The organism is Dolichospermum sp. UHCC 0352, from assembly GCF_009711925.1.
GTDB classification, from domain to species: Bacteria; Cyanobacteriota; Cyanobacteriia; order Cyanobacteriales; family Nostocaceae; genus Dolichospermum; species Dolichospermum lemmermannii.
The window spans coordinates 1-42,626 of the sequence record NZ_VIKY01000175.1; the positions used below are offsets into that span (position 1 = coordinate 1).

The following is a 42,626-nucleotide window of genomic DNA, read 5'->3' on the forward strand; positions in this document are numbered from 1 at the left end:
TGGAACCACACTGATCCCTTCCCGAACTCAGAGGTGAAACGCTGCTGCGGCGACGATAGTTTAGGGGTAGCCCTCCGTGAAAATAGCTCGATGCCAGGTTTATTATTTAACAACAATGCCCCTTCTATTCATTTAGAGGGGGTTTTGTTTTGGTTATTAAGTACCTGAGTAAAATTAATTGAAGATGAATAAGGTGTCAAGAAAAGGGATGTAACTAGTAGTCTGTCAAATTTATTTTAACGGGTTTTTGGTAGTGCGGGCATCTTGCCCGCGTGAGCGAGACGCTCACACTACAGTCCATCATTTTTATCTTGACAAACTACTAGTTACTGTTCCTTGATTTCAATTATTTGTCTAGTCACAAAAAGCAAAGATAAACTAATAGATAAAATAACCGCAAAGGGAGTGAGATAACTCCAGCGTCCGAACATTTTATCTAAAATATGCCAGGGAAGTATAAACAAACATAGATAGGTTAAATTGTGTATTTTTTTCCAATTTGTTTTAAGTGTTCTAATACTTTCGTCATTAGATGTTATGGCTAAAATAGTGAAAATGATAATTGATGATAAGCCTTGAAAGTATTGGAGGCAAGTATTGAAATCTAAGAAATTTAAAGATTTTTGCCAAATCAATAATGCAGCATGACTCCAAGCAAAACAAAAAGCAGTAACGCCTGTGTAACGTCGGTTTTTTAACAAGCTTTTCCAAATATATTGTTGCTTATAAAAATTCGGAAAAAGTGTTTTGATTATAGTAGGAATAATAGTCAGTGCATAATATATCAAAGACAAAACACCCATAATATTCGCATAATCAATATATGGTATCAAAAAAAATAGCATAGCACTGAGAATGTAATTAATAAATACTAAAGTGACAAAACCAAAACTACCATTCCAGTTTTTATGACTTTTCATGAGTTTTTATGAGTTTTTATTAGATAGATTCTTTAGATCATATAATACGGTTATATTTTACTACGATTAGTAACAAATAGTCAAGGTGGTTGAAAAAATTTTTTAGTATGCTATGAGGCTGATTTGTATAATTATATCGGGCAGGATGTCCGCACCACAAGATTTAGTCCGGGTATTTATTCTACATTGATCGTCAAAACTTGCTCATTTTCGCGTATATATGTGTAATTTGGGTTAATAAACAAAACCCAACAAAATCTTAGAAATGTTGGGTTTCACTTTGTTCTACCCAACCTACAATTATCTTTAACTGAAATCTATCGGTTTTAAGTCAATTTACTGATTTTAACAAAACAAAAAAAGGCAGATTATACAGAGTCTGCAATTTTTATTCAAGATTCCGATTGCAATATTATCGAACTGAGTCAATTTATGGAACAATGATTTTATTCTCCATGACAACAGTTAAAATAGTTGCAGATTTGTATATGATTTTAGTGACCATATATTAGTTTTCAATAATACTAATATATATTTGTTGTTTGCTATTGTCCTCGTCCTGGTTTGCAGTCTGCGAAACCTAATGCTTCGCTATCTAGGAAACTAGCGATCGCCATTTCAATAATAGCTTCTACTGGATAGTCAATTTCAGCAGCACGAGCAATTAAAGCTACTCTGATTTTTTCTGGTAAGCGTTCTAAGATAATTTTAGCATCAGTAGCGGAAAGTTGCTCTAAAAGTTCTACTTGCATAATGTTACTACTCACTTGGTATTTGAACGTTGTAAGGAGGTTCAGTAGCTCTGAGAATAATTGCTTCTAACTCCAATAATAGCCCAGGATTTTCCCAATGAGAAATTGCTTGTACTGCAATACGCACATCTTCGTCTCTATATTTATCTAGCCATGCCCATAAAAAAGCTTTGTGACCTCCACTGAAACGACTACGTAGATTTTGTGCTTTACCAATGTAAAGTAATCCTTCCGTTTTGTGTCTAATAGCGTAAATACCAGGACTTCGAGATATGTTATCAAACCTGCGGTTTAAGGGTTGACATTGCTCAAAGGGAGTAAAAGCTATTGCATCTAATATTACTTGAGCCTGAATTTTTAGATCAGATTCTTTTGCGGACATAAAAACAATTAGGGTAATTCCACAAGAATTATTCCACAGTTTAACGTTATAATAAGTAGTGGTACAAAATAAATTGCATATTTAGGAAAGGAAATGTCAAAATTGATAATGATTTAATAAAAAATATAGGTCGTATTTCTTTATATATTTTTAATCAATTACATAAGTTCTAATTTGACAGATAAAATTGTACTATATTTTTAACAAAAAATGCAAATTACACAGAGTCTTCACACTGCTATCCTAATTACTGATTTAGAACGTTCCGAATATTTCTATAGCCAGATATTAGGATTAAATAAAATAGAACGTCCTTTAAAATATCCCGGTGTCTGGTATCAAATTGGTAATTATCAACTGCATCTGATTGTTGCACCTACTGTACCAACTGATAAGCAACAGGAAAAATGGGGGCAAAATCCTCATATTGCTTTTTCTGTGGTTGATTTGCAGGTTGTGAAAGATGAGTTAATCACTAAAAACTATCCTTTCCAAGCTAGTGTTTCTGGTCGCGCGGCGATTTTTATTAAAGATCCAGATAGAAATATTATTGAACTTAGTCAACAATGAGATTATTCTCCATGACAAAAGTTAAAATGGGTAGATTGTGAAAAGATAAATAGCAAATGTTTTGGGCTGATAAAATCGCTGCTGATGCAGTAGGCTACCAGGTAGTTAATGATTCTAAGACTCCATCAGGAAGAGTACACGTTGGATCTTTGCGGGGTGTGGTTATCCATGATGTGATTTACCGGGCATTGAAACACGCAGGTAAGCCCGTTAAGTTCTTGTATGGTGTGGATGACTATGACGCACTGGATACAGTTCCAAAATACTTAGATCAGGAAAAGTTTTCTCCTTATTTGGGCTTTCCGCTGTGTAATGTGCCTTCTCCTGGTGATGATGCTAGTGATTATGCTAAATATTTCATTGGTGAATTTTTTGAAGTTTTCGAGTATTTAGGAATTAAACCAGAAACTTATTTTCTCCGCGATTTATATCGTTCTGGAAAACTTAATTCCTATATTGACACTTTCTTAAAAAATGCCCATTTGGCGAGAGAAGCTTATAAGGAAGTAAGCAAAGCTGACCGTCCAAATAACTGGTATCCTTTTCAAGTTATTTGTGAAAATTGCGGTAAGATTGCCACAACTGTCACGACAGATTATAACGGTTCAGAAGTATTTTACACCTGCAAACCTGATGCAACTGATTATGTAAAAGGTTGTGGACATTCTGGCTGGGTTTCTCCTTTTAATGGTAATGGTAAATTACCTTGGAAAGTTGAATGGGTGGCTAAGTGGGATGTGTTGGGTGTAACTATTGAAATGGCGGGGAAGGATCATTCTCAAAAAGGTGGTTCTCGTGATGTTGCTAATGCGATTAGTCGCAAGGTTTTACAAAAGCAACCTCCTTTCCATTCTCCCTATGAATTTATTCTGGTAAATGGGACAAAGATGAGTTCTTCTAAGGGTGTAGGTTCGAGTGCTGAAGAAATTGCGGCTTTACTTCCACCAGAATTACTGCGGTTTTTAATGTTGCGGACTCAGCCAAGAACTGTCATTAATTTCGCGCCAAATTATGAAACTACTACTCGTTTATTTAGAGATTACGATACTTTAATCAACAAGTATTCTAAATCTCCCGAATTAACGGAGGAATTAATGCCGTTATTTTACGCACAGCTAGGGGATGAAGTTAAAACTTTCCAACCTTTTGATTTTAGTACCCTGATTTCTTTGTTGCAAGTTCCGCGTTTAAATATTCAGGATGAGGTTATCCAACGTAGTCCACAGCCTTTAACTGAGTATGATCAGCAAATTATTAATCAAAGAATTGCTGCTGCACAATTGTGGTTACAAGATTATGCAGATGAGGAAGAAAAGTTAGTTCTTTATTTGGAACAAGTTCCAGAGAAAGCTAATGATTTGAACTCTGAACAAGTTGCTTATTTGCAAAAGTTGAGGGAGAATTTGCAAAATATTCCTCATTGGGAAGCTGAGGCATTGCAAACTATAATTTTCTCCACTACTAAGGAGTTAGGGATTCAACAACCAATTGCTTTTAAGGCTTTGTATCTATCTTTCTTGAACAAAGAAAAGGGTCCAAAAGCTGGTGGTTTGTTTTCTTATCTGGAGAAGTCTTTTGTGCTTTCGAGGTTACAGGATGTTGTGGCTTTGAATGCGGGTAAGGAAAAAGCAGAAGTTTCTTAATTCCTTGTTCCCTGTCTCTGACAGGGAATACGGTTTATGAGGCTCTGCCTCTAGATTATCAGAAGTCAGAGCCTTCTTGATTGCATTCCCAGCTAGAAGCTGGGAACGAGAAAAAAAAATCCAGTAACTATTCAGAAAGTAAACTTCTCGCTATCTCCTGACAGCGTTCATCTAATTTATTTTCTAATTGTTTATGCAATTTATTCCTGGCATCTTGACGAAAACTTTCTATATTATTAGAGTTCTTCCATACTTCCTCGGCAATTTTAAAGCCTCCTTGAGCAATCCTACTTCCAGCAAAACTATTCTGACTACTAGAAAAACCGTTACGAGTATTTAGAGCTAAAGAAAATCCAGCTACTATTGATCCTATAGCTATTGCCACAGCACCCGTTTTAACTAATGCGTCCATAGGCACAAAGTTACTTTCGTTTATAGATTTTAATTCTTTTTCATGCCAATCAAATACGTTTTTACATTGTGGTTGAAATAATTGTACATAAAGTTCAGGTAATAGCTTTTGACGCGCTAAACGAGGGTCACATTCATAAATTTTGATAAGATGTTTGGCTGCAAGATTAGAGTCTTCACGTAAAGTACAGACAAATGCCAAACCATTATGAGCTAAAGCCATCCAGTATTTATTTGAAAAGCCACCTGTTGTTAAACCAGGATCTAAATTTGTGTTTTTAAGCAAATTTTCTTCACAAAAATTTAACCGTATTTCTCTAGTTTTAATATTGCTAGTTATTAGAGCATCGTCAAGAGCTTCATAAGCAGCTTTTATTTCTCGTGAGATTAGTTGATCACTTTTCTGGATAAGAATATTAAGTTGTTTAACCATAGCTTCCTTCTTAATAGCATCTAAAGAAAGCTTTCCTGCTTTAAGAATTAATTGCAATGTTACAATATCCATTTGTTGCTAAACCCTCCAGGTATTAGGAAAAATTTGAAATAATTAGAATGAACTAGTTTTGTATAACTTAGGGATTTTACCTTATTATCTTTTTGGTCTTCGTCTGTAATGTCCGCTAACAGGATGACCATTTCTCCAATAAGATTTTACATATACATAATCACTTTTATTTGAAATTTCTCTATATTCTTCTAAAGTGATCCTTTTCTTATTTGTCTTTTTCAAGCAAGGTTGTGGTTGGTTTGGTCTTGTTGGACGGGAGGAAGTAGGTTGTACTGGCTTAGATGCAGAAGTGTTGAATGAGTTGTTCTGAGGATTTTGTGGTTCTCTTCTCGTAGGTGAAGGTTGTGTCTTTGGTGGTTGATATGAATTTTTAGGAGGTGTTTGTGTTTGTCGATTAACTTGCTGTTTGAATTTATTAGCAGAAGTGGTTCTTATTTGGCTGACTTGATTTTTTATTTGTATAAACTGAGGAAAACGATTTGCAATTTCAGGGTTTCTGTTATGAAATTTCCAAAGTAAATCTTGGGCAACTGCTGATGCTGCAATTGCTTTTTGAATCTGGTATGAATCATCAAGATAATTTAGTGCTGCTAATTGCTCACATGAAAAATCGTAAAATAGACCAAAACTAGCTGCTAATCCCCCAAAAAATACCATTGCCCAGTATAATTGGGCAAGTTGTCCTAGAGATATATAACCAACCAGACACATTATGGCTAGTGTCCAAGTCCAGTCAACTATTTCTTTAATATGCTGAAAATGCTGGCGCAGGGATGACATTTGAAGATAGTAAATGATTTAACTGTTAGGGCTTTTCTTTGTAGGACTTGAGCATTTCAATAAAATTGATTTAGGTCTATCAGGGTTACTTTTCAGATTTAAATCTTGCTTATAAGGCTCACATCCTTTTTTATGTATGTGAACTTTAACGTAATCTGTAGCTGGTATTTGAACTCGAAAAGCACCTAAATTGTCAGTTGTATCTGTATCTGATCCACCTTCAGATTCCATTATTATTTTTGCTCCCACTATGGGAACTTGAGTGGCTTCATCAAAGACACTAACTTTTACACTGCTGGAATTTGGTGTTGTAGAAGCGTTATTTTCAGACTTTTCCCTATCTGAATCATTTAGTCCTGGGACGTGGGTAGCAGCCCCATAGCCTACAGTCAATAAAAGAATTCCTGTAAGGATATACCAAACAGGTTTTGGTAAATTACTCAGATCCATATAATTGGTAGATGTGGTCGTGTCTTGATGAAGAAAGTCATATTCTAGACATACTTATAATACCGCACAAAAAGAGTAGTTTCCAGAATTGCCATAACTCAATATCACGTCAGACGCAATAAATGGGTTATTTACGGAAGAATCTCGGCAAGTGTGCAATTGCTTGAAACCTTTCCCAAGTTACTCCACGACGGTAGAAATGTTGTTCTTCTTCTGGAAAATTAATATAATTCTCTAAAGTTTGAGTTACGATATCTCTCACTTTCCTTAGTTATTAGGTTGATGTTAAGTAGGTGGGCGGAGGAAAATCAAAATATATTTCGTTTTTTGAAATGGCTAAAACTCAACGACAATAACGCATCGAGGTGAATTTACATATCGTTACACATTTTGGTTATTTCACGTCCACCTACTTATTAACAAACTATCAAAAGAAGTACATTTTTAAGGTGCGTCAGATGTCAAAAATCTATTTATGGCTGGCTGAGTTATCGAATCTGACGCACCCTACAATAGGTTGGTGATTTCACCGTTTAGCTAATTCAGGAGTTTTTCCTTTTAAGCCAATCATTAATTTCAGGGCGAATATTTTAACCATGGGAACTCGCTGCATAATCCATAGACCCAAACGGCGAATTATGACTATTGGTAAGAAGTTGTTGGAAAAAACTCGATCTAATAAATCGGTGAAACCTAATATTGCGAGGTTTTCTTTTTTTCTCCAACTTTCATATTGCTTGAGAATGGAAATATTGCCAATATCTTGACGATGTTTATGTGCTGTTTGGATAATTTCAGCTAATGCGGCTGCGTCACGAATCCCCAAATTTAAACCTTGTCCACCGACAGGATGACAATTATGGGCGGCATCACCAATTAATGCTAATCTAGGGAGAACATAGCGATCGCTCTGCATTAACTGTACCTGAAAAATAAATCTCTCTCCCAATAATTCCAATTTCCCCATTTGCTGACCATAGCGTTTAGTTAGTTCCGCTAAAAATTCCTCATCATTCAACGCACACAAAGCTTTTGCTTCTTCATGGGGTGCAGTCCAAACAATGCGACAACGGTTTCCCGGTAAAGGTAAAATGGCAAAGGGACCACTAGACCAAAATTTTTCGTAAGCGGTGTTATTGTGAGATTTTTCTGGTTTCACAAAGGCCACAATACATGATTGCCAATATTTCCAACCTTTGGTTTTAATTCCCGCAGCTTGACGAATGGGAGATTTTGAACCATCAGCAGCGACTAACAATTTACTGCGAATTATCCGATCTTCGTCGCCAATTTTGATATTAATAGTAACTATATCTCTCTCATTTTGCGTACTTACTACTTCCGCTGGACACAAGATAGTTACATTTGGACAACTTTGCACAAATTCCTGTAACGGTTCTAACAGTGCATAATGTTCCGCTACAAAACCTAACTCTGGTGTCCCTAAATCAGCAGTTTGGAAATTGACTACATCGGGATAATCAGCATCAGAGAGACGAACTTGGTTATATTTGGCAACATTAGGGAGAATTTTATCCCATAAACCAATTCCTTGGAAAATTTGTGCGGACAGCATATGTACAGCATAAGCCTGTCCTTTAGCCACTGCGGCTGATGCCACTCTAGCTTCAATAAGGAGGATATTTAAACCAGAGTCTTTCAAAGCTGCCGCTAAGGTTAAACCGACAATTCCACCACCGACTATAACCAAATCATAATCATATCCCCAGTAGGTTTCTGTGGGGGTGTGGGGAGAGGAAAGAGTGGGGGTAAGCTGGGAGAGGGACATTGTGAAGATAAATTACATAGTTTTAATTATTATTGTGACGCATAATCTGGCATTAATTCCCGCATAGCTTGGATTTCACTGCTGGTTATTTGCATAGCTGATTGATATTTCTGACTGGGTGGTGTCAAAATTAACTACATTATGGAAAGGCTTTAGTCATTAAAAAAAGATAAAATACCCCAAATACATACAAAAAGTTTGTACTTTTATAGGAAAATAGGCTGAAAACCCCGGAATTAACCCCTAAAAATTTTTAGGATTTTTAGGGGTTAATGTCTTTTAAGCCGGGGATGAAAGCCAATTAGAGGCTGTCTTCCTCCAGTGACTTGTGTTACACTACTTGTAACAGGAATGGTAATCAACCTGTATAAAAACCTAACTGCCTAAGGGCAATCTGTACCTTGACAATTAAATCTATGCGGTTCTACTGCATTGTTCTAGCTTCCTCCTAGCAGTAGGTAAAAGATTTATAGGAGCTAGACGAATCAGAATTTTGAAACTTTCTCGTTTCAAGTTAAACAGGACTTGCAGTCATGCAACTACGGTCGGGCAGACCGAAAGTTAACGCTTGGGGAGAGTCCCACCTCTGAGCTAGATAACGCAAGGAGTCTAGTTTAAGTGGTCTCATTGAACCAGGAATCCCCGTGTCTTTAGACCAGGGAGTGTCAAAAAGTATAATTAAGAAAAAGATCAATAAATCTAGCTAAATAGGCTTATTTCTTCACCTATTGCTCCTAGATCCGGTTAAAGTTTCTTTCTAAACTAAAAAGTACCATTTTCCTGTGCCAACAACTAAGTTAGCATTCATAATCAAGGCGACGGTGTAAATTTCCCAGTTGAAGAGGCAAATAAAGGCGTGGGTCAGTATCAATCTGATGAATTAAAGCAGTATAATCCAGAAGCGTTGCCCTGGGCAAGCGCGGCTACCAGTCGTCACTTTCGCTACCGTCCCTGGTTAGTATGGGGGCGACTACTGAGAATAATCTGGTCTTTTGCCGGATTTATATTCAGTCTCAAGTGGGACGACTGGCAAGACGAGGTAGAGGAAAATCAAGGGAAACGCGCTACCCAGTTGCGAACCCTACTTACCGATCTGGGTCCGACATTTATTAAAGTTGGTCAAGCCCTCTCGACTCGTCCCGACTTAATCCGCAAGGATTTCTTAGCAGAACTAATCAAGTTACAAGACCAGTTACCACCTTTTGATAATGATCTGGCATATCAGATCATTGAAACAGAATTAAATCGCTCAATTGGCGAAATCTTTCGGGAACTTTCCCCTCAACCCGTAGCAGCGGCTAGTTTGGGTCAAGTCTACCGGGGTCGCTTACTCAGTGGTGAAGAAGTGGCAGTCAAGGTACAACGCCCCAATTTACGCCCATTACTGACAAAAGACCTGTATCTCATGCGTTGGGTTGCCAGTTGGCTTGCTCCCTGGCTACCGCTAAATCTCGGTCATGATTTAACTTTGATTGTGGACGAGTTTGGCACAAAGTTATTTGAGGAAATTGATTACATCAATGAAGGTCACAATGCGGAAAAGTTTGCCCATAATTTCCGTGATGACCCCCAGGTAAAAATTCCCAGTATTTACTGGAATTATACCAGCACTCATGTTTTAACCCTAGAATGGATTAATGGCTTTAAACTCACAGATACTCAGAATATTCAATCTGTAGGTTTAGACCCAGAAGCCATCATTCAAATAGGTGTAACTACTGGTTTACAACAACTATTAGAGCATGGTTTTTTCCATGCCGATCCTCATCCTGGGAATTTGTTCGCTATGGCCGATGGTCGCATGGCTTACATTGATTTTGGTATGATGGATCAATTAGAGGAAACCACTAAGGAGAATTTAGTTGATGCTTTAGTGCATTTGGTAAATAAGGATTACGCTGATTTAGCGGCAGATTTTGTCAAATTGGGCTTTTTGGCAGCGAATACTAATATTGCCCCTATTGTGCCGGCATTAGAAGCGGTATTAGGAAATGCTATTGGTAAAAATGTCCAAGATTTCAACTTCAAAACCATTACCGATGAGTTTTCGGAATTGATGTATGAATATCCTTTCCGTGTACCGGCAAAGTTTGCTTTAATTATTCGTTCTTTGGTGACACAAGAAGGAATTGCGCTGAGTCTGAACCCCAATTTCAAAATTGTGGAAGTTGGTTATCCCTATATCGCCCGACGATTATTAACTGGGGAATCTCCCGCATTAAGGCGACGGCTATTGAATGTGTTGTTTAAAGATGGTAAATTTCAGTGGCAAAGGTTAGAAAATCTGATTACTATTGCTCGCACTGATAGCAATTTCGATGTTTTACCAACAGCGAAGATGGGTTTGGAATTCATCCTTTCCGAAGAGGGTAAATTTCTCCGTCGTCAGTTGGTTTTAGCTATCACTGAAGATGACCGTTTGCACACAGAAGAAGTCCAAAGTTTGTGGGATTTAGTCAAGGACGATTTACCCCCAAATCGTTTACTAAATGTGGCCATTAGCCTTTTAACAGAGTTCTCTAGAGAAGGTGTAGCAGCTATTTTAGCTAAATAATCTGTTACCAAATAAAAATGAATTTTCATAACAACCAGGAGTTTTAATGTACTATTACCCTCTGCAACCGCCTTATTTTTTACTATTAGTTGGTTTTCTCACTGCTTTCACTTCTGGGTTAGCTTTATCTGGAACATTAAAGGTAATTGTCCAGCAATGGCCACAGGATAAATCTCCTAAAGAAAAGACTAATACCCGTTCTTTTTATAAACAATTGTTAGTGCCATTTATTGGTATTACTGGTGGTTCTTGCTTATTTCTTTGTTCTGGTTTTGAGATATTTGGGTTTCCTTTAGGAATGGCTTTAAGTATCGGTTTACCTATGAGTCTGCTAACTTGTTTCTTTATTTGGCGGCAGTTGGGAGGTTTGCTAGATTATGTTAAAAGCGAAGGAATGCAGTCTTTGGATTTAGATTCTTGGTCTTAGTAAGATTATCTTGTCTGAATCAGGATGTCCATGATTCAAAGATTAACAGGATGGAAAAATACATTGTCTGAATCAGGATGTCCATGATTCAAAGATTAACAGGATAAAGAAATTAAATTCATTGTCTGAATCAGGATGTCCATGATTCAAAGATTAACAGGATGGAAAAATACATTGTCTGAATCAGGATGTCCATGATTCAAGGATTTACAGGATGAAGAAAATAGGTATCTTATTACCAATCACCAATTACCAATCACCAATTACCAACTAGATAACTAGCAATTTACTATTGCTGATGATAGTTTTTGAGGAGAAAAAGCTAATGCAGATAATCCGTTTACCGGTACTTTCAGATAATTATATATTTTTACTGCATGATCCAGTGCGGAATATTGCGGCTGTTGTTGATCCTGCGGAAGCACAACCAGTTTTAGAGGAATTGACGAAACTCAAGGCTGATTTAGTAGCAATTTTTAATACTCATCATCATGGCGATCATGTGGCTGGAAATACGGGGTTGATGAAGGAATTTCCCGATGTGAAAGTTTATGGAGGTGCGGAAGATCGGGGGAGAATTCCGGGACAACAGGTGTTTTTGCAGGAAGGCGATCGCATCCAATTTAGCGATCGCACTGCTAATATATTCTTTGTACCTGGACATACTCGCGCTCACATTGCCTACTATTTCCCCCCAGCAAGTCCAGGAGAGCCTGGAGAATTGTTTTGTGGTGATACATTGTTTGCGGGAGGTTGTGGTCGTTTATTTGAAGGTACACCGGGGCAAATGGTAGATTCTTTAACTAAACTCCGGGCTTTACCTGATCATACTCGCGTCTGGTGCGCCCATGAATACACTTTAAGCAATTTGCGTTTTGCGGTGACTGTGGATGCTGAAAATGCAGATTTACAAAAACGCTACCAAGATGTTAAAGCTCAACGGGATGGGAATGAAGCGACAGTTCCATCAATACTAGGAGTGGAAAAACTCACAAATCCTTTTTTACGTTGGGAAGAACCATCTCTACAAGCAATAGCGAAAAGTAAAGAAGGAGTCCAAACCTTTGCCCGGATTCGAGGGATGAAGGATAATTTTTAGTCAGTTGTCAGTTGTCAGTGGTTAAGAATTTTCTGGTTATCTTCTTTGTGTGTCCCTTCTCAACTCCTTTTTTGATATTTCTGACATTTGGTATTGCGATCGCTCCCCAAACTTCGCTAGAATCTTGAGGCTGTGGGTATGTTCAAAGTCGCTGAGGATCAAGCTACAATTTTGTGAGCCACTCTGATGACACCCAAATAACGAAGATTTTACCAAGAAAAGCGAAAAACAATGGCGAAACGTGTGCAATTAGTTTTAACAAAAGATGTTACCAAGCTGGGAAAACTCGGTGATTTGGTAGAAGTAGCTCCCGGTTATGCTCGTAACTACCTCATCCCCCAGAGTTTAGCCGCTCGTGCTACACCCGGTCTGCTCAAACAAGTGGAACGCCGACGCGAGAAAGAATATCAAAGACAATTAGAACTCAAACAACAAGCAACTGAGCAAAAAACAGCTTTAGAAAATATTGCTGGTTTAAAAATTGCCAAGCAAGTTGGTGAAAATGAGGCTATTTTCGGTACAGTTACTACTCAAGATGTTGCAGATGCAATTCAAGCAGTAGCTAGTCTAGAAATAGATCGTCGTGGGATCACTATTCCCGATATTAGCCAATTGGGTACTTACAAAGCTGAAATTAAACTCCATTCTGAAGTAACAGCAGTAATTAACATTGAAGTCGTCTCTAACTAACGGTGACTTAATTAATCACCACAGATGATATATCTGTGGTTATCAATATTTTCCTATCGGTTTTGGATGATTAGGTAAAAATCCAAAATCGCTAAAATTTAAAATTCTATGGCTGAAGAACTAAGTTTTCAAGGTGATGGTAGTAATCGCGTCCCACCTCAAAACATCGAAGCAGAAGAAGCGATTCTAGGAGGTATTCTACTAGATCCAGAGGCAATTGGTCGAGTGAGCGATCGCCTAGTTCCGGAAGCATTTTATATTAGCGCCCATACAACCATCTATCAAGCCGCCCTGCGTCTCCATACCCAGCAAAAACCCACAGACTTACTTTCTATAACTAGTTGGTTGACAGACAATGATCAATTAACACAAATTGGTGGCAGAAATAAATTAGCAACATTAGTAGACCGGACAGTTTCTGCCGTCAATATTGATGCCTTAGCAGGGTTAGTCATGGAAAAATACCTGCGTCGGCAATTAATTAAAGCCGGGAATGAAATTGTTCATCTTGGTTTTGAAACAGAAACAGAATTACCAATTGTTCTTGATAGTGCCGAACAAAAAGTTTTTAACGTCACCCAACAAAAAACCCAATCGGGATTGGTTCATATTGGTGACACTTTAATTAATACTTTTCAAGATATTGAAACTCGTCATCAAGGCATTGCTTTACCGGGGATACCTTGTGGTTTCTATGATTTAGATGCCATGACTAGCGGTTTTCAGCGTTCTGATTTAATTATCGTTGCTGGGAGGCCGTCAATGGGAAAATGCCTCAGCCATGATTCAGAAATCGTCTTAGCAGATGGACAAATTGCGACAATTGAAGAACTATATCAGCAACGTCAAGGTTCATTATTAACCTTAAATGATGATTGGAAATTTACCTTTACCCAACCATCTGCATTTGTAGATGATGGAATTAAACCAGTTTTCCGCGTCACAACTCGATTAGGTCGGGTAATTGAAACCACAATCACTCACCCATTTTTAACTATTAAAGGCTGGCAAAGATTAGAAAATTTGCAAGTTGGAAATAAGATTGCCATCCCTCGTAAAATAGATGTGTTTGGGACAGAAACTATCCGCGAGTGTGAAGTCAAATTATTAGGTTATTTAATTGGTGATGGTGGTTTAACTAATAGCACTCCTAGATTTACAAACAGCAACCCATTATTGCAAACAGATTTTTCTGAAGCAGTAACTGAATTTGGTGGTTTATCAGTACGATGGGAAGATTCCCAAGGACAACGGACACCTTCATTATGTGTTCGTGGAGATTTAGAATTGATTGCCACTCAAAGACAGCTTTTCGCGGAAAGGCTCAAAATTGCTATTAGTTCTCGTTCATTAACTGCTAAAAAATTGAGCAATGAACTAGGAGTAACGCCATCTTTACTTTGTATGTGGCAAAAAGGAGAATGTGTACCAAATTATGACACTTTTGAGTTATTATGTAAAACTCTGGAAATTAAGTCAGAAGAATTTGCACCTCATGGATTCGCTAGTATCAGTAAATCGAGTAAAAATGCTTTGACAGTTTGGTTAGAAAAATTAGGTTTATGGGGCAAAGATGCTCATACTAAAACTGTCCCAAATATTGTATTTAAATTAGAAAAATCACAATTATCCTTATTCCTAAATCGTCTCTTTGCCACTGACGGCTGGGCTACCCTACTCAATAGTGGTCAATCACAATTAGGTTATGGTACAGTCAGCGAAAAACTAGCAAGACAAATTCAACATCTGTTATTAAGATTTGGTATTATTGCTGCTTTGAAAAAAAGGTCTGTAAAATATAATAATACCCGCAGACCAGCATGGCAATTAGATATTACTGATGCCATATCTATCAAAAACTTCATTGCAGAAATTGGCATTTTTGGCAAAGAAGCAGCATTAGCAAAAGTTACAGAAGCAATATCTCAAAAAAGATATCAAACCAATCGTGACTTGATACCTGTAGAAATTTGGGAACAGATAGCAGTAGCTAAAGGTAGCGAAACTTGGAGTAGTTTAGCTCAACGGGCTGGGATTAAAAGCTATACAAATATTCATGTCGGTAAACGGGCATTAAAAAGGGAAAGATTATGGATTTTAGCCACGGCTTTAGACAATTTACCACTTCAGCAATTAGCAAATAGTGATGTATATTGGGATGAAATTATTTCTATTGAATCAGTTGGTAACAAACAAGTTTATGATTTAACAATTCCCGAAACACACAACTTTATTGCTAATGATATTTGTGTTCACAATACCGCCTTTTGTCTTAACCTCGCTCATAATATTGCTGCTGGTTATAAACTACCGGTGGCTGTTTTTAGTTTAGAAATGTCCAAAGAACAGCTAGTACAAAGACTATTAGCTAGTGAAGCCGGAATTGAAAGCAGTTATTTAAGAAGTGGCCGGATTAGTCAAACCCAATGGGAACCTTTAAGCCGTGCCATTGATAAACTCTCAGACACGCCAATTTTTATTGATGATACGTCAAATATTACAGTCACACAAATGCGAAGTCAAGCGCGACGACTGCAAGCCGAACAAAATGGAAATTTAGGATTAATAGTCATTGATTACTTGCAATTAATGGAAGGTGCAGGTGATAATCGTGTGCAAGAATTATCAAGAATTACCCGTTCTTTAAAAGGTTTAGCAAGAGAATTATCTGTACCCATAATTGCTTTATCACAGTTAAGTCGTGGAGTAGAAGCAAGAACTAATAAACGCCCAATGTTATCTGATTTGAGAGAATCGGGTTGTTTAGCAGGAGATACTTTAGTAACATTAGCTGATAGTGGAATACAAATACCAATTAAAGAATTAGTAGGTAAATTTGGTTTTGCAGTTTGGGCATTAAATGAAAAAACAATGCAATTAGAAAAAGCAATTGTGAGTAATGCCTTTTCCACAGGCATGAAATCGGTATTTACCTTAACAACTCGATTAGGTCGAAAAATTCGTGCTACTGGTAATCATAAATTTTTAACTATTAATGGTTGGAAAAGATTAGATGAATTAGATTTGAATCAACAATTAATTGCCCTTGCCAACAGTGATGTATACTGGGATGAAATTGTTTCAATTATACCTGATGGAGAAGAAGAAGTATTTGATTTAACAGTTGATAAATTACATAATTTTATTGCTAATAATATTATTGTTCATAACTCAATTGAACAAGATGCGGATATAGTAATGATGTTATACCGCGATGAATATTATTCACCAGATACCCCAGAGAGGGGAGTTACAGAAGTAATCATAGCTAAACATCGGAACGGACCAACAGGAACAATTAAACTATTATTTGATCCACAATTTACAAAGTTTAAAAATCTCGCTAAACCAAATAATAATTGGTAATATGTTAAAAAAAAATTATGCCAGTTTGATATTACTATTTATTTCTATTAATATTGGTAGTATTCAAAAAATAGCCCAAGCCCAAACACCTGTTACACCAGTTACTACTAAACAAATTTGTCCTGCTCAATTATCATCTGCTATTAATACTATTATTAATCATCCTCAATTTAGTCGAGTCCGTTGGGGGATTTTAGTTAAACCATTATCATCAGAAAAAATTCTTTATAGTCAAGATTCTCAAAAATATTTTATTTCTGCTTCTAATATGAAGCTATTTACTACCGCAGCAGCATTACAGAAATTGGGGGCAGATTTTCGGATTCGTACCTCTATTTATGATGAAGGTAATGGTGTTTTGCGTGTAGTGGGAAGGGGAGATCCTAGTTTCAAAAATGCTCAATTAACAATATTATCAAAACAACTATATCAACAGGGAATTCGGCAAATTAATCAGTTAATTGCTGATGATAGTTATTTTCAAGGTGAAGTAGTTAATTCCAGTTGGGAATGGGAAGATATACAGGCTGATTATGGCGCACCTGTTAATAGTCTAATTGTCAATGAAAATGCTTCTATTTTAACTTCTTTACCCCAAACTATTGGACAACCATTAAAGATTCAATGGAATGATCCTACAGAAACATATCACTGGAAAGTTGAAAATAATTCCGTCACTACTGAAGCCGATAAACCCAGTTTTGTAGAAGTAAATCGTGACTTAAAAGGACAAATTCTGCGAATCAAAGGACAATTGGCTATAAATTCCCAGCCAGAGATTACAGGTTTAGCCGTATTTGATCCAGTTGCTAATTTTATCAGACAATTTCGCCAAAATTTAGCTAAAGAGGGAATTACAGTTAAAGAAACTCTGAGTAGTAATCTGAGTAAAAATGACAAAGAAATAGCCGCAGTAGAATCTCCACCTTTATCGGAATTATTACTAGAGACAAATGTGAATAGTAATAATTTATATGCTGAGGCTTTACTCAGAAGTTTAGCTATTAAGAAACCAGAAGAAAAAAATCAAAATACGGCTGATGTCGGATTACAAGTTGTCAGAGAAACTTTAACTCAATTAGGAGTTGCACCAGCAGGTTATGTCATTGTAGATGGTTCTGGTTTATCTCGGAAAAATTTAACGACTCCAGCAGCGTTGGTACAACTTTTACAAGGAATTGATAAATCACCTCAAGCAGCAGTTTTTCGGGCTTCTTTACCTATTTCTGGTGTCAAAGGTAGTCTAAAAAATCGGTTTCTTAATACTGCGGCTGCGGGAATAGTGCAAGCAAAAACAGGTTCAATGACAGGAATTTCTGCTTTATCTGGATATATGAACGCACCCAATTATGAACCCTTGGTTTTTAGTATTATGGTAAATCAATCTGAACAACCGGGGAAAGTCATGAGAACAGCAATAGATGAAATTGTAGTTTTATTATCTGAATTAAAGCGGTGTTAAAATAATTGAGTTGAGTAAATGACAGGACTTAAGCAAAATATCTCTCAAACCCCCATTTCTCTGTGTTCTCTGTGCCTCTGTGGTTCGTTATTCCATGACTTACTTATATCTATACTTTCGCACAAAATGACCAAAAAGATAAACTCCATGTACAACCTGAGTTTAGGCAATACTACCCCGTTTTCTTGCTTCTTTGTTGGAAATCCCGACATTTTTGATCCCAGCTTTAATCATTTGTCGTTCTAAAAGGGCAAAGAACCGGGTTCTATCACCACCCCTGACTACAGCCTGATTATGCGCTTCGGCGATCGCCACAGGATAACCATACCCCTTATGTACCTGTGCCAACATTAGCCCTAGTGCTTGATCAAACATGATGGAATTTTCTGCAACCCAAGCAGGAACTTCAATCCGGGCAATTTCCGTCCCGACATGGACGTAACAAAAATAAATAATTTGCTCGTCATACAATTCTAAAATTCGGGCATTACTCCGCCATAATGGTCCTCTTTGTCCAGGTTGAAGTTGGGTGGTCATGATGGTTGTATCGCGCAAAGTATCAAATTTTTTGCAAGGTACGTATTCTAGTTGATTGGGACAATGGGCAATACAATCGGGGACAGGATGAGGACAAGCTAAAAAGCGTAAAAAGTTGGTGGCTTCGGTGCTACGAGAGGCACTAAGATAACCCATGAGGGGGATTTGGGCTTGTTGGAGTTTTTGCCAAGCTTCTAAAACCGGAGGTAAAATCATATCCCTGGCATCCATCGGTAACTGATCTAAAAACCAGTATATTAACGAACCATCTATCATTGCTAAGACTGGGGCTTCTGTCCTGGTACTACAAGCCAGTTCCGCTAATACTGTAGCCTCAGAGGCTGTGCGCCGATAACCCATCCATTCATCTGTTCTAATGCCCCACTGACGCGATATATATAAATCTTCAGGGCGATAAAATACCTCCGGTAAACTATCGAGAACTGGGTGAAGATCTTGACCATAGTGTAAAACAACTCTGCCGATATTCAGTAAATAACAATACGCAATTTCGTGATGATTGGGGGCAATTTGCGAACCATCTGTAGAAATAACAGTATGAACTTTGGGGGGAACAGGAATAGTAATACAGGTTTCGAGAGGTTCAATGGGTGTAGCATTCGCAAAAATAATCCGATTTCGCCATTCTTCTTGACGTTTAACTAACTCCTCTTGACACTCAAAGGCCTTTTTTAAATATTCTTGTGCTAACTCTAACCGCTGATGACTTGCAGCCACTTCTGAAGTTAAATGTTGACTGAAACCTTGCATTTGTCTCGATATTTTTGTTAAATCAAGCATATTAGTTGAGTCTATTTGTGTTGATGTAAGTAAATGCCATATAATTAATAACTGTATGCTAATAATTGGAAAAATAGCGTCATGAAAAAATGGAAATTAACAATTACAACTCTTATATTAGGAACTATATTATATAGTCCAAAGGTGAGCGCTAAGAATTTGGCAAATATTTCCGATTTTAGAATAAAATCAGCACTGTTAGCACAATCTGATCTGAAAGAGGCTATAGTATATTTTCATCAGGGAATTAACCGTCATACATTTGGAGACATAAAAGGGGCTATTGAAGAATATAATAAGGCTTTACGGTTACATCCTAATTTTCCTGAAGTTTACTATAAACGAGGAATATCTCGCTATAAGTTGGGAGATTTAAAAGGGGCGATTGCAGATTATAACAAAGCAATCAGTCTTAATGCTAACTATCCTGGTATCTACAATCATCGAGGATTTACTCGTCATGATTTGGGAGATTTAAAAGGTGCGATCGCAGATTTCAATCAAGCATTACTTCTTAATCCTAATTTTCCTGAAGCTTACCAAAATCGAGGTATTACTCGCAATGCCTTGGGTGATAAACAGGGAGCAATTACTGATTTGACAACAGCAGCTAACTTATTTAAAGAACAAAAAAGAATTTCTAATTATCAAGAGGTAATTGATTTAATTCAAAAGATTAAGATCCCCGACTTCTTAAAGAAGTCGGGGATCTAGGTTTACTCGATTTACAACCAGGTGGAAAAATCGTGAGCAAAATGGGAAAGTGATATTAGCTGAATACGTGGATCATTTTTGCCAGCTTCCCTTTCCGGTTGAGTGTTATAACCCCAATCTGCTAAGAAAAGTTTGACATGATCTAAGTCTGATTGTTGTTTAACTAACTGTAAAGTTTTCAGTCTATCTTCAACAAACCATAAACTTACATTTTGGATATTTGCTTTCTTGATTAATTCACGCAAAGTTTCATATTTTGGGCGTTTTACTTCCTTCCCAAAAATATTTTCTGGTGGTAAATTAACTCCTTCTTGTTGTAATAATTCCTTGACAAATCGCCCTTCTTTGGTAGTGACAATATATAACTGTCTTTCACTTTTAAGAGTTATTTTGAGTCTTTCTATCACACCTGGATAGAATCTATGGAGACTTAACCAACCATTTAAATCTGTCTGAATCCATTCATCTCGTAAATGATCCAATTTTGTCGAAACTGCTTTTGCTTCTAGGTTATCTGCTGCTAAAATTTGGGGAGTGATGTTTGTCCATGATTGGAGAATTTGATCATCAGAAAAACCCTCAATTAAGGCTTTGATTAAAACGGGCATTTCCCAACCAGTTTCAATTACAGGACGTAAACGATAAAATCTTAAAGCTAAATCATCTGGTGGTGTATCGTTAATCGGCGACCAAATTTGACAGTAGGTACGCCACGCTACCTCAAAATACTCAATTAGTCCATCGCAAACCACTCCATCAAAGTCTAAAGCCAAAATCGTGGGACTATTTGCTGTCATTGTTCTGAGGTTAAAAACTGCTTTTGTTAGCTTACCGCATCTTCATCTCTGGATATGTAGCGATTAATCTATGAAATAGGGAATAAAAAATAAAGTTTTTTTAAGGTTTTTTCGGTATTTTTATGGAAATAGGGGAAAATATTGATGTATTAATAGTATCAATTGACTCAAACCGAGTCAGACCATCAGATATTAAGGTGTAAATAGGAGCATCAAAACCATGCAAATCAAGCTGATTTCCGAAAATAAACTGACAGAGGAGCAGGAAGAACAGGTTTTTACCCTGCCGGTAGCTATCGGACGAGATATAACTCAACTTCCTGCGGTTATCAATGGTGAAACGGTGTCTCCTGTAGTTTTATTGGACTCTAATAAGCAAATTTCTCGGTTTCATGCTCAAATTACCTTAGACAACAATGAGCTTTATGTAGAAGACAAGAGCGCCAATGGGACTCAAGTTAACGGTGAAAAGCTACTTAATCAACGTCGGACTTTAAACAGTGGGGATAGACTGGGAATAGGTAATCATACCATTACCGTTATTCTCATTCGATCTGAGGATGAGAATGCTACCGTTGTCTTGGAAAATAATTCCACAATTTTTAACCCCCAATCTGAGATTATTCCCGTATCTAGGGTGCGGAAATTACCAGATTCTCAATCATCCATCATTTTTAACCCTTATACGGATGCTTTAGAACAGCAAACTCCCGACGCTGCACGTAGTCAACCTGCGGGTTTTCCCTATAATCTCAACTTTTGGAATGGAGAAAAGGTTTCCCCGGAAGCTATTCGTCGCAGTGGTATTTTAGTCAGAGAAACAGAATATGTGGCCTGCGGGGGAGGAATGGGCAGTTTTGTTTGGGTGGATATGTTGAGAATTGCGGGGGTTAAACCGGAAAATATTAAAGTTTTGAGTATTCAAGACAAACCTTATAAGCGCTATGAAAGCCTACTGAAAAATTGTCAAATTCCCCGACATAAACGGATTCGTTCTGGTTCAGATTCCTGTCCTGATAATATTTGGGGATGGCCAGGATATGCTTTAAGAGATGTTTGGAGAGCCTTTTTTTCTGGACAAGTTGGTGCAGCTTTAGGATTTTTGTGGCAAGTTTTTGCCGAACCTGTTTATGCAGATACTTACACCCCTCGTGGAAAAGATGTATTTGAGTCAATGGACCGGGAGAGCGATCGCATTGGTTGGGGTAAAATGTTAGAATATGGCAGTATTCGTAGTCTACGACAAACAGAAGATGGGCGTTATTGTATTGCCTATTCTACTTCCAACCAAGAAGACGGAAATCACCAATTTTTATTAGCTAAATATGTCCATCTCTGCACAGGTTATCCAGCAATTAAATTACTAGAAGACCTAGAACAATATCGTCAACAATATCCCGAAGAAACAGGAAATAAGAGAACTGTAGTTCAAGGTTATGAACCCCATGATCATATTTACCAACAATTAGAAAAAAAGGGCGGTACTATTGTCCTTCGAGGGTCGGGAATTGTCGCCTCACAAATATTAGAAAGGTTGTATGAAGCCCGAAAAATGCAAGGGAATATTCAGGTAATTCATTTAAACCGAGAACCGCGCAAAGGTAATCAATTTGAGCAAGCTAAACGCTATGTAGAAAATGATTGGGAATTTCAACCTTTTAACTGGCCAAAAGGAACTTGGGGGGGTGATATGCGGACAATGTTAGAAGCCGCTGACCCGTTAAGACGACGGGAATTATTACAGGGTTGGGGGGGAACAACCACAGCCAGTCGTAAAAAATGGCGCGACATTATTCGTCAAGGAATAGCCCAGAAATGGTATGAAATTCGTTATGGTGTAGTCACTAAACTAGAACGTAATTCCCAAGGTCAAGTTATTACTCATGTAGTCACTAACAAAGGTCAAAAAACCCTAACTGCTGATTTTATTATTGACTGTACAGGATTGATTTCCAATCCTTTAGAAAGTCCATTTTTGAAAGACCTAATACTGCATTACGATTTAGAACTAAACCCACAAGGACGTTTTCATGTAGAAAACAACTTTGAAATCAAAAAACTGCGAAATAATCGTTCTCGCATATATGGGGCAGGAATTATCACATTAGGCGGTCCCTACGCCCCCGTAGACACATTTTTAGGACTACAATATGCTGCCCATCGTTCTATGGAAGCATTGGCGGCTGCAAAGGCTCCAGGAGTCCGCTATATTCAGGGAATTTATTCCCTTTGGCAATGGCTAAAATGGGCATTGAATCAAAAACCTTAATTGCTTTCAAAAACCTTAATTTACATTATTTCTAACAACATTTCTAACAACATTATGACTCCAACTTTATTCGGACGTTGGCAAACGCGAATTTTTTTGTTAGCAACGGTGGGAATGTTAGTTTCTCTGCTTTTCTATGGGGGATATTTAGGCATTGCCTCCAACTTAGTTTACTTTTGGGTTGTGTTTTATGTAGGTTTATTTGGCATTGCTTGGGATGTTTTGTATGATTTTCTGCAAAAATATCTGTGGGACCATGACTGGCCTGGAGTATTTCAACTTTATGCAGGAGTTATAGAAGGGGTATTTCTGGCTTTAATAATTGCCAATATCGGTTTACCGCATATTCCTAAAAGTGAATTTGATTTAATCAGATTTATTCAACATTATGGTTTAGTTTGGTTAGCAATTTATTTATCTGCTTGGGTAGTCATGCGGTTATTATTTCCCCGGTGGCGTTTTCGCGGTGGAGAATGGATTGGCAAATGGCCGAGAATTTCTTAGGGATTTATTCTTCCCACTTTTCCATAATTCCATTTAACTGTTCAAAAAATCCCTCTTGAGGAAACCGGAATTTACCCCCCTTAGTCCCCCCTTGTAAAGGCTACGGTGTACACACAAGTCTTCTAGAGTTGCCCCACAACGTTTAGATCCCCCCAACCCCCCTTAAAAAGGGGGGCTAAATTCTTCAAAGTCCCCCTTTTTAAGGGGGATTTAGGGGGATCGGATAACGTTTAGCATCCTGTCTAGAGATGTGTGTACACCGTAGCTTGTAAAGAAACCGGAATTTACCCCCCTTAGTCCCCCCTTGTAAAGGGGGGAAACCGGAAAAATTAGTTCCCTCCCCTTTGCAAGGGGAGGGTTAGGGTGGGGTAAGAACCTGATATTGTCCTAAAACAAATAAACATTTTTATGAATCACCAGAACTTTCTCGCTTTCATCACATCCTCAATATTCATGGTGGGATTAAGTTTAGGTTGTCGTTCTCATGCAACCACTACAACCGTTATTCCCAGCCTTCAACCCGCTGCCAATGGTAACTTTGATCCAAATGCTATTCAAGGGCAAAATCCCCCGGTTAATACCCCTTTAAAGCTGGCTGGTAATGTGTTTAATGTCCAAGACTCTTTTGTTTTAAAAGGTTTTGATGCTGTAGCCTATTTTCAACAAGGAAAACCGATTCCAGGTAATGCTAATTTCACCTATAAATGGCAGAATGTAAATTGGCGATTTTCTACAGCCGAAAACCGCGACTTATTTATTAAAAATCCTGAAAAATACGCTCCTCAATATGGAGGATTTTGTGCTTGGGCTGTCAGTAGAGGATATACTGCACCTATTGACCCTAATGCCTGGAAAATAGTGGCTGGTAAGCTGTACTTAAATGTTAATTTGGACACTCAAAAACGCTGGGAAAAAGACATTCCTGGAAATATTCAAAAAGCTGATCAAAATTGGCCTGGTATAGCTGGGAAAATTCGCCGTTAATGAGCATTAGTCCTACTTTAGATCCCCGACTTCTTAAAGAAGTCGGGGATCTGGTAGGCTAACAGGTAATGAAATCCCCAAAGCCAATAAATCGGTTGTTTATTTTTTGATAAGAAATACTTATAATCTTGTGTAACGCTTATGGGTTATAGTCTAGAGAAGAGAAAAGAGTACCCCAAACCTCCAATTCAACACCACAAACCCGGCAACCGGCAGGTGTCCCGGTAGTGCATTTGTACTAAAGGTGTAACTCTCGTAACTGAGCCATTCATTATTTTTTATCCAACCAACGCGGGAGCCTAACTTCCTAAGAGTATCCCAGTCGGGTTCTCCATCTAACTTGCCCCCCAACTCCAGCCAAATTTGCTTTTGTACAGAAAAGCCAAACTTACCATTGCTATATTTTACCCATAATTGATCCATTTTTCGCAATTCCTGTCTGGGAAAATTTTTCACATCTTCAAGTCTTAACCATCCTTCCTGTTCTCGTTTAGTTAACTTTTTCATCAAGTTCCAAGTTTCTAAATCTGCATCTCGCCATTTTCCTGCTTTTAACAATGCTTCTAATTTTTCAAATGTGACAGGTGTAGGTTCAGTTTTAGGACTAGGATTATTACGAGGGGTATTAGCTTGGGTATTATCTTGAATATTACTAATTAAATTGGGGAATTTTTCCGTCGGTATTCCCTGAACCCCATCTCTTGCTAACCCTAATTCACTTCTGCCAAATTCAGCCTTACCATAAATACCAATTACTTCCCCCTGGTCGTTTAATATTGGTCCTCCACTCATCCCCGGCCTTGGACTCCCACTCAAAAATAAATCATATCCCAGATTTTCTCCCCTTCCTCTAGCTGTGATTTGGGCTGTAATAAAGAAGTAAATTCGCTGTTGACTATTAGAAATAGAAGGAATAGGAAATCCAGAGTTATATACCGTTGCACCTTCTTTAACTGTCCGAGAATCAGCAATTTTAGCAAGGGGATAATTTTGAGAACTGGTAAATCTGACTAGGGCTAAATCTAATTTTCCCACAATTTGAGCTTTGTTTTCCATCGGGTATTTTTGCCCGTCATGGGTGATAAGCTCATAAATACCATATCCCGCTTTTTTAACCACATGATTGGCTGTCAGCACAGTGTAGGTATTACCATTTTTGGCAATAATTACTCCTGAACCCTTACCATCTAATCCTCCAATCATGACGGTGATTGGTTTAGCGATATCATTAACTTGTACAGGAGTTAAAGCAAATACGGTTTGGTATTGTACTAAAGCTAGGGTTGTTGTCCCTAGAATTACTCCTAATCCCTGGGAAAATTTCATAGTTCTTTGTCTGTTATAATACTATTTTTTATATACTATTTTTTATAATACCCTTTCTTGCTACCTCATGCAAAGATGTAAGGTTTTAAAAGCTTGATTTAGATTTAGACAGCCAGACAGCCAGGGAATAAATTCCCTGTCTGAAAGCTCAAGTCGGTTAAAACCGACTGGGGATTTGATTAGACATCTCCGGTAATTAAATGTGCGTGGTTTGAAACCCTTGTAGAGACGTTCTATAGAACGTCTCTACATTCATTTTCACCAGAGGTCTATGTCTATTGGGGTTCGCTCAATAGTAATGCACCATGATCAAGGATTATGGGTAAAATGAGATTCATTTAGGTAGAGTGTGTTAGCGACAGCGTAACGCATCATTATCAATGATTCTTATCATCTGAATATATCTAATAAGTTATTCAAATCATTTTTCAGCAAAAAAGCACAAGTACCCTATATTCTCAATAATCTTGAGAATTTTATCAATAAGCTGACGAAAAAAGTTAATTTCAGGGCTTGAAATTCTCAACTATTTTTTGTACAATTTTTTTAGATAAAATCTGCTTGGGCTTTTTTTAGGAAAAAGACTTACAGCATATTTAAACTTGTTGATATATTCTATTTTTTGTCTCACGCAAAATTACAAGCATCAGGAATTGCCTTTAGCAAATAATAATTGCTTGACTGTTTCTAAGGGAATACCCCAACTATATTGACTTATTTGTTCTCGCTGTGCGTCCGTTGGGTAAGAACCATCTTCAAAAACATAAGGATCACCCCAAATTGGGTTAGCATGAAGTCCATTAATTCCCACTAATTCCCCCGCGCCATTTAATAGGGGTCCTCCACTCATCCCTTTTTCTACATCATTGGTAAAGCCAATTTGGTATCCTCCCTCTAGGGCTTTATCTAGCACCAGTTGAATTTTACCGGGTTTAATCACAAACCTCCCGGATTTGCTTTGGCTATTTTTGAGGGGAAAACCTGCGGACATTACCCAAGCTCCAATGGCAGCTTGTTGATTTGATTTGGTAGCAATCATGTATTCTGAGTCAGCCACAAATTCTAATAAGGCTAAATCTAAACCATTTCCCCTCAGTTGTTTTTTCCGTGCCACAGAGTTAGCACGGTAAATTTTTCCGTCGGGAGTTTGAATAGAATAGGGAGCTTCACCGGCTTGTAAAACGTGATTATTGGTAATTACTCCATAGGTTGAGGTTAATTTATCTTGATAAAATAGTACACCAGAACCTAATGAGCGATCGCGCTTTTCTCTAGGGCTACTCAGAATCTTAACTGTAATTAAACGGGCTTCTTGTTCAAGTTGAATTTGTTCCTGTCCAGACCACAAATTAACCATTGAAAAAGGGGGTTTTGGAACTGACGACACTGGAGCCAAAGGCAAAACAGAACCAGCTAGTGCAAAAACAGCGACCATTCCTATCCGCCAACTCATGATTTTCCCCCCATCATCTCAAATTTACCAGATCGGCTCACTTTTACCGTTGATCACCTGATCAATGTCAACGCTGGCAGTGCCATCACGGTTGATTGTTGGTTTAATGTGTCCTTCTTGGTCGCCACTGAGGTAAACAGCTTCCCCACTTGCGGCAACACGGGTATTCAATAGTTGTTCAAGGACTTGCTTAGGGTCACGATCCTTTGTCATGGTCAGTAAAACATTTTTCTTATCACAAGCTCTCTGATTAGTTCCTAAACCACAGATAACATATTGACCGTTAACTGTTCCCGTTTTCAGGATTTTCAGTTCACCTTTATTTTGCAGTTTCTGGAAACGATCTGATACCTCTTGACAACGTTTTTGAGGTGTCCATGTACCACTAATCTGACTTGTGTTTGTCCACACAATTAAGGCTACACTACCTCTGGTTGGGTGACGAACCACGGTTACTGGATAGTTATCACTTAAACCACAGGTAAATTGGCGGCTTTGAGCTTGGCTGGGCTGATTACTAGCTAAAGTAACACTCAAGGCTAAAGCCAGACCAGTTAAGGGTGCTGATAGGTTATTTTTCATAACTAAAGCCATAAGAAATCAGGTTATTAAGAGGGTTACAAAAAGCTGATTATTTGAATCAATTCTATGTTAATATAACTAGTGTCTAAATGTCAATTGACAAGGTATATTACCCTGCTGGATCTCAGAGGATATTTGAAAAGTTTTTAATGTATAAATAGGCTTGCTGATAGCGAAACGTGGCCTTAGCCGTACTCCTGATAGCGAAGCGTGGCGTTAGCCATACTTCTAGCCCCTTTTTAAACACCCTCTCATAAGACCTCACGGTAAGTGGGAAACGAGCGCGTCTTTAGACCAGGGAGGGAAGCGGCGCGAGCGGTTTTAACCGCTGTGGTATTTTCTGTATTATCCGTGATGCGGATCTTCAATATATTTCCTCACCGATTCACTACTAACATTTCCCGCAGTGCTTACAAAATAGCTACTTGTCCAAAGAGACGGTAGTTTTTTTAATTGGGGAAATTCTTTTCTCAAGTAGAAACTAGAACGCCCTTTAAATGCCTTGATAACTAAATGTGGGGTATCTGTAGGCTTAACGCTAATAAATAAATGGATATGGTCTGGGGCTACTTCTAAGGCTAAAATATCCCAACCTTTTTCTATAGCTAGTTCAGCAAAAATCTGTCTTATCCTTGTTGCTATATCCCCTGTTAAAACTTTTTTCCGGCGCTTGGGTATCCAGACAAAGTGGTAGTTAACCAAGAATTTAATGTAGTTATGGGTTTTGTAGTCTTCTTGCGTTAACATATTTTTGTGTTGTTTTCTCTATATCTATTGACAATCCTAGTTTAATCAATTATTATTGAGAAGTCAACTTTCATTACATCAAAAATTGGTGGTAAAAAATAAAAAGTCAATGGGAGTGCAACAAGTTTTGTTATCTCCTGATGATGAAACTAAGGCAGTATTAGAATATCTTTGTCAGCAGTCGGGGAAACTCTATAACAGTGGTGTTTATTTCGCTCGACAAACATTTTTTAAAACCGGAAAACTTTTAACGGGTAAATTTGATTTAGCCTACGAACCTTCAGTTTCTAAAACTATGGTTGCTCAATCAGTGCCATCTACCCCAGCACAACAAACTTTATTGTCTGTAATTGAGGCTTTTAAATCTTTCAAAGGATTACGCTCTTTGTTCCTTAACGGACAATTACATTTTAAACCGAAAGCTCCCGGCTATCTAACAGGTTCTAAACTTTTCAAAGTTGCCTATCCTAATAGCGGTGGACAAAAACCAACTCTAATTAATGGACAACTTAGATTTTCGTTAGGACTAACTGTAAAAAGATGGTTTGGAATTTCTGAATTTTTCCTACCAATGCCGTCAAATATAGACATTGCAAAGGTTAAAGAGTTTACTATCCTACCTAAAAACGGTGCTTTTTATTTAGAAATATCTTATGAGGTTGAGAAACAACACCACGTCTTAGACATCAATCAAGCTCTGTCTATTGACCTGGGAACGGCTGATAATCTAGCGGCTTGTGTTGATACATTGGGTAATTCCCTATTGATTGATGCCCGTGCAATGAAGTCAATGAATCAACTTTGGAATAAGAAAGTATCAACACGAAAAGAAGGGAAATCAGAAGCTTATTGGGATAATTGGTTAGACAAAGTAACTCGTAAACGTAACCATCAAATGCGTGACGGCATTAATAAAGCTGCAAAACTAATTATTGACCATTGCTTAAAATACGGCATTGGTACATTGGTTATTGGTTGGAATGAAGGCTTTAAATCTAACGCTAACATGGGGAGAATTAATAATCAAAAGTTTGTCCAAATGCCGTTAGGTAAACTCAAGGATAGGTTAAAACAATTATGCGATTTGCACGGTATTAGATTTCAAGAAACCGAAGAGGCGTATACATCCAAAGCTAGTTTTCTAGATGGAGACTCCCTACCTAAGTTTGGTGTTAGCGAAGCGGGGCGAAGCCCAAAACCAGACGGGTGGAAAGCATCTGGAAGACGGATTGAGCGTGGTTTGTACAAGTCGGGTAATGGTTCAATGATCAATGCAGATTTGAACGGCGCAGCTAATATTCTGCGAAAAGTAGCCAGCAATCTAAGCTTAGACTTGGGCTTACTGGGTAGACGGTGTTTGACTACCGTAGCGAGAATTAGACTTTGGGCGTTACCTAAGTTTACTCTGTCCGCAGAATCTCAGTCCCTTTAGGGCTGAGAGTGTCAAAGACCAATAGGCTCTATATGAAAAGACCTCATCATGGTTTGTTCTACATCCTTGAGAAAGGGATCATAGAGTTTTTCTTCTGCTCGGTAAGTCAGAATATAAACTTTTGAATCACTAATAGTCCAAACTTCCATGGACTTAAACCTGAAGTTATGAATTTGATCTTGACCTGTATACACTATTTTATATCCCTCTCGATCATCTAGTTTTTTCGATTTTTGTTCGAGAATTTGGACGTTTCTAACGGATTTTTTAATTTGTTCGATAGCAGCCTGATTATACTCTGATAAAGTCTGAGATTTTTGTATATCTTCGATACGGATAAATAGCCCTACTTCGAGATTCAGACTAGAAGTATTAGGGAATATTTTGGCAATAGTTCCCCCGGTTAACGGACTATATTCTTGTTTTTCAGCCTTCCAATCTTGAGGATATTTGATCTCAATTCCAAATTGTTTATCTGTAAATAGTTTACCAGGAATGGTTTTAATACTTCCTTGGGAGTTTTGAATTTGATAGCGATACAAAGTTATGAAAACCCCAGCAGCGGTCAAAATAATTGCTGTTATCAATAAAACTTTAATAAATTGAGGTTGGGGAGGAGGGATAATTATTGTCTTATCATCATTATTTGTACGCGGACTCAATCCCGGTGGTTTATCATCAGGTTTATTCAGAGCTTCCATTACTTCCCGTGCTGACTGGAATCTATAATAAGGATCTTCTTGGAGCATACGCCTTAGTATCTTACCCAAATGTTCACTAATATGGGGATATTTTTGCCAATTCCAAAGATTATTAACGTCACGGGAATCGTCTGGAAATTCACCTGTTAATAATTGCACACAAGAAGCAGCTAAAGCATATAAATCACTGGAATAATCAACTTTTTCCTTTTTGATTTGTTCTGGGGGAGCATAGGAAATAGTTCCAAATACTATAGATTTTTCTGTGGTGGAAATGTCACCTTTAATTACTTGTTTAACTGCTCCAAAGTCAATTAAATAGAATTTGTCATCTTCTGCATTGGAGCGCACAATATTACTAGGTTTAATATCCCGGTGAATAACATTGTGATTATGGATAAAGTCCAAACCAGGTAAAATATTATTTAATAGAGTCAAAACTTTTGCTTCTGAAAAACGTCCTTGTTGTTCCAGTTCTTTACTTAGATCTTCACCTTCGATATATTGTTGAACTAAATAATTAAACTCTTGTGGAGTATTTAATTGAGGGTCAGTTACAGTTAAGGAAAAATAATCATACAAGCAAGGAATGTTACCGCTTCTATCCCCTAAATCTTCTAGAACCTGAGCCTCTCTTTCAAAGGCTTTTTTAATCCCTGCAACTATTTCAGAAGAATAATGATTATCAATTCGTAATCGCTTGATCACACAGTGTCGCTGAGTAAGCGTATCTAAATCAATAGCTAAAAAAGTGTCCCCAAAACTCCCTCCTCCTAAAGGCCTGAGAAGTTGGTATCTTCCTTTGTTTCCAGCTAAAATCGGGAGTTGTCCTTGAATCTCATTCATTTTCTTTCACCTGGGTTGCTGCACCTTAATCTGACACCTCAAGAATTATAATAGCGGTACTTGTGAACACTTTTCCAGTTTAGTAATCAAATTACCGATTTAATAATTTTATCTCCTATTCCCACTAGGGATCAAAATCCCATGTCGAGGACTAAACAACAAAGCCAACGTAAACAAACCCGAAACAACTAACACAATCGCCGGACCAGAAGGTAAATTATAAAAGTAACTGAGATACATTCCACTAATACTAGAAATTACCCCAATTACCGCCCCTAAAATCATTACTTCATGTAAACGTTTCACCAATAAATAAGCAGTTGCGCCTGGGGTAATTAAAAGTGATAATACTAAAATTACTCCCACAGCTTTCATGCTGGCAACAATAGTTAAAGCAATTAACAACATTAAACCAAAGTTTAAGCGATTGACTGGTAAACCAGCAGCTTGTGCGCCCAAAGGATCAAATGTGTAAAATAACAGTTCTTTATATAATAAGAAAACTACCATTAAAACAATAGCTGCAATAATAGCTGTATCTCTGACTTCATCAACAGTCACCCCTAAAATATTACCAAAAAGAAAGTGATTCAAATCAATTTTATTATCCTTTTGAATGACTGTAATTAAAGTAACTCCCAGAGCAAAAAAAGCAGAAAAAACTATGCCCATAGCAGCATCTTCTTTAATGGGAGATCGGGTTTTAATTACCGCTATGGCCATTGTACTTAAAACACCAGCAATAAATGCTCCGACAAAGATATTAGCACCAATCATGAAGGCTATAGCCAGTCCTGGTAAGACTGAATGGCTAATAGCATCTCCCAGTAATGCGAGGCGTTGTACCATTAAATAACTACCGACAATGGCACACAATAAGCCTACTAATATGGCGATGATTAAGGAACGCTGCATGAAGCCATATTGCAACGGTTCTATTAGTGCTTGAAGCATAGATGAAAATGAACCACGAAGGAGCGATAGCGAAGCGTCTCGTTAGAGATAGTAAGCGAAGGAAGAGAGGAAGAAAATACCAATTTTATGTGATGCTGCACAGAATTATAAAACACGACGATTCAGTTAAGCCTAAAAATCTTTTTTAAAACGAACCACAGAGGCACAGAGGACACAGAGACAAGAGAGGAACAAATTCTTAACTGAACTGTATTGAATTATAAAATCAATTAATTCATCCGCGTTTATCTGCGTTTATCTGCGTTCAATTATTCTTGATTTTTTATTCTATGCACCTTCATTTTAATTTGGTATTAGCCGTTATTATGCTGCGTCGGAAAAGTACATAACTTTGCCACTATAAGCTCGATATAAGTTTTCTTCTGTTAAGACTTGTTGGCGTGAACCTGTGGCGATCAATTCGCAATTTAGTAAGATTAAATCATCAAAATGGGTGATTGATTCACCTAAATCATGATTAACTACTAGGACGATTTTATTGTTTTTTGCTAGTTCTTGAAAGACTTCAAATATGATAGTTTGGGTTTTTTGATCTATCCCTACAAATGGTTCATCAAAACAGAAAATTTCTGCTTCTTGAGTTAACGCCCTGGCTAAAAATACCCGTTGTTGTTGTCCTCCTGAAAGTTCACCAATGGGACGATTTTTTAATTCTTCTATTCCCACTCGTTCTAATGCTTGTTTGGCGATTTGGCGGCTAATTGTGGAAAAACTCCGTAACCATCCTGTTTTTTTGACACGCCCCATCATCACTACATCCCACACGGTTGCGGGATAATTCCAGTCAATTTGGCTACGTTGTGGTATGTATGCAACTTTCTCTAGTTGCTGCATTAAAGGCTGATTTTTGTATAAAACTTGACCACTACTCATGGGAACTAATCCCAAAATGGCTTTCATTAATGTACTTTTACCCGCCCCATTGGGTCCAAAAATGCCTGTGATTCTTCCCGGCTTAATTGTGCAATTAACGTCTCTCAATGCTTCTTGTGTGCGGTAATATACGCCTATGTTAGTGATGTTAATTGCTGTTGAGGAATTCATGTCAATGGATTTAATAACTTGTGTAGGTATATCTACTTGATTTTTGGGAGATAGGCTAAATTTTCGGTAAAAAGAAACGTTTTGCATAACCCTAGTTAAAATACTTATTTTTTGAGTTTACTATAAAAATGAGAGAAATATGAAAATATATATAATTAGAAGTAATCACTGAGATAAATGAAACTAATGTTTAATACAATGTATGACTTATTACTGAAACCCCTCTCCAAACCTCTCCCCTGTGAGGAGAGAGGCTTTTATTCTTACTCCCCTTCCCTGCGAGGGAAGGGGTTGGGGGTTAGGTTCTCTTTACTTAATCCCCTTTGTCTAGGAATTTTCCTATCTTTGGCTTTAATGGGTTGTACTCCCAACTCCCAACCCCAGGGAAATACTCAGCCACAGGTTGTAGCAACAAGTACCATTATTGCTGATTTAGCTGAAGAAATTGGCAAAGAAGAAGTACAAATTACGGGAATTCTCAAACCAGGTGCGGACCCTCATGTTTACGAACCTGTACCCGCAGATAGTCGAGTTTTGGAAAAAGCTAACTTGATTTTGTATAACGGTTACAATTTAGAACCGGGACTTATTAAGTTAATGAATGCGACTGGAGGGAAAGCGAAAAAAATAGCTGTGGGAGAAGTTGTTAAATCTTTGAAATTAGATAAAGGTAAAGGGCAAATTATCCCAGATCCTCATGTTTGGGGCAGTGCAGAAAATGTTATCTCTATGGTGAAAGCAATTCGAGATAGTTTAATTGAATTGTCACCAGAAGATCAAGAAAAATTTACTCAAAATGCCGAAAGGCTAACTGATGAATTACAACAATTACATCTTTGGATCATTCAAGAAATTCAAACTATTCCCGCAGATAAAAGGAAACTCATCACTACCCATGATGCTTTTCAATATTACGGAAATGCTTATAAAATAGCGATCGCTGGAACTTTAATTGGCATTAGTACGGAGGAACAACCCAGCGCTCAAACTGTGAAAAAGTTAGTTGAATCTGTTAAAAAAATAGGTGTTCCCGCTATATTTGCCGAAACAACAATTAATCCAGCTTTAATTAAAACAGTAGCCGAAGAAGCCGGAGTAAAATTAGCACCAACTCCACTTTATTCTGATTCTATTGGGGCAAAAGGTAGTAATGGCGATACTTATATAAAAATGATGGCAGCAAATACCCGCGCTATTGTTGAAGCATTGGGGGGAAAATATACGCCATTTCCATTAAAGAGTCAAAAATAAGGATTAGATCCCCGACTTCTCTCAGAAGTCGGGGATCTGATTGATTAATTAACAAACTTGTTCACGAGTTGCTTCTGTGTCTATGGGTTTAATCAGAAATAGCTTGAACATATACCAAAAAATCATTAGAGTTAAGGGAATTTTTTGGATGAATTTCGCAATTTTCCAATCATTGATTTGATTGAGATCAATTATTTTCTGATTATAGACAGCACATTGTTCCAAATACCAGAAAAAGTAAGGGTGATTGGTATTTAAAATAATTGGAAATGCTTTAGCTGCGGTTTTGTTAGTTTCTTCAACTACTTGAGTATTGTATTGACGAGGATGAATCCCTAATATTTCATAGAAATTCCCTCTTTCAAATACTGTCATAGTGTGGGTAGCAAACACAGTTATCAAGAAAAACCGCACCCATAAGCGAGATCTCCAATTATTCCATAATTGGGGTTGAGAACGTAACAAAGCTTTGAAAAAATCACCATGTCTATTCTCATCTTGACACCAGCTTTCAAACTTCCGAAATAGGGGATAAAACTGGTATTCGGGATTTTTTTCCATGTGACGAAATACTAAAATATAACGCCAATAACCTATTTTTTCTGATAGGTAAACTGTGTAAATAACCCACTCAATTGGGAAAAATGTATAGGTACGATTTTTAGTGAGATAACTCAAGTCAAGAGAAAGGTTAAAATCTGCCATTGACTTATTCAGAAATCCCGCATGACGGGCTTCATCTCGCGCTAAATAAGCAAATGCTTCTGATAGTAAAGCGTTACTGTCTTTAAGACGACGAGATAATTCTTTAAACAGTAAAAACCCGGAAAATTCTGAAGTACAAGAACGTTCTAAAAAGTCAATGAAAGCCAGTCGTTTTTCACCAACAATGTGATCCCAACCTTGCTTAAATTCATCATCGCGCACAAAGTGATGACGGTTATAATCAGCCTTGAGTTCGTCAATTACAGACCTTAATTCCGTTTCATACCCAGAAATATCCATTTTTGCCACTGTGTCAAAATCAGTGGTATAAAAACGGGGTGTTAATAATGTTTCTTGAACTGGTGCTTTTACACCTGATTTCGATAAATCAAGTGGGGGTTTATCGAACGATTTAACCATAAGTAGTCCCTTTACCATTGTCTGCCTTAAAATTATATAAGCATAAATATTTGTTATTAGTCATCAGTTAAATTATTGAAAATAATTCTTACAAAAATACTGAATTATCTTTAATTCTCCCATAGTTTAAATACCTATTTACTGAACAAATGTATTTATGAAACCATAAATAAATATGAATACTCTTATAGTTATACAAAGAATAATAGTTAAATGATTTCAGGAGCAGTAAAACTAGCCGAAATCTGCATCGGTAGTAATTTGTGCTGGAGAAATTATTCTCAAAACCCTATTCCCATAGAATAGCAATTTTTCTGTGATGATAACGACGGTGAACTGATAAACAAGTCGTTGAAATTTGCAAACCCTGACACGTAAAGAAGAAGGAACTAAGAATGAGTAATGATTTGGCAATGAAACTGCGTGTAGGAACTCAACAAGCACATACAGATTCAGAAAATCTGGGTTTCATGAAATGTTTTGTCAAAGGAGTTGTAGATAGAGATTGTTTTATTCAGTTGTTGAGGAATTTCTATTTTGTTTACAGTGAACTAGAAACAGCAATTGAGAAACATAAACAGCATCCTGTCATTAATTTGATTTATTTTCCCGAACTAAATCGCCAATCTTCCCTAGAACAAGATATGTTATTTTACTATGGGAATCAATGGCAGAAACGCATCACCCCTTCACCCGCTGCTCAAGCTTATATTGCGCGTATTCAACAAATTTCTACTCATGAACCTGCACTATTGTTAGCTCATTCCTATACTCGTTATTTGGGTGATCTTTCTGGTGGGCAAATGCTACAAAAAATTGCTCAGTCAGCCTTAAAACTGTCTGGACATGAAGGAACATCATTTTACAACTTTCAGCAAATTCCAGACAAGCAGGCTTTCAAAGGAAAGTATCGTCAAGCATTAGATAAACTATCTATTGACGATAAAACCACTGACAAAATTGTGGCAGAAGCTAACCATGCTTTCAAGCTAAATATGCAGATACTTAAAGAGTTGGAAAGTATTTTAATCCAAGCCCTGGGTAGAGCTACTTACAACGAATTAACTTGAGTCTCTGCATCATTTACAAAAATATAATTCATCACCCAATTAATTTTGACAATGATGAATTATATAAAAATCCTAAACAAGATGCAAACATCTATTTATTCTCTTCCTCTGTGTTCTCTGTGCCTCTGTGGTTCGTTAAAAATAATACTAACCACAAACGAATAGGATAAAAATATTCTATTTGCTAATAGCTAAATCCTCAATTACAACATTAAATTGGGAAAATTAATTGTGATTATTCCCAACTAGTAAGGGCGAAGAATTCGGATTGAGAATTAATGGTTTTAGCGATAGTTTATCGGCCGAATGCTGATGCTTCCAGCACGCTCCGCGAACGCCCCTACAAGGACATATACCCACATTTATTGGAGGCTGTAATGGTTTTTCTATTACCTGGTGTTAAGTTTGATTTTGATCTAATTCAAAAGTATGATACTCGCGCTCCTCGATATACGAGTTATCCCCCAGCAACGGAATTAAGTGAAAATTTCACTGCAAGAGATTTCCAATCTGCAATTACCGCTTCCAATCAAAGACAAACACCTCTATCCCTATATTTCCATATTCCTTTTTGCCAAAGCGCTTGTTATTTCTGCGGTTGCAATACCGTGATTACCAATAACAAGAAAATGGCTATTCCATATCTAGAACATTTGGAACAGGAAATCAAAAATACCTCAGCTTTAATTGACAAAGATAGAAAAGTCCTTCAGATTCATTGGGGTGGAGGTACACCGAATTATTTAGAACTTGATCAAGTAGAATTTCTATGGAAAAATATTACCCGTAATTTCCAAATTGCTTCAGATGCAGAAGTATCCATTGAAATTAATCCCCGCTATGTGACTAGAGACTATATCTTATTTTTGCGAGATATTGGCTTTAATCGCATTAGTTTTGGGATTCAAGATTTTAACCCAGAAGTACAAAAAGCGGTGAATCGGATTCAACCAGAAGCACTACTTTTTGATGTGATGAGTTGGATTAAGGAGGCTAAATTTGATAGTGTCAATGTAGATTTAATTTATGGTCTACCTTATCAAACTCTTGACACTTTTAGAGAAACATTACACAAAACAATGGCATTGGATGCTGATAGAATTGTCGTGTTTAATTTTGCCTATGTTCCTTGGATTAAACCTGTACAAAAAATGATTCCCCAAGCCGCATTACCGGGAGCAGAAGAAAAGTTAGATATTCTCAAAATGACGATTGAGGAATTAACTAATAATGAGTATCTGTTTATTGGGATGGATCATTTTGCTAAAAATAACAATGAATTAGCGATCGCTCAACGTCATGGTACACTAAAACGTAATTTCCAAGGTTATACTACCCACGCGGAAACGGAATTGTTTGGTTTCGGTGCCACATCTATTAGTATGTTAGAAGATGCCTATGCTCAAAACCACAAGGAATTAAAGGATTATTACAAAGCAGTTGCCGCAGGTGTAATTCCTACCAGTAAAGGCATTAAACTCACTCAAGATGACATTATTAGACGGGATGTAATTATGTCAATAATGTCTCACTTTCAGTTAAATAAGTCAGAGATTGAGCAGAAATATCATATCAATTTTGATAAATATTTTGGCTATGAACTCAAAGAATTAGCACCACTACAAGCGGATGGATTAGTAAATGTATTAGCAGACGAAATCCATATTACTGATATTGGTAGATTGCTAGTTAGAAATATTGCAGTTGTTTTCGATACTCATACAAGAACTAGAGAGACAAAATTCTCTCGTTCTATTTAATTAGCATTGGTATGTAGTGATGATTTATGAACAGAACAAAACTACATACCTTTTGATTTATACAGTTTATGTCATTAGGTAGAAATAAATAATATTAAGCTTTGATAAATTTGACATAACCTAAGTCAATTGTTTGAGGCAATCAATGAATATTATTACTTGGATAATTTTGGGACTATTAGCTGGTGTAATTGCCAAATCAATCTATCCTGGTTATCAAGGTGGGGGGATGATATCCACCATGATCTTAGGTATTGTTGGTGCTTTTATCGGTGGTAGTTTATTTACTCTTCTCCGCACAGGGACTTTACAACTGACATCGGCATCTTTAAGTATTCCTGGGGTAATAGTGGCAGTTCTTGGGGCAATTATTGCCATTTATTTGTGGGGATTATTCCAAAGAGGCAGCAGGGCATAACTTACTAATAGTTAGCTATTGATATAGCATTAATTAAAGTCATTTTCATTAATTTACGTAGGTTGGGTTGACGCAAGGAAACCCAACACTGTTACATTATCAAAACTTTGGTTGGGTTGCGATGCAGCTTAACCCAACCTACATTTTAAATTGTTTCTGGGTCAATATTTAGTTCTCGCAACTTTGCTGCTAAACGTTCTGCGGTTTCTTCAGGGGTAAAAACTAGCTTTCCTTCTGGTGTAAAATACCGTAATAAACCCTCATAAATTCCCAAATATAAACCTAGCTGACGACTCCATAAATGTCCTTTTTCATTTGAAAAGGAGAATTATTTGTCTCAGATGTAGTTCTGTTTCCACGGGAGGTTCATTACTATATAAATCACTGGGAGGAAAAATTATATCTTGAGAGATGTTTTCTTGACATTCTAATTCTTGAGTAATCATCATAATATGATACCAAGTAGTTATTTGTTGATTATAGCATTAATTTTTATCATCAGGATTTAGAGGATTTAAAGATTAACAAGATGTTCTATTTATTCATCCTGAACATCCTCAAATCCTGGACATCCTGATTCTGACAATTTCCAAAATTTCCTAACCATCAAAAATCATTCATCCTGAACATCCTCAAATCCTGGACATCCTGATTCTGACAATTTCATTTTTCTACAGACTTCGCTATTACCCCTAATTGTAAACCTAGAGGAAAACTCCCTTCTTCCTTGATGCGTTTAATTTCCGCAGCAGTAATTGGCAAATTTAACCTTTGTGCTAATGCTTGGACAATATCCCCTCTATCAATGACACCAGCAACAGCATCCGCAGGAGAAAGAACAGTAATCTGAGGTAATTGTTCAGTTTCTAATTTCTTAATTACCTCTGCTAAAGAAGTAGATTCAACAACAGTAGGAATTGTATTTAGGGGATGAACAATAGTTTGTAAAGTTTGGGTTTCCCATTCACTTCTTTGGGTAGTTCGCAAATCATTAATATTAACTAAACCGCGATAACGACCATCAGCTGCCGCAAAATAAACTTCTGGTGTAGTTGTTTCTAAAAGATAAGAATCAGCAAATTCTCGCAATGTTTGATTAGCATCAACTACCCGAAAATTACGAGTCATACCATCAGATACTACTAACTTTAGTAAAGTTTCTTGTAATGTAGTTACCCGGTCATAACTGTTAGCATTCCGAACCGCAAACCAACCGATCAAAACAATCCATAAACCCGTGATAAATTCTCTGGTGAAGAAATCAATGGCAAATCCCAAAGCGATCGCACTATAACCTAAAATTTGTCCGGCTTTTGCTGCCCAGTGTACAGCTTTAAAGCGATCGCCTGTAATTTTCCACAAAGCCGCTTTTAACACCTGTCCCCCGTCCAAAGGTAAACCAGGAATTAAATTAAATAAAGCCACAACTAAGTTAATTCTTGATAAATCTCCCATCATTTCATGCAAAGGATTACTATCAGGAATAACACTCGCACCCAGACGCAGTAGGAAAAATAGGATCACACTTACCGCAGGTCCAGCGATCGCTACTTGAAAAGCTTTACCAGGAGTTTTTGATTCCTCCTCGATGGCCGCAACTCCCCCAAACAAAAACAAAGTAATAGAATTCACCTTAATTCCTTGGGACTGTGCCACCAAGCTATGTCCCAACTCATGCAGTAGCACCGAAGCAAATAACAACAGTGCCATAATCAAACCAGCACTCCAACCCGCGACAGTCCCCCATTGTTGGTAAGCAAATCCAAAATTCAGGGTAGTTAACCCCAAAATTACAAACCATAAGGGGTCTAAAAATAAAGGAATGCCAAATAAAGAACCTATTTGCCAATTAGTTTGCATAACATCAATTTATCTAGTTTTTCAATACCTTCAACACAATCCTGAACCCTATTAATATCCTAACGATTTTATTGGTTTTGGGATCTATATTTGCACAGAATCATAAAATCCATTAATTCATCCGTCTTTATCTGCGTTTATCTGCGTTTATCTGCGGTCAATTATTCTGAGAATTTAATTCCTCAAAAACCAAAAATTGTGAAATAATTATTCAATCTTAAATAAAACAGACGAGTCAATATTTTCTAAGCTAAAAAAAGCTGAACAACTTCTAATTACTGCCATAGAATTACCAAATATTTGCGTCCAAAATCTTAATATAATAAAATACAAAGGTGTTTGCTGCGGTTCTTTTTCAGCTAGTCCTTAATTATGAGACAGATCAGTAAATCTAAAAAAAATGCTAATTGCTACCAATAGGATCAATAAAAATTTAACTGGAAAATATTTACTATTCAATTTTGATTTAAACTTAATTATGTCAACCAGCAAAGTGGTTAGGACATTAGCGGTAAGTAATTTGATTTTTACCTACCGCTGAATTTTTACTCTCTATAGCAAGAGAGGATGAAATCGAACTTACAAGCGACCAATATTAGTTAGTCCTAACACAATACCAATACCAATCACATGACCAAAAGCCATTGCCCCAATGAATCCTGGTACACTCACAGGTAATACAGGCATCCTTGGTCCGACTTTAGCAGATTTGAGTGCAAAAGTGAATAAAAGTACAACTGCGCTGCTGGCGCTGATAATGATACCGACTGTAGGACTCCACACTGGTGTAACAGGAACGGATGCTGCGGCTAATAAAACTGATAACATGAAAGTGTGTTCTCCTGATTGAAAAAATGAATATAATCCTACCGAATTATAAAATTACTAAGGACAAAGCAAAAGTTTTTAACTTGAATTAAGATACTTTTGTGATTATTTGTAACTTTTCAGATGAAAATTCGGGTTAAAATTTGCGGTATTACTCAACCAGAGCAGTCTCTAGCTATAACTTCCCTTGGTGCAACAGCGCTAGGATTTATCTGTGTTCCCAGTTCCCCTCGCTACGTTAGTATAGCTCAAATTCAGGCAGCTATCGCTCCAATTACCCCAAATATTGATAAGATCGGCGTTTTTGCTAACACCACTATTTCCGAAATTAGTCAAATAGTTAAAAAGTCTGGTTTAACTGGTGTCCAGCTACATGGAGACGAAACACCAGAATTTTGCCATCAATTACGTCAATCTTTATCCCAAGTAGAAATTATTAAAGCTATACGAGTCCACAGTTTAGAGCATCTACAAACCACCACGCATTATACAGATTATGTAGATACCCTACTACTTGATGCCTACCATCCCCAACACCTAGGAGGAACAGGACAAACCCTAGATTGGCTAATGTTAAATCAGGAATTTAGCCCCTCTCTCCCTTGGTTCTTAGCCGGAGGACTCACACCAGATAATATTTTGACTGCTTTAAGTCAAATTAACCCCCATGGTATTGATTTATCCAGTGGTGTCGAACACTCACCAGGTAACAAAGATTTAGACAAAGTAGCTCTATTATTTCAAAATCTGGGGAATAGGTAATTGGTCAGTTGTCAGTAGGGGCGAAGCATTTGGAAGA

General features: G+C 37.3%; 38 protein-coding genes and 1 pseudogene. 18 read left to right on the forward strand and 21 right to left on the reverse strand.

Annotated features, from left to right (window positions below; all coding sequences use genetic code 11):
* Nucleotides 1-326: 326 nt before the first annotated feature.
* The 3 genes from FJR06_RS11950 to FJR06_RS11960 form a co-directional block, all read right to left on the reverse strand.
* Nucleotides 327-920: a ferric reductase-like transmembrane domain-containing protein gene (locus tag FJR06_RS11950; RefSeq protein WP_168651497.1), complete on the reverse strand. Its 594-nt coding sequence runs from the start codon at nucleotides 918-920 to the stop codon at nucleotides 327-329.
* Nucleotides 921-1,465: 545 nt separating this feature from the next.
* Nucleotides 1,466-1,672 carry a hypothetical protein gene (locus tag FJR06_RS11955; RefSeq protein WP_015079117.1) on the reverse strand — a complete coding sequence of 69 codons (207 nt, stop codon included), beginning with the start codon at nucleotides 1,670-1,672 and terminating at the stop codon, nucleotides 1,466-1,468.
* 7 nt (nucleotides 1,673-1,679) lie between these two features.
* A complete protein-coding gene (locus FJR06_RS11960) occupies nucleotides 1,680-2,054 on the reverse strand; it encodes a GIY-YIG nuclease family protein (RefSeq protein WP_015079118.1) in 375 nt (124 codons plus the stop codon).
* Nucleotides 2,055-2,264: 210 nt separating this feature from the next.
* Between FJR06_RS11960 and FJR06_RS11965 the strand changes: the two genes are divergently transcribed.
* Complete coding sequence (locus tag FJR06_RS11965) at nucleotides 2,265-2,624, forward strand: VOC family protein (protein ID WP_168651498.1); 360 nt, start codon at nucleotides 2,265-2,267, stop codon at nucleotides 2,622-2,624.
* A gap of 56 nt (nucleotides 2,625-2,680) precedes the next feature.
* Nucleotides 2,681-4,267, forward strand: a complete 1,587-nt coding sequence (gene lysS / locus FJR06_RS11970; protein WP_168651499.1) for a lysine--tRNA ligase — start codon at nucleotides 2,681-2,683, stop codon at nucleotides 4,265-4,267.
* 127 nt (nucleotides 4,268-4,394) lie between these two features.
* Here lysS and FJR06_RS11975 read toward each other — a convergent pair whose 3' ends face one another.
* The 5 genes from FJR06_RS11975 to FJR06_RS11990 all read right to left on the reverse strand — a co-directional run bounded on the left by FJR06_RS11975 (nucleotide 4,395) and on the right by FJR06_RS11990 (nucleotide 8,205).
* On the reverse strand, nucleotides 4,395-5,183 hold the full coding sequence (locus tag FJR06_RS11975; protein WP_168651500.1) for a hypothetical protein: 789 nt from the start codon (nucleotides 5,181-5,183) through the stop codon (nucleotides 4,395-4,397).
* Between the two features lie 84 nt (nucleotides 5,184-5,267).
* Nucleotides 5,268-5,843, reverse strand: coding sequence for a hypothetical protein (locus FJR06_RS11980; RefSeq protein ID WP_168651501.1), 576 nt, complete (start codon nucleotides 5,841-5,843; stop codon nucleotides 5,268-5,270).
* 141 nt (nucleotides 5,844-5,984) lie between these two features.
* Entirely contained in the window at nucleotides 5,985-6,416 is a 432-nt protein-coding gene (locus FJR06_RS11985; RefSeq protein WP_168651502.1) for a hypothetical protein, read from the reverse strand.
* Nucleotides 6,417-6,543: 127 nt separating this feature from the next.
* On the reverse strand, nucleotides 6,544-6,678 hold the full coding sequence (locus tag FJR06_RS24700; RefSeq protein ID WP_256369497.1) for a hypothetical protein: 135 nt from the start codon (nucleotides 6,676-6,678) through the stop codon (nucleotides 6,544-6,546).
* 264 nt (nucleotides 6,679-6,942) lie between these two features.
* Nucleotides 6,943-8,205 carry an FAD-dependent hydroxylase gene (locus FJR06_RS11990; protein ID WP_168651503.1) on the reverse strand — a complete coding sequence of 421 codons (1,263 nt, stop codon included), beginning with the start codon at nucleotides 8,203-8,205 and terminating at the stop codon, nucleotides 6,943-6,945.
* An 856-nt stretch (nucleotides 8,206-9,061) separates the two neighbouring features.
* On the opposite strand from FJR06_RS11990, the gene FJR06_RS11995 reads away from it, so the two are divergent.
* The 6 genes from FJR06_RS11995 to dacB all read left to right on the forward strand — a co-directional run bounded on the left by FJR06_RS11995 (nucleotide 9,062) and on the right by dacB (nucleotide 17,803).
* Complete coding sequence (locus FJR06_RS11995; protein WP_168651504.1) at nucleotides 9,062-10,759, forward strand: AarF/ABC1/UbiB kinase family protein; 1,698 nt, start codon at nucleotides 9,062-9,064, stop codon at nucleotides 10,757-10,759.
* Between the two features lie 46 nt (nucleotides 10,760-10,805).
* Nucleotides 10,806-11,186 (forward strand): hypothetical protein, encoded by a 381-nt coding sequence (locus FJR06_RS12000; protein ID WP_015079123.1) that lies wholly within the window; start codon nucleotides 10,806-10,808, stop codon nucleotides 11,184-11,186.
* 325 nt (nucleotides 11,187-11,511) lie between these two features.
* Nucleotides 11,512-12,285 (forward strand): hydroxyacylglutathione hydrolase, encoded by a 774-nt coding sequence (gene gloB, locus FJR06_RS12005; RefSeq protein WP_015079124.1) that lies wholly within the window; start codon nucleotides 11,512-11,514, stop codon nucleotides 12,283-12,285.
* 231 nt (nucleotides 12,286-12,516) lie between these two features.
* Nucleotides 12,517-12,975, forward strand: coding sequence for a 50S ribosomal protein L9 (rplI, locus tag FJR06_RS12010; protein ID WP_015079125.1), 459 nt, complete (start codon nucleotides 12,517-12,519; stop codon nucleotides 12,973-12,975).
* A 108-nt stretch (nucleotides 12,976-13,083) separates the two neighbouring features.
* Entirely contained in the window at nucleotides 13,084-16,341 is a 3,258-nt protein-coding gene (gene dnaB / locus FJR06_RS12015; RefSeq protein WP_015079126.1) for a replicative DNA helicase, read from the forward strand.
* Between the two features lies 1 nt (nucleotide 16,342).
* On the forward strand, nucleotides 16,343-17,803 hold the full coding sequence (gene dacB / locus FJR06_RS12020) for a D-alanyl-D-alanine carboxypeptidase/D-alanyl-D-alanine-endopeptidase (protein ID WP_168651505.1): 1,461 nt from the start codon (nucleotides 16,343-16,345) through the stop codon (nucleotides 17,801-17,803).
* 162 nt (nucleotides 17,804-17,965) lie between these two features.
* Here dacB and FJR06_RS12025 read toward each other — a convergent pair whose 3' ends face one another.
* Nucleotides 17,966-19,141 carry a DNA double-strand break repair nuclease NurA gene (locus tag FJR06_RS12025; protein WP_015079128.1) on the reverse strand — a complete coding sequence of 392 codons (1,176 nt, stop codon included), beginning with the start codon at nucleotides 19,139-19,141 and terminating at the stop codon, nucleotides 17,966-17,968.
* An 81-nt stretch (nucleotides 19,142-19,222) separates the two neighbouring features.
* Between FJR06_RS12025 and FJR06_RS12030 the strand changes: the two genes are divergently transcribed.
* The gene (locus tag FJR06_RS12030; protein WP_015079129.1) at nucleotides 19,223-19,855 is read left to right on the forward strand and encodes a tetratricopeptide repeat protein; all 633 of its coding nucleotides are present in this window, start codon (nucleotides 19,223-19,225) and stop codon (nucleotides 19,853-19,855) included.
* Between the two features lie 11 nt (nucleotides 19,856-19,866).
* On the opposite strand, the gene FJR06_RS12035 is transcribed toward FJR06_RS12030, so the two are convergent.
* On the reverse strand, nucleotides 19,867-20,652 hold the full coding sequence (locus FJR06_RS12035) for an HAD family hydrolase (protein WP_015079130.1): 786 nt from the start codon (nucleotides 20,650-20,652) through the stop codon (nucleotides 19,867-19,869).
* 220 nt (nucleotides 20,653-20,872) lie between these two features.
* Here FJR06_RS12035 and FJR06_RS12040 point away from each other — a divergent pair, with 220 nt between their 5' ends.
* The 3 genes from FJR06_RS12040 (at nucleotide 20,873) to FJR06_RS12050 (ending at nucleotide 24,409) form a co-directional block, all read left to right on the forward strand.
* Nucleotides 20,873-22,921: an FHA domain-containing protein gene (locus FJR06_RS12040; RefSeq protein ID WP_168651506.1), complete on the forward strand. Its 2,049-nt coding sequence runs from the start codon at nucleotides 20,873-20,875 to the stop codon at nucleotides 22,919-22,921.
* Between the two features lie 54 nt (nucleotides 22,922-22,975).
* A complete protein-coding gene (locus FJR06_RS12045) occupies nucleotides 22,976-23,425 on the forward strand; it encodes a hypothetical protein (protein ID WP_015079132.1) in 450 nt (149 codons plus the stop codon).
* Between the two features lie 408 nt (nucleotides 23,426-23,833).
* Complete coding sequence (locus FJR06_RS12050) at nucleotides 23,834-24,409, forward strand: YHS domain-containing (seleno)protein (RefSeq protein WP_168651507.1); 576 nt, start codon at nucleotides 23,834-23,836, stop codon at nucleotides 24,407-24,409.
* A gap of 153 nt (nucleotides 24,410-24,562) precedes the next feature.
* Here FJR06_RS12050 and FJR06_RS12055 read toward each other — a convergent pair whose 3' ends face one another.
* The 4 genes from FJR06_RS12055 to tnpA all read right to left on the reverse strand — a co-directional run bounded on the left by FJR06_RS12055 (nucleotide 24,563) and on the right by tnpA (nucleotide 28,517).
* Nucleotides 24,563-25,735 (reverse strand): GUN4 domain-containing protein, encoded by a 1,173-nt coding sequence (locus FJR06_RS12055; RefSeq protein ID WP_168651508.1) that lies wholly within the window; start codon nucleotides 25,733-25,735, stop codon nucleotides 24,563-24,565.
* Between the two features lie 646 nt (nucleotides 25,736-26,381).
* The gene (locus FJR06_RS12060; protein WP_168651509.1) at nucleotides 26,382-27,188 is read right to left on the reverse strand and encodes a serine protease; all 807 of its coding nucleotides are present in this window, start codon (nucleotides 27,186-27,188) and stop codon (nucleotides 26,382-26,384) included.
* A 24-nt stretch (nucleotides 27,189-27,212) separates the two neighbouring features.
* On the reverse strand, nucleotides 27,213-27,782 hold the full coding sequence (locus tag FJR06_RS12065; protein WP_235081960.1) for a COP23 domain-containing protein: 570 nt from the start codon (nucleotides 27,780-27,782) through the stop codon (nucleotides 27,213-27,215).
* 333 nt (nucleotides 27,783-28,115) lie between these two features.
* Nucleotides 28,116-28,517 (reverse strand): IS200/IS605-like element ISAsp6 family transposase, encoded by a 402-nt coding sequence (tnpA, locus tag FJR06_RS12070; RefSeq protein ID WP_015079137.1) that lies wholly within the window; start codon nucleotides 28,515-28,517, stop codon nucleotides 28,116-28,118.
* Nucleotides 28,518-28,626: 109 nt separating this feature from the next.
* Here tnpA and FJR06_RS12075 point away from each other — a divergent pair, with 109 nt between their 5' ends.
* Complete coding sequence (locus FJR06_RS12075; protein WP_015079138.1) at nucleotides 28,627-29,949, forward strand: RNA-guided endonuclease TnpB family protein; 1,323 nt, start codon at nucleotides 28,627-28,629, stop codon at nucleotides 29,947-29,949.
* An 11-nt stretch (nucleotides 29,950-29,960) separates the two neighbouring features.
* On the opposite strand, the gene FJR06_RS12080 is transcribed toward FJR06_RS12075, so the two are convergent.
* From FJR06_RS12080 to FJR06_RS12090, 3 genes are all read right to left on the reverse strand, one after another.
* Nucleotides 29,961-31,496: a serine/threonine-protein kinase gene (locus FJR06_RS12080; RefSeq protein ID WP_168651510.1), complete on the reverse strand. Its 1,536-nt coding sequence runs from the start codon at nucleotides 31,494-31,496 to the stop codon at nucleotides 29,961-29,963.
* A gap of 108 nt (nucleotides 31,497-31,604) precedes the next feature.
* Entirely contained in the window at nucleotides 31,605-32,450 is an 846-nt protein-coding gene (locus FJR06_RS12085) for a metal ABC transporter permease (RefSeq protein ID WP_015079140.1), read from the reverse strand.
* 324 nt (nucleotides 32,451-32,774) lie between these two features.
* Nucleotides 32,775-33,602, reverse strand: a complete 828-nt coding sequence (locus tag FJR06_RS12090) for a metal ABC transporter ATP-binding protein (protein ID WP_168651511.1) — start codon at nucleotides 33,600-33,602, stop codon at nucleotides 32,775-32,777.
* A 267-nt stretch (nucleotides 33,603-33,869) separates the two neighbouring features.
* Here FJR06_RS12090 and FJR06_RS12095 point away from each other — a divergent pair, with 267 nt between their 5' ends.
* Nucleotides 33,870-34,766: a metal ABC transporter substrate-binding protein gene (locus tag FJR06_RS12095; protein WP_254434419.1), complete on the forward strand. Its 897-nt coding sequence runs from the start codon at nucleotides 33,870-33,872 to the stop codon at nucleotides 34,764-34,766.
* Between the two features lie 48 nt (nucleotides 34,767-34,814).
* Here the strand turns inward: FJR06_RS12095 and acsF are convergent, their stop codons facing one another.
* A complete protein-coding gene (gene acsF, locus FJR06_RS12100; RefSeq protein WP_015079143.1) occupies nucleotides 34,815-35,891 on the reverse strand; it encodes a magnesium-protoporphyrin IX monomethyl ester (oxidative) cyclase in 1,077 nt (358 codons plus the stop codon).
* A gap of 395 nt (nucleotides 35,892-36,286) precedes the next feature.
* Here acsF and FJR06_RS12105 point away from each other — a divergent pair, with 395 nt between their 5' ends.
* From FJR06_RS12105 to FJR06_RS12115, 3 genes are all read left to right on the forward strand, one after another.
* Complete coding sequence (locus FJR06_RS12105) at nucleotides 36,287-36,961, forward strand: heme oxygenase (biliverdin-producing) (protein ID WP_015079144.1); 675 nt, start codon at nucleotides 36,287-36,289, stop codon at nucleotides 36,959-36,961.
* 377 nt (nucleotides 36,962-37,338) lie between these two features.
* Complete coding sequence (gene hemN, locus FJR06_RS12110) at nucleotides 37,339-38,721, forward strand: oxygen-independent coproporphyrinogen III oxidase (RefSeq protein WP_015079145.1); 1,383 nt, start codon at nucleotides 37,339-37,341, stop codon at nucleotides 38,719-38,721.
* Nucleotides 38,722-38,866: 145 nt separating this feature from the next.
* On the forward strand, nucleotides 38,867-39,139 hold the full coding sequence (locus FJR06_RS12115) for a GlsB/YeaQ/YmgE family stress response membrane protein (RefSeq protein WP_015079146.1): 273 nt from the start codon (nucleotides 38,867-38,869) through the stop codon (nucleotides 39,137-39,139).
* A 145-nt stretch (nucleotides 39,140-39,284) separates the two neighbouring features.
* Here FJR06_RS12115 and FJR06_RS12120 read toward each other — a convergent pair.
* The 3 genes and pseudogenes from FJR06_RS12120 to psaK form a co-directional block, all read right to left on the reverse strand.
* Nucleotides 39,285-39,588 (reverse strand): annotated as a pseudogene (locus tag FJR06_RS12120) (hypothetical protein).
* 214 nt (nucleotides 39,589-39,802) lie between these two features.
* Nucleotides 39,803-40,999, reverse strand: coding sequence for a site-2 protease family protein (locus tag FJR06_RS12125; RefSeq protein WP_015079147.1), 1,197 nt, complete (start codon nucleotides 40,997-40,999; stop codon nucleotides 39,803-39,805).
* Between the two features lie 579 nt (nucleotides 41,000-41,578).
* Complete coding sequence (psaK, locus tag FJR06_RS12130; RefSeq protein ID WP_015079149.1) at nucleotides 41,579-41,827, reverse strand: photosystem I reaction center subunit PsaK; 249 nt, start codon at nucleotides 41,825-41,827, stop codon at nucleotides 41,579-41,581.
* A gap of 129 nt (nucleotides 41,828-41,956) precedes the next feature.
* Here psaK and FJR06_RS12135 point away from each other — a divergent pair, with 129 nt between their 5' ends.
* Complete coding sequence (locus FJR06_RS12135; protein WP_168634315.1) at nucleotides 41,957-42,589, forward strand: phosphoribosylanthranilate isomerase; 633 nt, start codon at nucleotides 41,957-41,959, stop codon at nucleotides 42,587-42,589.
* Nucleotides 42,590-42,626: the final 37 nt, after the last annotated feature.

Coding starts and splice junctions, on each gene's coding strand:
- FJR06_RS12125 (WP_015079147.1), bottom strand. CDS start 40,999: ATGCAAACTAATTGGCAAATAGGTTCTTTATTTGGCATTCCTTTATTT.
- dnaB (WP_015079126.1), top strand. CDS start 13,084: ATGGCTGAAGAACTAAGTTTTCAAGGTGATGGTAGTAATCGCGTCCCA.
- FJR06_RS11980 (WP_168651501.1), bottom strand. CDS start 5,843: ATGGTATTTTTTGGGGGATTAGCAGCTAGTTTTGGTCTATTTTACGAT.
- gloB (WP_015079124.1), top strand. CDS start 11,512: ATGCAGATAATCCGTTTACCGGTACTTTCAGATAATTATATATTTTTA.
- rplI (WP_015079125.1), top strand. CDS start 12,517: ATGGCGAAACGTGTGCAATTAGTTTTAACAAAAGATGTTACCAAGCTG.
- FJR06_RS12075 (WP_015079138.1), top strand. CDS start 28,627: ATGGGAGTGCAACAAGTTTTGTTATCTCCTGATGATGAAACTAAGGCA.
- lysS (WP_168651499.1), top strand. CDS start 2,681: ATGTTTTGGGCTGATAAAATCGCTGCTGATGCAGTAGGCTACCAGGTA.
- FJR06_RS11955 (WP_015079117.1), bottom strand. CDS start 1,672: ATGCAAGTAGAACTTTTAGAGCAACTTTCCGCTACTGATGCTAAAATT.
- FJR06_RS12025 (WP_015079128.1), bottom strand. CDS start 19,141: ATGCTTGATTTAACAAAAATATCGAGACAAATGCAAGGTTTCAGTCAA.
- FJR06_RS12050 (WP_168651507.1), top strand. CDS start 23,834: ATGAATCACCAGAACTTTCTCGCTTTCATCACATCCTCAATATTCATG.
- FJR06_RS12030 (WP_015079129.1), top strand. CDS start 19,223: ATGAAAAAATGGAAATTAACAATTACAACTCTTATATTAGGAACTATA.
- FJR06_RS12060 (WP_168651509.1), bottom strand. CDS start 27,188: ATGAGTTGGCGGATAGGAATGGTCGCTGTTTTTGCACTAGCTGGTTCT.
- FJR06_RS12085 (WP_015079140.1), bottom strand. CDS start 32,450: ATGCTTCAAGCACTAATAGAACCGTTGCAATATGGCTTCATGCAGCGT.
- FJR06_RS12095 (WP_254434419.1), top strand. CDS start 33,870: ATGGGTTGTACTCCCAACTCCCAACCCCAGGGAAATACTCAGCCACAG.
- FJR06_RS11990 (WP_168651503.1), bottom strand. CDS start 8,205: ATGTCCCTCTCCCAGCTTACCCCCACTCTTTCCTCTCCCCACACCCCC.
- psaK (WP_015079149.1), bottom strand. CDS start 41,827: ATGTTATCAGTTTTATTAGCCGCAGCATCCGTTCCTGTTACACCAGTG.
- hemN (WP_015079145.1), top strand. CDS start 37,339: ATGGTTTTTCTATTACCTGGTGTTAAGTTTGATTTTGATCTAATTCAA.
- FJR06_RS11960 (WP_015079118.1), bottom strand. CDS start 2,054: ATGTCCGCAAAAGAATCTGATCTAAAAATTCAGGCTCAAGTAATATTA.
- FJR06_RS11975 (WP_168651500.1), bottom strand. CDS start 5,183: ATGGATATTGTAACATTGCAATTAATTCTTAAAGCAGGAAAGCTTTCT.
- FJR06_RS12055 (WP_168651508.1), bottom strand. CDS start 25,735: ATGAAATTTTCCCAGGGATTAGGAGTAATTCTAGGGACAACAACCCTA.
- FJR06_RS11950 (WP_168651497.1), bottom strand. CDS start 920: ATGAAAAGTCATAAAAACTGGAATGGTAGTTTTGGTTTTGTCACTTTA.
- FJR06_RS11965 (WP_168651498.1), top strand. CDS start 2,265: ATGCAAATTACACAGAGTCTTCACACTGCTATCCTAATTACTGATTTA.
- acsF (WP_015079143.1), bottom strand. CDS start 35,891: ATGGTTAAATCGTTCGATAAACCCCCACTTGATTTATCGAAATCAGGT.
- FJR06_RS12080 (WP_168651510.1), bottom strand. CDS start 31,496: ATGAATGAGATTCAAGGACAACTCCCGATTTTAGCTGGAAACAAAGGA.
- FJR06_RS12115 (WP_015079146.1), top strand. CDS start 38,867: ATGAATATTATTACTTGGATAATTTTGGGACTATTAGCTGGTGTAATT.
- FJR06_RS12105 (WP_015079144.1), top strand. CDS start 36,287: ATGAGTAATGATTTGGCAATGAAACTGCGTGTAGGAACTCAACAAGCA.
- FJR06_RS12040 (WP_168651506.1), top strand. CDS start 20,873: ATGCAAATCAAGCTGATTTCCGAAAATAAACTGACAGAGGAGCAGGAA.
- tnpA (WP_015079137.1), bottom strand. CDS start 28,517: ATGTTAACGCAAGAAGACTACAAAACCCATAACTACATTAAATTCTTG.
- FJR06_RS12045 (WP_015079132.1), top strand. CDS start 22,976: ATGACTCCAACTTTATTCGGACGTTGGCAAACGCGAATTTTTTTGTTA.
- FJR06_RS12090 (WP_168651511.1), bottom strand. CDS start 33,602: ATGCAAAACGTTTCTTTTTACCGAAAATTTAGCCTATCTCCCAAAAAT.
- FJR06_RS11985 (WP_168651502.1), bottom strand. CDS start 6,416: ATGGATCTGAGTAATTTACCAAAACCTGTTTGGTATATCCTTACAGGA.
- FJR06_RS12065 (WP_235081960.1), bottom strand. CDS start 27,782: ATGGCTTTAGTTATGAAAAATAACCTATCAGCACCCTTAACTGGTCTG.
- FJR06_RS12000 (WP_015079123.1), top strand. CDS start 10,806: ATGTACTATTACCCTCTGCAACCGCCTTATTTTTTACTATTAGTTGGT.
- FJR06_RS12035 (WP_015079130.1), bottom strand. CDS start 20,652: ATGACAGCAAATAGTCCCACGATTTTGGCTTTAGACTTTGATGGAGTG.
- dacB (WP_168651505.1), top strand. CDS start 16,343: ATGTTAAAAAAAAATTATGCCAGTTTGATATTACTATTTATTTCTATT.